The organism is Scytonema sp. HK-05 (assembly GCF_963872035.1).
In the GTDB taxonomy this organism is placed as follows: domain Bacteria; phylum Cyanobacteriota; class Cyanobacteriia; order Cyanobacteriales; family Nostocaceae; genus Kalymmatonema.
On the sequence record NZ_CAWMYC010000101.1, the window covers coordinates 1 to 57,671 of the forward strand.

The window sequence follows — 57,671 nt, forward strand, 5'->3', positions numbered from 1 at the left end:
GGCGACTTGTAGAAGCCCCACCAAGAGCCGTCAGGCAGGGTGGGGAGAACGTCACAATATCTGACACTGGTTAGATCAGGGTACATTAGACCAATAGAGAGTTTGACGCTTAACTAGTTCGGCGGAATTCCCCATCCCTGAGTAGGGTTTAGGTAGGTGAATGTTTAACGCACGGCTCTGGCAGCTTTTGCAATCCTTTTTTAGATTTGTCCAGCAACTGCTGATTACCCATTGGCGATCGCTGCTGCTGCTATTGCTCGGAGTCTTTTTACCTTTGCTGGTTTTTGGGGAACTGGCAGAGGATGTTTGGGAGAATGAAGGTGGCTTTCCGTGGGATGTACCCATACTATTGGCAGTTCACAGCACAGCCAATCCTCAACTAGACGTTGTGGTAACAATGCTGACTAAATTGGGTGTGTTTTGGGGTGTGTTTCCGATTGCTACTGTCACCGCGCTAGTGCTATTTAACCGCCGACGGTGGCGATCGCTAACTTATTTGATTGTCACCTTACTCGGTAGCATCATCATCAACCGGACAGCGAAGGTACTGCTGCATCGAGTCCGTCCCCACTTATGGGAGTCACCTGCACCAGAATTTGACTACGGATTTCCTAGCGGTCATGCGATGTCGAGCATGACGTTCGTGGCAGTCTTAGTCATTTTAACTTGGGGTAGCCGATGGCGCTGGTTGGTTTTGATTGTCGGGACAATTTTTGTATTGGTTATCGGCTGGACGCGGTTGTATCTGGGTGTGCATTATCCCAGCGATATTCTAGCAGGCTGGATGGTATCGGTTGGCTGGGCAGTTGGGGTCAGTCTCATCATCCGACTTTGGCGATGACTTAGTTGCTAGGTGTTGGCGAGAGTGAAAGCATAGATATAACCAGGGGGGATTGAGTCTAAAGTTCCCCCGTGGCAATGTTCTAAATGAGTCCAGAAGCCTTGATATTTACCGACATCTTTACCGCAAAGCGCCTATATTTATAAAGTTCCAATGAAGCTTGAGAAAATATTTTATAAATCAAGGTAAATTTTCTACCAGTACTTGGTAAAAGTAAGAGACATAACGGGTAAGTCCATACAGCGGGTTCTTGTGACATAGGTAACCCATACTAAACAAAAAAATGAAGCTAAACCAAAAACTAGCAGTTACCACTGCTGGCGTTGCTTTGGGTCTGACTGCAATGAAAGCGAACCCAGCAAGTGCTGCCGTCATTACCGTTGATTTCACGATCACTGACGTTACTCAAAACGCTGCCTACGGCGGACCACCACTAACGATAGAGCAGCCGCTTTCAGGTTTTTACAGCTTTGATGACGCATCAACACCCGTCATAGTGCCTCCACCATCTCTTAATCTCTCTTTGTTTCCTTTGACAGATTTTAATTTTAACTTCCTAGGACGCCAATTCTCACTTGCAGATATAAGCGGCTATGGTGGCACGGCAACAGACTTATTCATTAGCGGATCTCAAGTGGAGAGCAATACCGTACAAACGAATTTTTCTATCTTTGCCATTCCTAGACCGGGTTTTGCTGAACCGCGTTTTAATGCCACTGCCATACGAGGTCCTTTTGTATACTCTATATCTGGCAAACCACAGCTTTCTCAACGCACTACCACCCCGGTTCCGGAACCAACAACCATAGGTGGTTGGTTGTTGGCAGGTCTGTTTTCCATAGCCCTTAAGAAAAAGGCAGCATCCCAAAAACAGTAAAAATTGATGAAAGTCCTATTTGGATGGGAACTGGGAGGAGGACAGGGACACATTCAACGTCTGGCGGCACTGGCTCGGACATTGGAATCGTACGGAGTTGAACCAGTCTTTGCTTTGAAATCTTATAAAATCAAAGGCATGAGTTTTCCGTGGAAAATTGTTTGTGCCCCGCTCCTGCCATTTTCTGGAAGGTCTGAATCCTATACGTTCGCAGATATCCTGGAAACGTTTGGTTTTGGTAATGCAAATCTACTGCGATCGCACCTACAGGCATGGCAATCTGTTCTTTTAGAGGTTAAACCAAGCTTAGTTATTACTGATTTTGCGCCTGGTTTAGTGTTGGCAGCTCGCAATATTATACCCACAATTGTCACGGGAGACAGCTTTGCAGTACCACCACCGATTGAAGTATTTCCGCCCTTAAGATTTCCCACCCCGTCTGAATCAGAAAAACACCAAGAGCAGGTCAGCAAAACGGTTCGTGAAGTTGTTAAGTCAGATGCACTCTTAGGGGAAGTTCTGTCTGGGGATGCCAGTTTTATCTTTGGCATTCCTGAATTAGATCCTTATCGGTATCTGCGGACTGAGTGTCAGCAGTATCTTAGCGTACACATTACACCTATTCCAAAAAATCTGCACTCCAGTGATGGTCCTGCTTGGGCTTATTTATACGATGACTATCCGTACCGTGACTTGGTGCTGCAAACTCTTAGACCTCAATCTGACTTTAAACCCTTAACCGAAGTTCTAGCGGGGAAGTCCCTGGCAATTCACCACGGAAGCTCAACGACGGCTATTACTTGTTTACTTGCAGGCATTCCTCAGTTAGTCTTTCCCAAACACCTAGAACATCAACTCAATGCCATTACACTCTCTGGGTTAGGAGTGGCAAAGACTATCGCCACACCAACATGGGAAGGTTTGTTAATAGCACAAGCTGAGGCTTATGGACTTACGGAGAACGCCTTACAAAAGGCAAAAAGTCTTGCCCATTGGAACGAAAACTTCATGTCTATTTTTGTCAAAAGCTGTCTGGAATTTCTGGAGGCACAGCCATAGCATCTGAATTTTTCTGTAAGGAGAACAATTTGTCGTTGCGATCGCATAACTTGGCGGTCAACAGCTTGATAGACTAGGGGGATCTAAATACTATGAGCAAGCGTTTGAGGTCTAGATATCCTATCAGACGCTTTGTAAAGATGTTTTTTCAGTAATTTACCTAAAATAGAGATAGCTGTCTCAATTTCCTCCGGCGTGAGACAAAAAGTTAACCGCATAGCTGGATAACCTTGCTTATCAGGGAAAAACACCGAACTACAAGCAACTAAGACACTTTGAGACAAGGCTTCGATACGAATTGTCTTTGTAGGAACATTATCCGGCAACTGTACCCAAAGAAATAATCCACCGTTGGGAACAGTCCATCGTGCTTCTTCGGGAAAGTAATGCTCTAAGGCTTGGAGCATAAGATTACGGCTTTGAAGGAGTTCTGCACGCAGTTGGTTGAGATAACGGCGCAGATGCCCTGATGCTAGGTACTCGCTGACTATTGCTTGAGAAATGGTGGATGTGTGAAGGTCATGGAGTAACTTCTCCTCGATAATTGCTTGATAATGTTTGCCTGTCACCACCATATAGCCGACTCGTAACCCAGGCATCAAAGTTTTAGAAAAAGTGCCTATATAAGTTACCAAATCTTGTTTGTCTAAAGCTTTTATTGGTGCTGGTACAGACTCAAAACACAATCCTTCATAAGCATTATCTTCTAAAATTGGGCACTCGTATTTCTCTGCTAATCTCAGTAATTGTTGGCGATGTGCCTGAGTTGTTGTTATCCCTGTGGGGTTCTGCACAGTACTAATGGTATAAATTAATTTTGGGCGATGGCTTTTGAGATATTGCTCTAATAACTCAAGATTCATCCCTTCGGCACTCATAGGAATGCCGATAATTTTGGCTCTTAATTTTTCTAGAATGGCGATCGCCCCAAAATATGTTGGTGTTTCAACAATCACCCAGTCACCTGGTTGTATATGATGTTGTATTGCCAACGATAGCCCTTGTTCAGAGCCATTGGTAATAATCAAATTGTCTGCTGATACCTCCATTCCTTGTTGAATCAACATCTGAGCAATTTGCCTGCGCAGAGTGAGTTGTCCTTGAGGCAAGTCATATTGAAACAAGGTATCAGGAGCTTGTCTGAGCGCTCGTCTAGCAATTAAATCTATGTCTTTTGGCGGATGAGGAAAACCAAGGCTAAAGTTAATCATTCCAGGCTGAGATTGTGCATGCACCCCTGCCGTGTACATATCAAAAAAACAACTTGTTCCTTGCTCTGGAATAATGACATTTTGTGCAGGGGCAAATGTTGACTTTAAATTGGCAGAAGGAATGACACTGTTAACAAAATATCCAGATCCCTGACGCGCACAAACAACACCATCCGCTTCTAAAACCTGATAAGCCTCAATAATTGTGAGTTTGTTAACTTGCAAACTTTCAGCTAAAGAGCGGATTGAGGGGAGGCGATCGCCGCTTTGCAGTGCGCCAGATTTAATGAGACGACTTATGCGATCGCGTATCTGCAAGTATAGGGGTTTGGCTGATTGCCGTTCCAACAAAATTTTCATATTGGCGCACTCAATTAATGACTACAAAATCATCAATACTGGCACTATAAGGGATTTTTCCTTTATTGACCTAGTACAGTTTGTGAAATTTTTAATAGAACAGTTGTCAAGAGGCGTAACTGTACTAGTACAAATTTACAAAAAGTGTACCTTCTCACTAAAAAATTCTTAAGCGAAGCTAAAAGTAATAGTTCACCAAATAGTAATAAGCAATCAGTGCTGAGTCATTTTTACTTAGCATTTGGTACTCATCACTCAAAACTTCTTAAATTCACGCTCGGAAATTTTGCTATGCAAACATTTAATTTCTCAAAAGAAATATTGCCAAAGATAAAAAACGTTTGGCAACATTTTGTAATATGGTTAGTTAGCAGATCTGAACTGCAAGTATGGCAAGAATCAGATCGTCATGGTCGTACTTTTTCTTGGCACGCGTATGACCCCTTGACAGGACGTTCTGCTTGTTTTGGTTCTGAAGAAGAAATGCGAATGTGGATTGAGCGTTGTTACTACAAGTAACAGATAAAATACAACAGTACACCAAAAACGCTTGACTCTTTTAAAAATTATCTCCAAACTAAAACCCCGTCTGCTTGGGGCAACAAACAGACAGGGGTTCTCAAGTGAAGTACTCCATGCCTTCGGCTAACGTACCACTTCCTCTAATTTCGCCCAGGTTTTAGGACCAGCAACTCCATCAATCGTTAGTCCATAAAATTTTTGGAAATTCTTAACACCAGTCTCAGTATTGGGTCCAAATTCTCCATCAGCATTTAGAGGAGGAGGATTTCCAAAGTTTTTTTTGCGGTCAGCTTGATTCAGCAACTCTTGCAGACGCTTGACTTCTGGACCGTGGTCACCTTTTTTCAGAATAGGATGAGCTTGGGTAGACATAATTCTCCTGGGTTCAGGTTGAGTACAGTTGTTTTGAAGGTGAAAGTTATTTCCTTCCCCTCTGTAAAAGTAATAGTTGGCAGCAAAATCAACTTATGCAGTTTTCAAAAAAATCCGCTCTCCGTAACCTGCCTTAATTATCGTCCCAGAATTGTTCTGGCTTCTTGTTCAGCATTCTCAGTTATGCGTGGAATTAAAGTATATGTGGTAGTTAAATCCATTTTTTCCCCAACTCGCAGTGTTTTTAGCGTACTGAGGAATTCAAGCTCTACGTAAGCCTTTGGGTCTAAGTTGGTATAAATTTCGGCACTACTGTTGTTGTCGGGATAACTCGCTCCAGATACTCTTGGTGAGTCAATGCGGACTGCGACTTTTTCATCCATCCATAATAATGTACTAGCATCGCAGCCTATTTTATGGGATTTATTGCGATCGCGTGTCAAGGACAATAAGCCGTTGTCTACCTTTAAGTTAGCTGGTAAATCTTCAGATTGCTTGTTATACCCTTCAGGAAAAATCGACGTTTGGGGTAGGGCTGTGTAGACTGCAACGGGGTCGCGTAACTGTGTAACTATCCATACTGAAACATCTTTTGACTTACCCTTGACTTTTTCGTAAGTCGTGGTGACCCTCATTACAGGTTTTTTAGGTTCAAGTGTAATTTTACGGTAGAACCTAATGCCGTAGAAAGGGTCAATCGCAGAAATCAGCGTCACCTCGCTGCGATTAACTCTTGCTGTAACTGCTATAGAATCAAACGTAGCTGGTGGAGGCCAACCTCGTCCTGTGATTTTTTCCCATTCAGATTGGGGTGCAGGCCACGTTTTATCACCCCCAGCACCAAAATAACCCCATTCTTTAGATTTGACGTTAGGTGCTTTACCATACACTTGGGGATTTTCCCAGAATGGACCTTCTCCACCCTTGAAGCGAAACTGCATGATCCGTCCAACTTTTGGAACAACAACCGCTTCCACTTGACCATTACTTAAAATATAAGAATCTCGCCAGCCTTGGTAATTGGTTTTTGTGACTGTAATTTTTGCCGGGATATTTGCGTTTACTTCTAAACAACAAAAAACTGTAAGCAAGAATCCCAAACCAAATAATAGCAAGCTTTTAGCCTTCATCGTTTATACAAAGTATAATTGTAACTTTACAATATCCACTTCTTCAGAAAATGACTCAGCATTCTTGTGTTGAGAAGTTCAGATTAATGCTTAACATATTCACTATTTAATTAATTTGAAAAGTCCAAGCTTCTATCAATAAAAACGCAACTGTAATTCAATAGCCAACGTTCAATCAAAAAAGGTATTACAAATTATTCTGCCCCGGTTTAACCCCTGCAATATTCAAGCGAATGCGGTAAATACTATTTCCTGCTGTAATATAAAGCGTTTTATAATCTTTATTGCCCCAAGCTAAATTTGTCACTGTTTCGGGAACCGCAATTTTGCCGAGAAGTTGACCTGTGGGTGAGAAAATCCACACACCTCCTGAACCGCTACAGTAAACATTACCTTTAACATCCACCTTCATACCATCAGGTACACCTTTGTCTGTGGGTCCAGGCAACTCTGCAAACACCCTGCTGTTAGCTAATGTCCCATCTGCTTGGACATCAAAAACGCGGATATGTAATTTTTCGGAATCATTAACGTATAATTTTTTATCATCTGGCGAGAAAGCAATTCCATTGGGACGCACCATCTCTTTGTTCAACAAAGTTAGCGTTCCATCTGGTTTCCAGCGATAGATACCATAAAAGTCGAGTTCTTCCTGTTCTTTTTGAATACCGTAGGGCGGGTCAGTAAAATAAATACTACTATCCGACTTAACTACAACATCGTTAGGACTATTGAGACGTTTTCCTTGGTAGCGTTCAGCCAATATTGTGATTTTACCATTTTTTTCTGTGCGTGTCAGTTGGCGGTTATGCTGAGCAGTAATTAATCGTCCTTGTCGATCAAAAGTATTACCGTTGGGATTTCCTGCAGGACGACGAAATACAGCAAGTTTACCGTTAGTTGTCCATTTATAGATTGTATCGGCGGGGATATCACTGAAGAATAAAAAGCCGCTTGGATTCCAGACTGGTCCTTCTGTGAATTTTAAACCACTAGATAACTTTTCTACCTTGGCGTTACTGTTCATAATGGCTGGGATGCTAGCGGAGGTATTCCCCCAGCTTTGCTGTAGCGTTAAAAAGCTTAGTAATAAATTGCACGCACCTATTCGTAAAGTTTTTTTCACTCTTACCTGCCCAACTCCATTCGTTAATATTAATACTAGGCTGATACCGCATTTTCTTTAAACATATCCGGAAAAGCAAGATTGATTGCATAGTTCATAATTTCTGCATTATCTTCTACGCCATCAACCCGTTCAGCATTGAGATATCTGTAACACGTCAAGATTAATTTTTTGGTGTTGGAACAAGTTTTCTCACTTTCCCGTCGCTCTTAGATGTAACATAAATTTCCCCTTCTTCATCTATCCCAAACCGGACATCAGAACGTTCGCTACCAATAATTTGCAGAAAAGTAGCTTCTTTTTTGCCATCAACTAGTCTCAATTCTTTTATTGTTGCTTGTTTCCCATTTACAAGTTCATCTACAGGTACATGAAAAAAACGCGCATCACTGCCAAAATCAGCAAAAATATATTGACCAATTAATTCAGGAATTGCTTTACCCCGATAAACATAACCACCTGTAATTGCAATTCCATAAAAACCTGGATAATCCTTTGGTACATGATGACTATATTGAGCAACGGGATAAGTGTAACTATACTTGGCATCATCTTTAGGTAAAGGAAACAGAACATTCTCATTTTTTTGATCTATAACCCAAGTCCCTTCCCGGTTTCCCCATCCATAATTAGCCCCTTTGATACCGAGATTTACTTCTTCAATAAAAGCCTGACCAGTATCAACAATCAACATTTTGCGATCGCTACCTGTATCCCAGCTAAAACGATGGGGATTACGCAGCCCATAAGCCCAAATTTCCCCTAATGTTTTTGGATTCCTATCATTAGCAAAAGGATTATCTCCAGGAATGCCATACTTGCCATTAGCACCATTCTTGCCAAAAGGATCTATCCGCAGAATTTTACCTAAAGGTGTACTCAGATCCTGTCCATTATCCAGGGGATCTGTATCACTGACAGGAAAGCCATTACTACCCCCATCAGCCAACGCAATATACAACATCCCATAATCACTATCTCCCGGTTTAGCATTGGGATTAAAGCCTAATTGTCCTGTATTATGGTCTTCGTAGGGCTGTTCAATACGCATGATTTCCCGAAATGTTCCGGTAAAAGTATTTGCCGCAGGGTTAGCAGCTTTCCACTCCCGAATTACATCGTGGTGAGAACTTTCTATAGTATTGTCTTTGTTATCAGTAATCCTTTTGGTTACAGGAAAATCGGGAATGGAATTATTTTTTTCTTCACTATGTACAGTGTAGAAGATGCCATTTTTAGCAAATTCTGGGTGAAAAGTAAAATAGGAAAAACCTTGTTGTGAAGTCTCATAGCTAAAGTTTGAACAGACGACATTTTTAAAATTCATGTATAAAGAAGCTTTACCATTAAGAATCACATAAATTTTCCCTCGCATATCATTAACAAATAATCTGCCACTACCATCACCTGCATGGGTTAAAAAATTCAATCGCGCTACTTTTTTTCGCCCAGTTCCGCTTTTGGGAATTTGTACAATTTCTTGCAGCCCGACAGCTAGTTTTGATTTTTCTATTTTTTCAGGAATTGGGTCACTTATTTTGGCAAAAGAAATACTAGAAAAAGCTAAAATTGAAATGATAACTAAGCAAATACAAAAAATAACGTATAACTTTTTCATTCACCTGGAAATCCTGATGTCAAAACCATAACTACGTGCAAGAGAAATTAATCGTTCAATATCATCGTGCTTGTTCAGCAGCTTGACGTGTTTTTTCAGCCAACTGCTCATAGAGAGCCACACAGTTATTTCTAATTTTTTTAGCTTTTTCGCCGTAAGCCCCGCACTATAACGGTACTCCGTTTAGTGCCGGCATTGCTCTGGCGGGTAGCGAGGAAAACATCTCTGACCTTCACAATTCTCGCTAGCGTTTCTCCAATTTACCGACTCGCGCCTCTAACTGATTGACTTGCTGCTTGAGTTCTATTACCAGAGTTGCTAATCTATCGAACATCTGATCTCGTTGTTGCGGTGACACAATTCTTCTAGAACCCGACGATGATGGCGGTGTCGCTGGTACACCAGAAGGTACCCGACCGCTTTGACCGAGTCGCGCCTCAATCTGGTTAACCCGCGCTTCCAAACGATTAAAGTCAGCTTCTAAGTTGTAGAAGCGTGATTCTACTGGCTGTTGAGATAAGACGGTGTTTGAAAAGACTCCGCCCCAAAACATAATTACTAAAAACAGGGCTAATGCTACCAGCCCAATACGTTTCATCGCTTTGCTCCAACTATGAGGTTAAGCGTAGGGTGCGTTAATACAGTGTAACGCACGCCATTACTTACGGCGTTACGGCACATAGACAGTAATGGCGTAAAAGACGACTAAGATGATGGATCTAACGTACCCTACAGTAAGTTTGGTTGCAGTTGAGAAAATAGCCTTTGCCAATCAATAGAACTAGCAGTATTTTCTCCCTCTTTCACCTCAAACGTGACGTTACAGGCTGTCTTTTGTTGTAGCGCTTCTACGCATAGTTTAGCGACATCCTCGCGGCTGATTTTTCCCCTGATATTGTCGCCTTGCTCACAAATAAATTCCTTGCCCCCTGGTTCCTCAGTCAGCGCACATGGTCTAATAATCGTGTAAGGGATTCCACTTTCTCTTAAACTATCTTCTCCCTTCAACTTCCACGTTAAAATTCCTCCTAATTGGTCATTTAATTTGACTGCTGGCGGTTCTTCATCTAAATTAATTCCGGGGCGTCCGGGACGAGTTACACCTGCTGAACTCACTAAGACAAACTGTGGTAAATTTGCCCCACCATAAGCTTGAATTGATTCCACCTGGAAGGCGAAACCACCAGGAGAAAATTTGGGATTTAATTCGCCGTCATATTCAAACTTGCTCAGCATCAGTTGAAATGAGCAAATTTTGCTAGCATCAATTGACGAGCCATCTTTTAATGTTTTGGCACGAAATACAGGAACCATATCAGCAAAGGGAATGCGGACATTTATCCAGGTATTCGCCTCTGTATCAAAAGAATAACTATAGGCAACACCATCCCATTGTGCCTCTGTACGCAGAAGGAATTTATAACGCTTCCCGTCACCTCTTAAGCGCAGTTCCACACCTTCGTAACCGGACAAATTGAAAGGAGGAGTCAAATTTCTCGTTCTTACAGAAGCAAATCCCCCAGAGTTAGCGGTTGAGACATTACCAGCAAACAAAGCTGTCTCTTCCACCAATTGAATATTACTTTGACTCACGCCACCCATCACGACATCATCCACAGCACCCCAAGTATTCTGCAATTCGGTTGATGGTTTTGTGAAATCAAATAATAGTTGTTTACCTGCTTTCGGCAGATATTTAGCAGCAGCTTCTACTAAGTTTTTCACTCCCTGATATTCTACATTTTCAGGAGTATCGCCAACAATTTCAGGTTGGTAAAATTTGATGCCTTGATAGTATTTGGCGCGTTCTGGGGTATCTCCTTCTACTGGTTGCACGCGCACCGCCGTGGCGCAAATCACAGCTTGGATATCAGCCATGACTAAGGAAGTCAGAGTTTCGGGTTTGGTAATGTCTGCGACAACTAATTCAACGTCATTACCAAGAATTGACCGTGCTTTGTCGATGTCTCGCACAAGCGCACGTACTTTATAATTCTGTTCCAGCAGTCGTCGTACCACTCGCTGACCGACTCCACCCGTTGCACCTGCTACTAATATTACACCCATTTGTTTTGCTCCATCAGGTATATCGCTGCTACTATGAGAACGACCTTGGATAAAATCCTGTATCCAGTTGAGAAAAGGGATGACCTCAAAATAGGTGAGGGTTTGGATGAATCTGCCTAAGTCCCATTGAGAGCGATTGTTGTTAGCCACAATTCATTTTTCACGCTTATCCAGTGCAAAATTATTATGACGATGCTTCTTCATAAGTTCACCATCATATAGACTGATTTTTTACCTCTGAGTCTTATCTAGTTTTTTTATTTCGTAAAAGCAAGCTCTCAAAAGTGTAGAAAACAGCAGGAAATATCAAAAGAATCAAATTAAATTGTGTTAAACCTTGGGTGTACAACTTGTTTGGAAACAGGAGAATGAAACCACAGATAAAAAACACAATAATTAACAATATATCTTGACGCTGAAATAAATTTGGACGTACAAATGGTAAAGCTGATAAAAAGAGTGCTACGCTTATTAAAATAATGCCTAAAGAATTGATTTGATGATTGAGCATATTTGAGGTTTATGATAGTTTCAAAGTTGAACACAAAAAGTTAACTGCCAACTGATGAGTGATTTGTTGGAGTTCATGGTAAGCACCTCAAAATAATCAAGCAAATTGTTTATTACCTCCCACGTAAACGAATACATTCAGCGACAGAAAAAACTCCTGCTCCGGCTAGCAAAGATTGACCAATTGGTATTTCTTGAGTGCCATACGACCGAGATTCTTGAAATAAAAGAAGTATGCCAGACAGGCAAAACACAACAGCAAAAATGGCATCGTAATCTCGCCCTAATCTGGGATACCAAGAGCGTAGAAAAAATAGTCCTGCTCCAAAAGCTACCAGAACAATGCCTAGTAATACTAGCCAGGTGGCAGCTTTAAATAAAAATAATCCAAATGCACCGATAAAAGGTAAAAATCTTACCACAGACAGAGTTGGATTTAGCCAAGTAGGTGGTTGTGGCAATCGAGAGTCCTTCGTTGTACCATAAACAGGTACTGAGGATGGTTGTTGGGATGCTGCAACAGGTATATTTGACGGAGGCGCAGCGTTATATATGTATGTAGGCGGAATCGATAGTTGCGTTGCTAGTAGGGGATTTGTGAGTTGCTGCAAGTCTTGCAATACTTCTGTGGCTGACTGGTAGCGATCGCGGTAATGATAGCACACCATCCTCTGCATAATCGCCCCTAATACCGGAGAAACTTGCGCCTGATGTTGCCAAACAACTTCTCCTGTTTCCTGGTTTTCCTGAAATTGAGTTGGCAATAGTCCCGTCATTGCTTGGATGGCAATCATACCTACCGCGTAAATATCACTATTGTGCCGTGGCTTACCTTGCGCTTGTTCTGCTGGCATATAGCCAGGAGTACCAATAGCAACAGTAGCAGTTATTTGGCTCGGAGATGCTACCAATTGAGAGCACATTTGTTTAACTGCGCCAAAGTCAATTAAAACTAATTTGCCGTCTTTGTCACGTCTGATTAAATTATCTGGCTTAATGTCGCGATGAATAACACCATAGCTATGTACAAACTCCAAGACACCCAAAATATCTTGTAGCATTTGAATAACTTGGCTTTCAGTCCAAGGTTGACTAACTTGCATTTCCGTGCTTAGTGGACGGCCTACAATCAACTCTTGTACCAAAAAAAAATCTTCTTTTTCTTCAAAATAAGCTAAAAGGCGGGGAACTTGGTCATGATTACCCAATTGTTCCAAAATTTCGGCTTCGCTATGAAATAAACGTCTCGCAACTTCTAAGCAGTACGCGTCAGAACTCGCAGGTTTCAGCAGCTTGAGAACACACTTGGGATTTCCTGGACGGCGTGTATCTTCAGCAATGTAAGTCTGACCAAATCCTCCAGCCTTGAGGACTTGAACAACTTTGTAACGCCCATCTAGTAACTTTCCTAACATTGTATGGCTTATGCGAGTGTTTTTACTACATAATCTTGCCACAAGATCACAAAAGCACTTACGTACTGAGATCTCTGGTAAATTTTTCTCTTCACCTACCCCTATACATCCCTATTTCTCTACACCCTACACCCTGTCCTCTCGAATAACTCTAGAAAGCAAGCTAAGGGAAAATTGAACAAAGAAGAGTTTAAACTTTATTCATGATGCTCCAGTTTCAACCCCCTGGCTTTGGACAAAAAATCATCAACACCTCCTTGGGGTTGATGGTTTACTATACCCAAACGAATGCACCTTGGTTGATTGCTGAAACTGAAGATTTACCTCCCCTAGTCTTCCTCCATAATTTTGGTGGCGGGGCTTCTGCTTATGAATGGTCTAAAGTTTATCCTGCTTTTGCCGCTACGCACAAGGTGCTAGCCCCAGATTTAATCGGTTGGGGTGAATCTGCACATCCTGTGCGAGATTACCAAATTAGCGATTACTTGACGACGATCGCAGAATTTATCAGACATACTTGTCGTCCACCTGTGACGGTAATTGCGTCTTCATTAACCGCTGGTTTGACGATTCGCCTCGCTATTGCCCATCCTTTTTTATTCCAAGCACTGTTTTTGGTGTGTCCCTCTGGATTTGATGATTTTGGGCAAGGTGTTGGACGTAGACTTCCTCTTCAATTAATAAATACACCGATGTTGGACAATCTGATTTATGCTCTGGGCGCAGAAAATCAACTGGCGGTACGCAACTTTTTGCAAAGCTTTCTGTTTGCCAAACCAGAACGAGTTTCCGAAGAAATGGTGCAGGCTTACTTAGCCTCTGCACAACAGCCCAATGCTAAATTTGCCGCCTTGGCATTTTTACGGGGTGATCTTTACTTTGACTTAAGTTTGTATATTCAACAACTGACCATCCCTACGGTGATATTTTGGGGTAAGGAGGCACAATTTACCAGTGTTAAGCTAGGACAGCGTTTAGCAAAGTTCAATCTTAGTGCTATCCGAGATTTTCATGCAATTCCAGATGCAGGAGTTCTGCCCCATTTGGAAACACCAGAGATCATAATTGGTTTGTTACAACGCTATCTATCGCCGAGTTCCTCTACTTGAGAAACATCTAAACCCGTGAACCTGGCGACTTGTTCCACTGTCATTCCTGTCTGAAGTAAATTTCGTACCGTTTGCTGCAACTGCGACTGCATTTGTTCGGCGCGTTGATGTTCAGCTTCAGCGCGTTGATGTTCAGCTTCAGCGCGTTGATGTTCAGCTTCAGCGCGTTGATGTTCAGCTTCAGCGCGTTGATGTTCAGCTTCAGCACTTTGCTGTTCCTGCTGTGCAATTTCCGCAGCAGTAGGTAACAGTTCTCCGTCCAATGTCGCCCAACGTAACCAAACGGTTTCCACTCCTCTGTATTTCCCCTGCCAACGCTGCAATCCTAACCCTAATGACTGACTCACCAACTGATTTCGCTCATTGGCAACCAAGGGCTGGTAAACTCCTTGTTGAATGGAGAAACCTGCCCAATCATCAGGATTAAACGGGTCAAACCAGAAATATTCTGGCACACGCATCTGATTTTGTTGACACTCCCCTGCCGTCCATGGGAGGGGATTCTTAAGACATCGCTACCTTAATATCCTGATTACTCAGGTTAAGCGGCTCAACACGTTTGCCACGAGGGCGTGTTGATGTCTCCTTACGATTTTTCGGGCGTGTAAGTTGATGAACTAAGCATAAATGTCACCATTCATACTCGTCTACAGAACCGTACTTGAGACTTTCGTTCATACGGCTCCTCAGTAACTAGGCACTTGTCATGTGTACTTCATCGTGACAGTGGCGATGTAATAGAGTTAGATTTTCCCATTTGTGATTGCGGTGATTTTTGTCGATATGATGGATTTCCATAAGGTCTTCCATGCTAAATCTAAGTCCGCAATTGGAACATTTTCCTTTTTGTTGGTTGAGCAAGTATGCGACTTTCTTGTTCACTTCGGGATGTTTTCCCATTCTGGTAGACCAGTAAACCCAGTCCCCGTCATATGGGCTTCTATCCTGTGTAACCTTTACCCATCTTTTGATTTGGGTTTCGGAGTGTCTTAGCAATTTAAATTTGCCGTTAATAAATGTCCATTGATAACCTTCATGGTAATCGAAGTATTTTCGATATATCCATTGTAAGGATTTCTTTGGATGTCTCCTACGCCCCCATTTCATCAACGTTTGTACTAGAAAATGGGTAAGATATTTAAAGGCTTCTGAGCTAATCTGTGTCGAGTAATAGTTTGTCTATCCTCTGACAATTGGGTTTAGCTGATTTATTAATGCCAGTTGTGGTTTGGCAAAGCCATTATTGACTACTGTTTTAATTTGGTCTTTGTGTCTTTGGATGCTGTCTTTGCTGGGTTTGATTAGGGTTTTGAAGTCCCTCATTCTTTTTCCAGAATTGTACCTGCTGACTTTGTACTGACGTACATTAAAGCCAAGAAAATCGAAATTTTTTTGTGTAATAGTCCAACTTTTTTAACGCTTTTCTTTCGGTTTCTACTCCCTTTTAGCTTCTTGTTAACTCGCCTCTGTCTAATCTTGAGGACACGCTTAGTCTTTTTGTTGGTTAAAAACTTCGGATTTTCAATTTGGTGGTTATCAGAAAGATGAACTAGCTTTGTAATTCCCAAATCACAACCAATGACTTTATTAACCTCAGTCAAAGGTTTAGCAGCATAATCTGGTACGGTTTTATCTTCAATTCTGATAGAAACATACCAGCCATCTTGACGCTTACGGATTGCGGCAGCTTTAATTATAAATCCGTTAGGTATTGAACGAGAATTGTAAAAACGCAACCTTCTTCCCAAACAACCCAACTGCGGCGTTCTCCCTTTGGAACACCCAACACAACAAAAAAGTCTGGTCCTTTAAACTCTTTGTTCCGCACCTGCGCCATACTGTAGTAGACAAACATATTGCCACTGACAAACCCATCCTCACGTTGTCCTAACCACAACTCTAAGGTTTCAATCAGCAAGTCGATCTGATATTTGTGCCTTTGGGTTTCCATTGGAATACCATCATCACAAGGAAGTTCTGCCTGGGTTGGCGGTATTGTTACGTATGGTGCAGCTATATCGGACATGGCTTTTTACCTGTTGCGTAGCCCGCAGCGGACTCTTTTATGTTACTTGATTGCAGGGATGGAGTGCGTTCCGTGCAGCAGCGAAGCGATCGCTCCTCGACGGGCACTCCGTTAAAATGGAATAAGGGAATATCATCGGGGATAATTGGGTGCATTGCTGTATCATCCACATAGACATGTTAATAAGCTTTATAGGTGAGTGTGTTGGAAGAAAATGCCACAAAGCCTGCTAATCACGTCATACATATTTACTGCTCATTCACAGTCGGCTTTGTGGCTCTAAATAGAGAGAGCCTCGTCCTTTAAGTCACTGACAAACATGTGTCCAGGTGCATGGGTAATGGCAAATTCAGGCTTTGCTTGAAGAATTGCAGTTTGAGTTGTGACGCCACAAGCCCAAAAAACGGGAACTTCATCATCGCGAAGAGTAACCGTATTTCCGTAATCTGGACTTGCCAAATCTTCAATCCCTATTATGCCTGGGTTTCCAACATGCACAGGAGATCCGTGTGCTTTGTAATAGCGATTAGTTACTTCTACGGCTCGAACAACATGATGTGCAGGTAGGGGACGCATGGAAACAACTAAGGGGCTGGAAAATATTGGAGTAGGAACACATTTAATATTTGTCTTGTACATTGGGACGTTTTTTTCCTCTTCTATATGCCTTACTGGTAGTCCAGAGTTGAGCATGGCATTTTCAAAAGAGAAAGAACAACCAATCAAAAAGGCTACCAAATCGTTTCTCCAAAATGCTTTTATATCGGTTGTTTCTTCAATTAACTCACCGTGCCGAAAAATCCTGTAGCGCGGCAAATCCGTTCTAATATCAGCACCAGGAGCAATCAGTTTAGGTTCAGGATCTCCGACTTCTGTGACATCAAGGATTGGACAAGGCTTGGGATTTCGTTGACAAAACAGCAGAAATTCAAACGCTAAGTTGTATGGCAACACAACCAAATTGGCTTGAACATATCCTAGAGCAAGCCCAGGCGTAGGAACCTCTAACTGACCAGTTCGACATTGCTGACGGATTTCGGAAGGAAGAGTAGGAATTGACATCATCGATCTCCTAAAGGTGCTGTAAATTTGCAACACGTGGTGTGAATAAAGAAATTACTCTTTGAACCAGTCAAATTTATGGCTATTGTGAGCTGGCGATCGCCCTAAAGGGCGCTGGGCTTTGCCCAATCGCCTACGGCGCTGCGCTCCGCGCAATCGACCCAAATCCACCACCTCCAGGCGTTTCAATCACGAAGACATCACCCGGATGCATTTGAACTTCTGCTTTGCTGGCGAGGGGTTGGATTGTCCCATCACTACGCACGACACAATTACGTCCAATCGCCCCTGATTCGCCACCCGAAGAGCCAAACGGTGGAATCACTCGATGACCCGACAAAATCGCCGCACTCATCGTTTCCCGGAATTGAATCCGGCGAATTACCCCATTGCCGCCCCTATGTTTTCCCTTGCCGCCACTGTTAGGACGGATGGCAAACTCTTCGACTAAAACTGGAAACCGCCACTCCAGCACCTCTGGATCAGTCAGTCGCGAGTTTGTCATATGCGTCTGAACTGCGTCAGTTCCGTCAAAATCTGCGCCAGCCCCAGAACCACCACAGATCGTTTCGTAATACTGGTGTTGCTCGTTGCCAAAGGTAAAATTATTCATCGTGCCTTGAGACGCTGCCATTACGTCCAGCGCACCATATAATGCATTGGCGATCGCTTGCGACGTTTCCACATTGCCTGCGACGACAGCAGCCGGATAGCGCGGATTGAGCAGACAGCCTTCTGGGATAATAATCTCTAATGGCTTGAGGCAACCTGCATTAAGCGGAATATCATCCTCAACCAATGTCCGAAACACATAGAGTACAACCGCTTTGCAAATTGCCAAGGGTGCATTCAAATTGGTCGATTGCTGCGGTGAAGTGCCCGTGAAATCAACGCGAGCAGAACGGTTGTGATGGTTGATCGTAATCTTGACGCAAATCTCGCTACCATCATCCATTGGATACGTAAAGCTGCCATCTTTAAGCACATCCATCACTCGTCGCACCGATTCTTCTGCATTATCTTGAACGTGCTGCATGTAGGCTTGCACGGTGAAGAGTCCGTAATGCTCAACCATGCGGTGGAGTTCGGAGCACCCTCGCTCATTGGCGGCAATCTGTGCCTGGAGGTCGGCTAAATTTTGAGCAGGATTGCGGACTGGATAATCACCTGCACTCAACAATTCCAGTAACTTTGCTTCTTGAAAACGTCCTCGATCAAGAATCTGCACGTTATCTAGCAAGATGCCTTCTTGGTCGATCGTGGTGCTGTGGGGTGGCATTGAACCGGGTGTAATACCACCAATGTCGGCATGGTGTCCCCGTGAAGCAACATAGAACAGCGGAGTAGTAGAGTCAGAGACAAAAACCGGAGTAATAACGGTCACATCTGGCAAATGCGTCCCCCCGTTATAGGGATTGTTAGACACATAAGCATCTCCGGGTTTCAGGGTCTTGCCTTTGGCTTGAATTAAACTGCCCACGCTTTCGCTCATCGAACCCAAATGGACTGGAATATGCGGTGCATTGGCAACGAGCTGTCCGTACTGATCAAAAATGGCGCAGGAGAAATCGAGCCGTTCTTTGATGTTGACCGAGTAACTGGTGTTTTGCAGCGTAATGCCCATTTCCTCTGCGATCGCCCGAACCAGATTGTTGAAGATCTCCAAGAGAACGGGGTCGGGGGTAGAGGAGGAAGGACGAATAACAGATGCATTTGAGTCGAATTCATCCTTTGCCCTTGGGCTGTCATCCTTGCTCAAAATCAGGTGATTGTGTTGAGTTAATTGTGCACACCATCCCGGCTCGATCACATTTGTTCCTGTAGGTTCAAGGATTAAGGCGGCTCCGGTGATGCGATCGCCAGGGCTTAAATCATGGCGTTGATAAACAGGTGTATCGTGCCAATTGCCTTTGGTGTAGATTTGAATGGTGGCGATTGGTTTGAGCGGTGCTGTTCTGCTGGATGCAAGGGTTGGTTCTTTGAGATCGCTGGTCTGTCCAACCACTTCCACCGAAACCGCTTCCACAATGAGTGCTTTATCGGGCATCGTGAAGCCATACCGCTGATGGTAGGCTTGCTCGAAGCGTTCTCGTAGAATGGCACAGCGCTCAGGAGAATCGTCGGGTAAGGTTTCCGGATTGCCAAAATCTACAACTAATGCAGAATCTGTGCCTGCATAGCGTAGATGTACTTTGAAAAGAACGTGAATTTGAGACGGATCGATGCCCTGCTGCCTCATTTCAGCATACCCTTCGGCGGAGAGTGCGCTCAGCATTTGCTCTAACGTAGGCACTGCGTCATGAGTTAATTGAACTTCTACCGCCTTTTCTTTGAGCGTTCGCACATCCGCTAAGCCAATCCCATAAGCAGAGAGTACTCCAGCATAGGGATGAATGAAAATTCTCCTCATGCCCAGTGCTTCGGCAATCAGACAGGCATGTTGTCCACCTGCACCGCCAAAGCAGCACAGCGTATATTCCGTGACATCATAGCCTCTAGAGATGGAGATTTTCTTAATCGCGGAAGCCATTTTGTCGATCGCGATCGCTAAAAATCCCTCGGCTACTTGTTCCGGTGTGCGCTGACTTCCGGTCTTTTCACCAATTTCTGCTGCAACTCTGGCAAACTTTTGTTGCACAATCTCAGTGTCTAGTGGCAAGTTGCCCTCGGTGCCAAACACAGCAGGGAAGAATGCGGCTTGAAGTTTGCCGACCATCACATTGCAGTCGGTCACGGTTAACGGACCACCCCGACGGTAGCAAGCTGGACCCGGATCTGCACCAGCCGACTCAGGACCCACTCGGTAGCGGTAGCCGTCGAAGGTGAGAATTGAGCCACCTCCCGCTGCTACCGTATGAATTGACATCATCGGTGCCCGTAGCCGCACTCCAGCAACTTCCGTTTCAAACGTGCGTTCATACTCCCCGTTAAAGTGTGAAACATCAGTTGATGTCCCGCCCATATCAAATCCGATGATTTGATCAAAACCTGCCATCGCGCTCGTCTTTACGGCTCCGACAATTCCGCCTGCCGGTCCCGATAGAATGCTGTCTTTGCCTTGAAATCGGTCAGCTTCAATCAATCCACCGTTGGACTGCATGAACATCAAACGGAGGGATGAAGGATGAGGTGAATGGGGTTGCAAAGCATCCTCTGTTGTGTTCTCATCTTTTCCGAGTTCTGCTGCAACCTGCTCCACATACCGCCGGAGAATCGGGGATAGGTATGCATCCACAACCGTGGTATCGCCTCGACTAACAAGCTTCATTAGCGGGCTGACTTCGTGGGAAACTGAGATTTGGGTGAAACCGATATCACGAGCGAGTACCGCAATTTGTTGTTCGTGATCGGGATAACGGTAGCCGTGCAGAAACGCGATCGCACAAGAGCGAATGCCATCATCGTATGCTGATTGGAGTGATTGAATCAGGGCTTCGTTAATCTGAACTGGAATTAATTCTTCTCCCTGAGCGGTGTAGCGTTCTTCGACCTCAATGACCCGCTCATAGAGCATTTCCGGAAGCACAATGTGACGAGCAAAAATGTTTGGACGGTGTGAAGAGCCAATCCGTAGGGCATCTCGAAACCCTTTAGTTATCAGCAGAAGGGTGCGATCGCCCTTACGCTCTAACAGTGCATTCGTCGCCACCGTCGTTCCCATCTTGACTGCCGCAATTTGTTCTATCGGAATGGGTGCATCTGATGGAATTCCTAAAATCTCCCGGATGCCAAAAATTGCCGCGTCGTTGTAGCGTTCTGGATTTTCAGACAAGAGTTTGTGAACGACGATCTCGCCATCTGGGCGTTGCGCCACAATGTCGGTAAACGTACCGCCGCGATCAATCCAAAATTGCCAACCCGACTGATTAGAATTTGCGATCGCCAAGTTTCTTACCTCATCAAGACTCATCGTTATTTCGCTCCCTTACGGATATACAAATGGTTAATTGTTATATGCAATAACAAACAGGCTGGTGATTAGATTGACTGGATAAAACTCCGGGGAAACTCAAAAATCAACCATAGGGGACCCAAAACCCAAAAATCCAGGATAAGTAATGCCCCGATGACAAACATAAGTAAATTTTCGAGCCAATCACGGCTATCTTTTAACTGGAGTGAGGGTCGCAAAGAGCCTTCCAGTAACTCATGTAATTTGGCAACATCCTGATAGGCTTGCTCATGGTTACTTGAGTAAGGCCAGGCGACTTCTCTGTTATTGGTTGCCAAAGAAAAGCCATATGTAGCCGCTCCCATTGCATTGTCTTCCACGACTCGTGCTCCCTGGAGTTGCCACTCTGTTACTTGATACTGCGATCCAAACAAACGCCAACTTTGGTGTTGGCAAATAGTCTGCCGGGATGGGAGATGGTTGCAGGTGAGTACGTCTTTGCCGCCTATTTCCCAGATCAGACTAAATGGCATTAAAGCAAACGGAAGGCAGAAGAAAATAATCAGCAATGTTCCACAGATGGAATAAGTTTTAGACATCACGACCTCCTTTTCAAGGCACAAGGATATCAGTGGCTGAAGAAGATATGACAGTGCTGTAAACTGGTTGATGCTTATAATCGAAGTTGCAAAGCTCCACCACCCTCTAATTAACGGGCATAATAGGTTATATAGTCAAATATTCCATAGCATAATATGCAAAAAGATATAGTTTAAGACGTATAGACTTCCAACATCTCAATCACTTTAAAGTGCGGCAAATATGCTATTTCGTAGCATAATATGCAAAAGATATAGTTTAAGATTCCGTATGGACTTCAAACGTCTCAATCAGTTTGAATTGCAGAAAATCTGCAATTTCATGGCAGTGGTGCAGGCTGGAAATAACTTTAGTGAGGCAGCAAAGCGTCTAGGAATTCATCAGCCTAACCTTACCCACAGTATTCAGGCACTAGAAAAATCGCTGAGTGCCAATTCAAAAACATCAGATATAAAACTATTTGATCGCAGCAAACGCCCAATCGAATTGACTGAAGCAGGTAAGGTTTTCTTAAAAGAAGTACAGTTAGCTCTAATCCACCTTGATCAAGCGATCGCTCAAGCACAACAAGCAAGTCTTGGTCAAATTGGACGTTTAATAGTAGGTCTCAATAATGCTGTCGCAAACAGTATTCTGCCCAATGTTTTAAACGAGTTTCAGAACCAATTTCCCAATGTGCAACTAGAACTGCGTGAAGTCACAATTCAACAAGAAATTCAGATGCTCAAAAATTGTGAATTAGACGTGGTGTTTCAACGCTCTCCAAGTTTTGATCAGAATGACCCAGATAATGACCCAGATTTAGAGTTTCAGCTCCTTCTAAATGAATACTTTGTCGTTGCATTACCAATTAATCATGCCCTGGCTAAGCAAAAGGATACTGGGATTTCTCTGAAAGCATTAGCAAACGAGACGATTATCTTGCCTCCACTTGACGTGTTGCCTTTCTACGGAGAAGTCATTACCTTATGCAGAAATATAGGCTTTGAGCCTAAAATTGCGCCGAATATTATAGTAACTGGAGTTGTTGTACTTTTGAGTTTGGTGGCATCAGAAAAAGGTATATCTATTCTTCCCAACCATGTCCAAACTCTTCAGCGCGAAGGCGTTATTTATAAAGCGATAAAGGATGCAAAACTGACTCGACAAATTGCTGCTGTTTGGCGAAAGAAAAATTCATCAATGGTATTATCCAATTTTCTTAAGGTGATTGAGGAGATTCTAGGCGTGCCTGATGGTTGGTGAGAAAAGAAATGTGTTTTTTGCATGGTTGAGGTGTCTATCTACAAACTTACTCTTTTGTAAATTGAGATACTACGCAGTTTGACTTTTGTCAGTGGATGTCTCCTCAAATTATCGTGTCGTTACGACAGCTTGTTGTGATCTAATGACAACTTATATATTCCTAACAGGACTTAGACAAAAAACACCCAGAAAAAAGCCTCAAATCTAAATACAGAGAGATTTTGACATCGTTTTCCTTAGTTTGTTGATATATTTGGGTTTCAGCCATTTTTGGGCATTTGATGTATTTCCCTTGCCCTGTAAGGGTTTGAGGTTGATTTCTCCCTCAAATAATGTTTAAGTCCCACTAACGACAGCTTGTTGTGCAATGGCGATCGCTCAATTTCATTCTGACGCTCATTTTCTGTGATTGGCAATGCCTGTGCAATTCGGGGCGATCGCTCTCAAGCGGGCATTCGGTGCGATCGCCCAAATCACAATGTCCTCATAGAGGTTCGCACAAACACGATGACATCCGGAAAAATATAAAAAATTTATATAAAATTTATCCGGAGTGCCTCTTTTATCAAGTGAATACACAGATATAGTTGCATAATACATAAAGCATAAAGTATTTTTTCGGAAAAATTTAGAGATATTGCTGTAGGAGTAAAGAAAGCAAGGGTTTCGTGTAAGCAAAATTACTTGAAACACTACTATTTTTCAATTGTAAACTTTATACATATTGCCAACGTATTATGAAGCTGAAAGATTTCTTTGCTGGAGTCGTGATGGTAGTAGGCTTATTTTTAAGTTCTCCTGGTTTAACACAGCAGCCAAGAGATAGTAGTAATCAGGGAGGAGTTAATGAGTCAACAACATACTACATTGGTTTTCAAAAAGATTCTGCCCCTATTAGCTATAGTGAGAAAGGCTGGAGTTGGAAAGGTTACTGCTATGCTTTCGTCAAAGTTTTAGAAAAACAAATTCATAAGAAAATAGAGATAGTACCTGTTGAAAATAAACTCCGTTTTACTGGTAAGGGAGATAACGGAAGAGAACTGGATGCTTATTGCAGTTTTAACTCTATAACTGAAGGGCGTATACGCAAAGAACTTAAAGAAAATGGTCGAGATGGTTCATTTACTGAACGTTTTGCTTTGACAGGTGCAAAAGTTTTATTACCAGATACAAAAATACCAGATTACAACGATCCAAGTAAACTTCAAGAACTAAAGTTTGGGGTTCTTAGGGGAACAACTACAAGAAAAATTGTTGAAAATATCTATCCAAATGTTGTTACAAATAATAATCTTGTGGTATTAGAAGAAGCAAAAGATGCTATCCAAAAGATCCAAACCGGAGAGATTGATTTATATGTTGCTAATGAATTAGTTTTAAAGAGTATATTAAAACAGCTCCAATATTCCAACAATAAAGAAAAATATTCTATCTTACCTGAAAAATTATTATTAAGTAATGAACAATCTGCAATGGTTGTTTATCATATAGAACGAGATAAAAATATTAGATTACTAGAAGCTATAAATTCTTTATTAAGAGAAGCAGAATTTCAATCATTTGGTAATACAAAAATTAAAATATTAAAAGAACCAGAATTTAAGGAAGTTCTTGACGATTTAGAATCACTTGTAAAAGAACCTGTCAAACCATCTGAAAACAATAGTTACTTATCTTTTACTTTATATTTGATTTTTTTCTTAATTTCCTTTTTAATTATATTTATTATAATTTGGATTTATCGTGCTAGAAAAAACAAAAGTGTTGCACAAAGACACACTCAAATAAATAACGATTCCAATAATTTAAATATCCAAGAGGCTCGTGTAGGTTTATCAAAATCTGAATCTTCCTCACGCACAACACACCAAATTAATTTCTTTAATCATTTTTCACCAAAAAATGATAATACCCAAGGAGATAATATGCCAGATGCCTCTAAGTACGACATGAAAAACTCTAATATTGGCAACATTATTGACACAGCCCAATCTGGAAGTCAGCAGCAATCTACTCAACATATCTACGCACCTGAACAAAAGCAAAATTTAGCTGAAGCTGCCGCACAAATACAGGAACTTTTAAAGCAACTAGAAGAAACCAATCCCACAATAACCGAGACAGAAAAACTGATAGTTGTATCTAAAGCAGCTGAAGAAATCAAGAAAGATCCAACGCTGAAAGCACGAGTGATTGCTGCCCTCAAGTTAGGAGGAACTGAAGCGTTCAAAGAGGCGATTGACCACCCACTGGTTAACATTTTAGTAGCAATAATTCAGGGATGGCAGGAAGCTGAGTAGTCGATGAATGCAAGACTTTTATAACTCAATACGCTTGGTGATAAGACCAGAACCCTTATCTGGAACACAATGTAGAACTCTCGAATGGCGCGTCTCTACACACGTGATTTTTTACACATCAACCTTACCTGAACCGTATTGTTTTATAACTAGCAGTAAAATTTAGGGTGGGCATATGCCCACCCTCTTTACTAAGATTCCATCACCTCTGCCGTCTTGTGCTTATCCAACTTGAGAATCAATACTCCCAAGGGTGGCAGACACAAATCCAGCGAATAGGGATGATTATGCAATGACCAGTTGTCCGTCCACTTACCACCTAAGTTACCCATATTGCTACCGCCATACTGACGAGCATCACTGTTGAACAACTCAGTATAAAATCCTTGTTCAGGTACACCGATGCGATAGTGGGAATGGGGTTGAGGTGTGAAGTTGCAAACCACAACAACGAAATCATCAGAATCTTTGTCGCGACGGATAAAAGAAACGACGCTGTGGCGGTTGTCGCTACAATCAATCCACTCAAACCCTTCGCGTGCAAAATCCTGGGTGTACAAAGCGGGTTCAGAGCGGTAAAGATGGTTTAGTTCTTTGAAAAACTCTTTGAGCTGTTGGTGCGGCTCATACTGGAATAGCTGCCACTCTAAGTCACCCCAGACATTCCACTCACTCCACTGCCCAAACTCCATGCCCATAAACATGGTTTTCTTACCTGGGTGAGTGAACATATACGCAAACAAACAACGCACATTGGCCAACTTCTGCCATCTATCCCCAGGCATTTTGCCGATGATATGGCTCTTACCGTGTACCACTTCATCGTGGGACAAGGCAAGCATGTAGTTCTCGCTGTGGTGATACCACATACTGAAGGTGATGTTGTTTTGGTGGAACTGGCGGAACCAGGGGTCCATGCTGAAGTAATCCAGCATATCGTGCATCCAGCCCATGTTCCACTTCAAGTTAAAGCCCAATCCTCCGGTGTAGGTGGGCCAAGATACCATCGGCCATGCGGTAGATTCTTCGGCAATTGAGACAACGCCAGGGAAATAGCTGAAAATGCTGTGATTTACCTGACGCAGGAAATCTGCTGCTTCCAGGTTTTCTCTGCCCCCGTATTGGTTGGGCTCCCATTCTCCATTTTCGCGGCAATAGTCGAGATAAAGCATGGAGGCGACAGCATCAACACGAATGCCGTCAATGTGGAATTTGTCAAACCAGAACAGGGCATTCGCCACCAGGAAATTCCGGACTTCGTTGCGGGAGTAGTTGAACACGAGAGTCCCCCATTCCTTGTGTTCGCCTTTACGGGGATCAGCGTGTTCGTAAAGATGGGTACCATCAAAGAATGCTAAACCATGACCATCTTTGGGGAAGTGACCGGGAACCCAATCTACAATCACCCCAATACCGTTTTTGTGGCACTGGTCAACGAAATACATAAAGTCTTCTGGGCGACCAAAACGGGAGGTGGGGGCGTAGTACCCAGTGACTTGATAACCCCAAGAGCCATCAAAGGGATGCTCGGCAACGGGCAGCACTTCAATGTGAGTGTATCCCAAATCTTTGACGTAGGGAATGAGTCGTTCTGCCAATTCCCGATAGGTGAGGAAGCGTGCGCCGGGATTGAGTTCTGAAACCATCACCACAGGTTCGGTTTCACCGTTGGGCAATTTGGGTGGTTCTGCACTGGAGCCGTGTAACCAAGAGCCTAAATGCAGTTCGTAAACTGAAAGGGGTTCGGTGAGGGGATCGGTGTGACGCCGTTTTTCCAGCCACTCTTCGTCACTCCATGTGTAAGCATCCAAATCAGTGACAATGGATGCGGTTTTGGGGCGAGGTTCTTGTTGAAAACCGTAGGGATCAGATTTTTCGTAAATGTGTCCTTCGTAGTTTTTGATTTCGTATTTGTAATGCTCTCCTACACCAAGTTCGGGAATGAACAATTCCCAAATGCCAGTGTGTCCTTTTCGCATCTGGTGTTTGCGCCCGTCCCAGTTATTGAAATCTCCCAGGATTGAAACATTACGGGCGTTGGGTGCCCAAACGGCAAAATAAACGCCTTTAACACCGTTGATTTCAGTGGGGTGCGCTCCCAGTTTCTCGTAAATCCGGTGATGGTTGCCTTCGGCAAACAGGTGCAAATCAAATTCAGTCAGCCGGGGAGAAGGGAAAGCGTAAGGGTCATACATGACTCGCTCGTGTTCCCCTTCTTTTATCCGTAACTGGTAGTTTGCCAGTTCTTTTGTTTCTATGGTGCATTCAAAAAAGTTGGGATGATGCACCGTTTCCATTGGGTATTCTTTCCGTTCTTCGGGAAGGATAACCCAAGCCGCACTTGCAGTTGGTAGGTAAGCTCGCACAGCCCAGACGCTTGTGCCATTATTCTGTTCTATGGGATGGGCACCCAGTATTTCAAACGGATCTTGATGTTGATTCCAAACAATGCGGTTAACCTGTTCGGGGGCTATTGTGCTCATAGACATGCAGCTACCTACGTTGACTAAAGTGGGTAAGTAAATTTGCTTTGTAAAACATCTATATATATTCTTTACATTTATTTGCAATTTTGTCGTGATAGTCATCGTACCTTGGAGGGAGTCCTTTTGGAGGAGTATGCTTTACCTCGTGTAAGGTACGGAGTGTGAAATGTAGTGAATTGTTTGATTCATAGACGCTTCAAAGATTTAGAAAGGGGAAAAGCTGAAGCAATGTTTTACGCAGTCGCAGCAGAAAAACTTGATCCTGAATTCGGGGATCAAGTTTTGGGGGCGGGCTTTTTTGCAACTGAGCCTGCAATTGAGCGTATTCGCCAGCGCTCAAAGGCTTACCATCAACAGGCGATCGCGCTGTTGTAATAATCTGGGTTCGCAATATTTCTTCTGGTATATCTTCTTGTGGCGGTAATGCCATTACCAATGCCCCCCAATGACTGCTTAGCTCCACCAATATGCTAGTACAGACTGTTAAAACCAGAAATCTTATCACCCTTCTCATTTTCTCTCTTCCCCACTCATGAGTCATGAGTTATTCTCCCCTCACCTCCCCAATAGCTTACCTATAAAGAAACCCGGTTTCACAGAGAAACCGGGTTTCTTGGGTAAGTTGCTGTGAAGATCTGGCAACCGAATGTGTTACTACCAGGTCACTTTTCCAGACGAGAAACGGAGTACAGGGGATTGTCAAGACAAAGTGTCAGTGAGCGTGACTAACTTATGCACTCTCAAAACTCAGCCATTTACTCTATAGAATTTTAGGAGGATCAACTCAACCAATGTAGTGAGAAGCGCTGCAACAACCTGTTTTGGCTGTTTTGAGACTGCTATTTAGGGCTCTTGGTTGGGCTGGCGGCAGGACTAGCTGCGCCACCAGCACCAGCACCAGCACCAGCACCAGCACCAGGAGTAGCTGTGGTGCCACCAGCACCAGGGCTAGCTGCGCCACCACCCGCAGGAGGGGTAGTGCCAGTATCTGTCGGTTCAGCAGGTGAAGTAGCGGCACCCCCAGCGCCTCCAGCGCCCCCAGCGCCTCCACCCGCAGGTGTATCGCCGCCGCCACCACCACCTTCACAGGCTCCGAGAGCTGCTGCCAGACCCAGAATTAATGCAAAACTAAGGATTTTTATTTTCATAACTCCTCTTTCACCAATTGCGGCAAGAACAATTTTAGCCTGTTGACTACGATACCTTATTTGTTGCTTTTTTTTAACCAACTTGAGATGACATATTTAAGCAAAATGTTTTCGCTTCTTGTAAAGTCACTCAATAGTTCAGGGTAGTATTACCAAATTAAGTCACTAACGGCGATATCATAGCAAAAATTGTGTTTTTTTTTCACGCCTCTTGCTTATAGTGGCAATGCGTTGCCATACTTTATAAATGCGATACCTGAACACCTTGAGTGTTCACCGGCAATTCCATTCATTGCCAATAAATCTGATTTCTTCCGTGAAACTAAGTTTCTTGGGAATGCGAAGATTGGTGCGCCTACCTATCAGAATATATTGATTGGGTGTAGGGTGTATTTGTAGTTATTGCCCGAAAGGCAATAATAACCATAGTAAAAACAGACAATCATCTAGAATAAAGTATTTTCTATCCAAAAAATTATGGCTGTTGCTCGCAAATCAGATGTTTCTGCAACGGGCAGTGGGTTCCGGACAGCAGTGAAAAGTGGCAGAAAACGTCGCTCTGCTCCCCGACAAAAAGAGTCCACTCAACCACCAGAAAATGCTCCACAGACACCGCAGTTCAGAACTCCCCAAGCCGCTCTGCCTCCGTTGTCTACATCAGTATCTTCTAGAAAACAAAGGCATTCGTCCAAAAATTTATCAGTGTCTGCACGGCAGATGGCAAGGGAGGCTTCCAGCGCCAAGACACAAACAACAACATCCGTGCCAGACTCCAGCAAACAAAAAGCGCCAAGCGTCCCTGTGATGCCATCTGCTGAGTCTGTACCTTCGTGGTTGTTGCGCCTTTTCGCCTTACATCGTCATTCTTCAATTATGGCGTTTTTGTTAGTCGCTACGACGCTTGTGGTTTATGGTTGGACTGTATATTCCCAACAACTTTGGAGCCAGGCATACCGCAAGCTGCAAAACTTGCAACGCCATGAACGGCAGTTGATGACAGCCAACGAGGTGTTAAAAAACCAAATGGCGAAAGAAGCAGAACGCCCACCAGCCAAACTGGTATCGCCAACTCCTGCTGGGATGCTTTTCTTGAATCCAGCACCTGTTGAGCCTAACCCAGTACTTAACACGACGCCAAATTCAGAAATACAACAGCAAACCCCCAATCCAGTAGGATATTAGTCAAAAGTCAAAAGTCAAAAGTCAAAAGTCAAAAATCATAACTTTAGACTGTTGACTTTTCACTTTGGACTCCGCAGAGCGGTGGACAAAGGACTATCTTCATGCAAAAGTCACCAAGCAGAACAAAATTTAGAAAGTTTAATTTTCCGAAACCAGAATTTACCAGACGACAGCAGAAGGGTTCGAGACGAGAGTTCAACAGCAAACCTGACCAGACTCAAGAGCAAGCACCCAACACCAAATTCAGACTGTTTATTGTTTGGAGCTTTCTGATTGCGGCTGGGGTAGGGCTGGGTGTTAACTTGTACAACCTGCAAATCGTGCGCGGACCAAAGCTCACACAAAAGGCGCGAAACCAGCAAATGGTGAATTTGCGACCTTTTGTGCCCCGTCGCCCAGTGGTCGATCGCAATAAGGATTTGCTGGCAATTGACCGTCCCGTATATACTTTGTACGCTCATCCCAAACTCTTTGAAAAGTCTAATCACCAGATGGCAGAACAGCTTTCGCCAATACTGGCTCAAGATGCTGCTGAGTTAGAAAAAAAGTTTGAAAGTAAAAAAAGCGGGATTACACTAGCCTCGGCACTACCAGAAGAAATTGCCGATCGCATTTCTTCATTCCACCTCAATGGGTTAGAGTTAATTCAAAAATACTCCCGATTCTACCCACAGCAGGATTTGGTTGCAGAAGTGGTAGGCTATGTGAATCTTGACCGTCGCGGTCAGGCTGGTGTGGAGTACAGCCAAGAAAAGCTGCTAGAACGTACTATGCAGACGGTACGACTCAGCCGAGCGGGTAACGGGGCGCTGATGCCAGATTATGCTCCAGAGGGTTTTCTCAATTCTGATGATATGCGACTGCAACTCACTATAGATAACCGCCTGCAAAGAGTTGCCCGCTTTGCTCTTAAAGAACAAATGCAAAAGTACCGGGCAAAGCGAGGGGCAGTCATTGTTATGGATGCCTGGGATGGTTCGTTACTCGCCTTAGTTTCTCAGCCCACGTATAACCCAAATGAATATTCTAAAGCCGATATCTCTCTATTTAAAAACTGGACGGTAGCAGACCTGTATGAACCAGGTTCAACGTTCAAACCTTTAAATGTGGCGATCGCTTTGGAAGCTGGCGTGATTAAACCTGAAGATGTGTTCAATGACCCCGGTTACATTCAAGTGAGTGACCGAACAATCAAGAATGCTGAAAACAAACGTTACGGGCGGATCAACATCTCTCAAATTCTGCAACACTCGAGCAACATAGGCATGGTGCAAATCATCCAAAGATTGCAGCCTTCTGTCTACTACGGTTGGCTGGAACGTTTGGGGCTAGGGCAAAGCGTTGATGATACCGATTTACCCTTCACTGTGAGCAGTCAGCTAAAAAGTCAGGAAGAATTTCTTGCTACCCCAGTTGAACCAGCTACAACCTCCTTCGGGCAGGGCTTTTCGCTGACACCGTTGCAACTGGTACAAATGCACGCAGCTTTAGCCAATGGGGGCAAATTGGTCACACCTCACGTAGTCCAGGGGCTGATAGACACCAAAGGGCAGGTTCACTATTCACCCAATCGAGCTGCACCACGCCAAATCTTCTCACCCACGACCACCCTAAAGGTGGTAGAAATGATGGAAAGTGTCGTCGATGACGGCACAGGAAGAGCATCGCAAATTCCTGGGTATCGGATTGCAGGCAAAACTGGCACAGCCGAAAAAGCCAGTCGCTCTGGTGGTTATATCAGCGGAGCTAAAATCACCAGCTTCGTGGGTATCTTACCTGTAGAATCGCCCCGCTACGTCGTATTGGCATTGGTTGATAACCCGAGAGGAGAAAATGCCTATGGTAGTACTGTAGCCGCACCCATTGCTAAGTCAGTCATGGAAGCACTGATTACCATTGAACAGATTCCACCTAGTAAACCAGTGCCTCAAACACCCGCCAATCAAGCACCTGTCAGTCCACGTTGAGGACAAGGAGAGCGGGGAGACAAGGAAGCAAATTCTCCCTTGTCCCCCTTGTCCCCATGTTCCTCTGTGCGTCTGTGGACTGAAATCTTTCATCAAGAAGTTAATTTTTCTTTATCACCTGTGGCAGAGGTTCTGAAATTTACTTAATGGAAATCTAAATAGTATAGGCCCAAACAGTTTCACGCCTGCCTTTACTAACCAAGTATTCCATGCACAGCAATTTAGTGATGTCTCCTCTCCCCGAGGTTACAGAAAAGAGTAAGCAGATAAAAGAAAAAATAGATATAAACTACGAGCGTGCTGAGCAGCAATTTATAGAACTGCTTGCAACAGAGAATTTGGACAAACAACTAGATGCAGATCCTGCATTAAACAGTGAGTTTGAACGCGCACTCTCTGTAGCAATTCCTGCAGCTTATCAAAATGGTGCTGGTGATGATGCAGCTCATCGCTTTCTCCAGCGCATACTATATCGCATCAATCGGTTAAATCTGTTTTGGTATGACGACCTACGCCACTACGTCAACGAGCGTTCTCCTTACTTGTATAAGGTGCGCGACCAAATTGAGACGGCTTGGCAAGAGTGGGAACTCGCACAAATCGATGTTGCTGCATTGCAACAATTGGATGTTAAGCAAGCTCTCATTGAACGTTGTGCTGAGGATTTAGATCCACCTTTGTCCACAGACAGCCGCTACATTCGCGACGAAATGAGTGAGGCTGGCTACCGTCACTTACTGGCTATTGGTTCGTTTGAAGGCTTGGTGGAAAGCAGTCACCTTCCCCGCATTCTGGGTGGCGCTGCTAATGCAGTACAGTGTACGCTGATGCGTGTATTTCAGGAAGAGTACGGGAACGGTCGCTTATCTCGCAAGCATTCTACGTTTTTTGCTCAAATGCTAAACGAGTTTGGGATGAACACCCAACCAGAGGGATACTTCGATTTAATCCCTTGGGAACTTCTGGCTTGTTCCAATAATAGCTATCTCATAAGTGAACGCAAGCGCTATTTCCTGCGTTACAACGGTGGATTGACCTATTTCGAGACATCGGTACCAGCGGCTTTCAGAAGCTATGTTGCAGCAGGGCAGCGCTTGGGACTCTCTAACGCAGCAATGAGTTATTGGGAAGTGCACATCAGGGAGGACGAACGCCACGGACGCTGGATGTTGGATGATGTGGCTTTACCTTTGGCCGAAATGTATCCCAATGATGCCTGGGAACTCGTGTTGGGGTACGACCAAGAGAAGCTCATGGGCGATCGCGCGGCTCTTGCTGTTGTGCGATCAATACGTGCCGCAGAACAAGCCACATTAAGTTATTCATAATTCAAAGTTCACAATGGTAGACCAACAGCATTCGTAATTTTGCTTTTCTAATCTACTGATAATTCACATACCAATTTATTCCTTTAGTAACAGATCACTTGCTAAAGGAACCGTTTTTTATTGCCTTTTTGAGGGTGCTGCTAGGGTGCGCACTGCCCGCCTTTGTTCAAACATATTGGAATTAATGATAATCAAATGAAAAACATCTTCTTTTGCCCTGATGAATCCAATTTTTACTCAAACTGCTTGGAAAATTTGGTTCTGAGAAATTGTCAAAAATCTGAGTGTGTCGTTGAGTTTGGCTCAGGAGATGGCAGCCCTGTTATTAATTCATTACTCAGAAACAAGTTTGATGGTGTCATACATGGATTTGAATTAAATACTTCTGCCTGGAAAGCCGCCAATTTAACAATCGACGAATATAATCTTGGTCATAAATACATAATTCATAATTCATGTTTGTTTGAGTCTTCTCAACCAGAAGCTGAGTATCTAGTTGCTAATCCTCCTTATCTCCCCGCCCCAGATAAAGAAATTTATATGCCATTGTTATTTGGTGGCATTGATGGCGCAACAGTTACCAACGAACTTTTATCATTAGGTTATGACAATGTATTACTTTTAGTGTCTAGCTATTCTAACCCAGAAAGTACAATTGCTCATGCAAAGTCTAACGGTTATCGTGTGACAAATTTTATAGTTTTACCTTTAAAATTTGGTTACTATAGCTCGGAGCCAAAAGTTAAAAATCACATAGAGGAATTACGAAAAAACAAAATGGCATTCTATTCTGGCGATTATTACTTTTTAGCTGGCGTTTTATTTCAAAAGTCCCAAGAATCTAGGGTGGATTTATCTAATCAGTTAGCTCAAGTTATGACAAGTTTATGAAAAGGAGTCAGAAGTCAGAATTGGTGAATTCAGAATATCCCCACGGATGAATCCGGGGGTAACAGTCACGGAAAATTCTTTTCTTCTCCACGGATAAATTCGGGGGCTTTAAACCACTATTCATCCACCAGTCGCCCCAAAAGTCATTCTGACTCCTGGCTCCTGACTCCTAAATTCTTGTTCGGTAAATTAACTTATCCCCCTGCTATAAAAACACGAATATCGCTCGTTTTTATAAAAAGCCAGGGGGACATCAAAGTCTTGCTGTCCTTTTGAGCAGTGGTTGCAATACGCTTGTTGGTAATTTCACACCTCACATCTTGCACCAAGAAAAATTGATGTTATTTAAAAACCCAGTACTGAGCCTGAAGTCTTTGTTGTATCGAGAAAAGCCAAGAAAAGTGATGTAACTTTATTGCGCTACTTTTGACTAAACACAGGCTTCTACGGAGAGGTGCAAGATCTGAGACACCCTTATTGATGGAAAGCCTTATTTATTAAGAATTTATACTTACTCAGTCAAAATATTTACAAAAATTGAAAGTTATTTAAAAATGATTATATAAGTTAATATCGCGAGAAAAACACTGCTAATTTAAAATCTATCTCAAAGCAGATGTAAAATATTTAAGGCTTATACAAAAGCTTATAAGTATGAATTGCTACAATGTGCTTTGAGTACTAGAGCCGCAATTAGTGATAATTAGAGCTAGTTTTTAAGACGAGATGAGTGTAACTGCTTTAGCAGGAAGTAATAATATCTTTCAAAAACTCTCTTTGCGTCCCTCACTCTCAGTATCCGGTGTGCCTGCCATAAGCGATTATTTTTCGGTTAACAGACTAGTAGATTGAGTGTTCGTCACTCGTTAAAAAGCACGACAGTACACGATACTAATTAAGAAGAACGACCTGTTGTTAGTTAAGAAGGTGCTTCTCCATGTTATTTGCTCTATCAAACCAGCTTTGGGAGATTTACCAAAAAAAATGAACCCACACCCACAACCGCCACTGCCTAACAATGAAATAGCTAGGCTTAATGCACTTAGCCAGTATCAAATTCTGGACACTCCTGCCGAAAAAGTCTTCGACGATTTTACCTTCTTAGCTGCACAAATTTGTCGTACCCCAATTGCGATTATTAGCCTTGTTGATGGAAATCGGCAGTGGTTTAAATCGAAAGTGGGTTTAGCAGCACCTGAAACAAGCCGGGATCTCGCATTCTGCGCTTATACAATTTTGCAACAAAAGCCATTAGTCGTCAGGAATGCGTTGGCAGACTCTAGGTTTGCAAACAACGCTTTGGTACTCTCCGATCCCAACATTCGTTTTTACGCTGGCGCACCCCTCATTACACCGGAGGGATTTGCGCTTGGCTCATTATGCGTGATTGACATAGTCCCCCGAGATTTGAGTCTCGAACAGATAGAAGGACTACGAGTATTAAGTGATCAGGTGATAGCACAACTTGAGTTGCGGCGTAATGCTATAACTCTATCACGCACTATCATCGAACGACAGCAGGCGGCAGCACAGCTTCGTAGTCAGTACGATGTGGTCGAAGTGTTTTATCGCCGAGGAGAGGAAAAGGCTCGAAAAGGAGATTACCAAGGAGCTATTGCAGAATTTAACGAGTTCGTGCGCCTCAATCCCAATGGTTTTAAGGCTTACTATCAGCGAGGGCTTGCCCGTCAAAAGCTAGGAGAGTACAAAGGTGCAATGATAGACTTTGATATGTACCTGCAGTTTAATCCTAACGATGTCGAAGCTCGCTGCAATCGGGGGCTGCTGCGCTTTGAGCTTGGAGACTACAAGGGAGCGATCGCAGATTACAGCAGTAGTATGCAGATTAATCCTGGCTATACTATTCCTAATGACATTGCGTTTATCAGCCCTGGACTTGACAAAAGAGAAGCAATTGTGGACTACACCCACTCCTTAGGGCTTAATCCCAATTACGCTGAGACTGAGATCAATATCAGCCAGATTCATACTGAATCTGAGTTGGAAGATTATAACGGCGAAATTGAGAATAGCACCCAGTTTTTGCCCCTTAACTCTAACGATGGCGAAGTTTACATTACCATAGAGAATGGTCAGTATGAGCTTGAAGATAGCACCCAATTGCAGCTAAATTCTGATAATGCCAAAGCATACATTAACCGGGGTAATGCCCGTTGCGAGTTGGAAGATTACAGTGGTGCAATTGAAGATTACACACAATCTTTAAGGATGAATCCTCAGGATGCACAAGCTTATATGAGCCGGGGTAATGCTTGCTTTATGGTCAAAGATTACATTGGTGCAATCAATGATTATACTCGGTACCTGCGGATGAATCCTAACGATGCCAAAGCTTACATTAGCCGAGGCAATGCCTATTGTGAGTTGGAAGATTACAGTAGTGCAATTGAAGATTACACTTGGTCTATAGACCTGAATTCCAACGATGGTGAAGCTTACATCAATCGAGCTAATGCTCGCTCTAAGGTAAAAGATTACAGCGGCGCAATTGAAGATTACACCCAGTTTCTGCGGATTCATCCTAACGATGCTAAAGCTTATATCAGCCGGGGTAATGCCCGATCTAAGCTAAAAGACTATAGCGGTGCAATTGAAGATTACAAAAAAGTGTGGTCAAAAGCAATTGAGCAGTTACCTAAACTATCCAGCGAGGACGGCTGATGAAAAATTGCGTTTAGATATTTCATTTCCCTGTGGAGTTTTTGACTCTTGGCTAGAGTTCTTACAAAAATCTCTAATTTGATAATTTAAAATCAAAAATGCACAGAGATGGACATAGGTAAATAGCCTGCGTTTATCTATGTCCATCTCTGAAATTTGATTGTTATGTCATTGTTATTTATACATACAGATAATTTCCGCAGTTCAATTTATTTGTCGTATATAGCAATCCTATCTGATTTGTGAAAATCGCGCATGCTTAGATTCCCGACTTCGTAAAAGTTGTCGGGAATCTTGTTGTTCACGTAGCCGAAGGCAGCCCGTAGGGCTTATAATTTAGGATTGCTATAGACAAGGCTACACTGACGGTAGCCTAATATCTATCGCAAATAAACTTTGTAACCGATGCATTTGAGCGCCAATGAGGTAGAGTAAATCGCCTTTACCTAATAAGCGAGCAGCGGCTGTTTGTTTACCTCCCAAGATAATAGCTGAGTCTGCTTCACTGGCAGTTCGGAGTGCAACCCGTCCTGGTAAGTTAGAGCGTATAATTGGGGTAACAATACCTGCTTCAGGACGTTGGGTAGCAATAATGAGATGAATTCCAGCTGCTCTTGCCATTGCACCTAGCCGTTTAATGCTTTGTTCTAACGCCGTACGAGTTTCCTTTTCTGCCATGAAGTCGGCGTATTCATCAAAGATGCAGACAATGCGAGGCAAAGGCTGTTGAGAACGTTGATTGTAAGTACTCAAATCAGCACACCCAGCTTGTTCAAATCGCTGATAACGCGACTCCATTTGTGTGACTAATTGATCCATCAGTTCAATAGCGCGATCGCTATCTTTAACGACTGGTGAATACAACCACCGCATCCGCTCAAATTCGGGAAAGGTGACTCGTTTGGGATCAACAAGGGCAATCTGTAGATGTTGCGGCGAATGACGAACGAGTAAACTTAGAAGGAGCGATCGCAAAAACTCACTCTTACCACTTCCAGTCGTCCCCCCAACCAAAAAGTGGCAAGTATTTGGATCGGATAAATCAGCCTCTACCAACTGTCCCTCTAAATTCACCCCAATCGCAATTTTTACAGGTGCGGTTGCTGGTATTTGCGGCTTGATATAATCCTCAAACTTAGCAACTTGTCTATCTGGACGAGGTAAGTCAACACTGACATATCCAGCCTGAGGAGAAATCAGAGGCGGGTTTGCTAAGCCCAACTGCACTTGCAAATCAGCTGATAACTTCAGCAGAGAGCTCACTTTAACACCAAGCTGGGGTTTGAGTTTCACTCGGATAAAAGCTGGACCAACAGCTGCGCCGTGGTAATCTACACCAATACCAAAAGATTGCAACGTGGCAACTAACTCTTCACCTATGGCATCAGCATTGGGAGTTGGCTGATCATCTCTTGTGGAGTGGGTATCTTGCCTGCCCTCTTCCACAACCTGAGTGTTATTAACTACAAAATAAGTCTGACACTTTTGCTGCTGTGGACAAATTTCGCACAGATAAGGCTGGGTTGTAGGTGGTGGGGGATTGGGATTTGGTGGTTCCCAACTCAGCCATTGCTGCATTTGTTGTAACTTATAGGGAATCAGCTGATGCACCGTATTTTCTAGCTGTTCCCAGGTATACTGATATTCTTTAAACTCTGGCAAAACACAGTAAACCGCCGAATCAACGGCTACTTTTTTCTTCTGCCACAGCATATAACTATAAAGCGCAACCTGGGCTAATTGCGCTGATGCATCGGCAGGCTGATAGGTTTTAAACTCCACCACACATAGGCGCTTGAGTTCAAAGTTGTAGACTAAGCAATCAAATTCCCCTCCTACCCGTTGTTGCGTTCCATCTGGGAGATTAAAGTAATACTCAAGACTGCGTTCTTCTGTGATAAAAGTCTTACGAATAACTGTTTCTGCATCGCAATAGCGGCGATTAACTACTAGCAATTCAGCAAAGCGTTTGATGAGTCGTTGTAATCCCTGCCATACTTGCAGCAGTGCTTGTGCTTGGTTAGCATCTTTTTTAACAACTTGTTGCAAGTAAGGATAGAACTTTACTTCATAAAAAAGCTGTTGCATACCAGAGGCAATTTCCTCTACCTGCAATTGGGCAGCAGATGGTTTAAACAAATCTTGAAATCGTGGTTCATGAGTGGCTAAACTCACAAAGTCATCAGCCAATTGATGGAATGCCTTGCCAATTCCAGTATGAGTATTTCGTGGTAAAAATAAGGTATTGCCCCCGAAACGCTGATTCAAATAAAAAAGGCGGGGACACTCAAAGGCAACTCTGACTTTAGTAGCATTTGAAGATGAATTTTCAGATTTTTCTGTTGTTTTTTTGAAACTATTAGATGTAGATGCCATATCAAAAATATTATTTATAATATTGGGATTAGAAATTTCTAATAAGCGTCGATGCACAGCAGCCAAATAAACTGTATCCATTGCGGCATATTGTAGCTGCTTTTGGCTAAGGGGGCGTTTTCCCCAGTCACTTGCTTGTTCTTCTTTATCTACATTGGAAAATCCACAGAGTTCTGCTGCTAATGTTTTAAGTTGTAAGTTGGATACTTGCAAAACTTCGCGGGTAATCTTTCTGGCTAGCTTGAGCGTACAGGTAACATTTTTTGCTATCTGTCCACCCAGGTATTTCAAATCAAAGCTCGCGTTGTGGAATACCTTTTCTATATTAGGATTAACCATGATTTGGTTAATAAAATATGCCGCTAAATCAGGTTTATGTAACACATCGAGAATATAAACAGATTCACCCGCCGAATCTGTGGGGTTAGCCAACACCTGAATGAGCGATAATTTGGGATAGGGAGTATTCCAGTCAGCGATTTCTGTATCTAGCCATAGTGTTTTAGCCGAGGATAATTTGGCGATTTGCCCTTGGATTTTAGTAGCTTCTGTTAGGTAGTGCATTTCCTATCATGTCAGCATTTTTGTGATAAAATTACTTTTTCTTGGTAACTAAACAAATTAATTGGTCTTGCAGCTTTGCTTTGGGGTCAAAAATTTCAACTTTTTGCTCTTGACACAGTTCTCTAATCAACTGTTGAATTTCCGATTCTTTCACAAGAGGAAAGTGGACTTTAGTCTCTTTAATTAAAGTCGGTACTCCCATGAAACCTTGGTTTGTCACTAAATCTAACATAAAAGTTTTCACGGGTTGTAAATCATGTTTCTCATTACCATTGTCTCCATCACCACTTGTTTTAGAAACAATCTTTAAATCCTGCAATAAAGTACACTTATACAAAAGATTGCACTCGCGGATTAAAGTTTGTAGTTCCTGCAAATTAATGGTTTTGCCTGCAAGCACCAATTCATTAGCTTCCACTGAATTCACAAAGCTGTGATATGTCGCCAAGTAGTGAACAGAAGACAGATTAGGCTTGATATGACGATGATTAGTATATGTAAAAATCTGTTGGTAGAGCTGATTCCCGGCAAGGTTTGGCTTTCCTACCCCTCCAGCCCGGAGCAAGTACATGGTTTGACAGAGATTTTGCTGAATAGCTTTCTGGCAAGCATTCATCACATTGAAAAAACTTGTCATGTTTGAATCTTCTGTCCAGACTATCCCAACTCGCTCACGCTTACCAGGTTGTTGATAACTTAAGGAATAACTGGCGTACTTTCCACTTATAAGTTTAGGCTTAATGTCCTGTACTTGTAATGCCTCCAAGGCTTGTTGCAACATCCAAATTAGGTCGGGTGCGGCTAACAAGGTAATTTTGGTATTTTTTCCCTGAACTTTTTCATATTCCTGCTGCCATAGCAATTGAAATTCTGCTTTTATTTTATCTGGTGGTGGCGGTGGCGGCGGCGGCGGGGCTCCACCATCAAACCATTTTGGCTGAGGAAGTTGTTTATCTCTAAATACCCATTCCTTATAATCCTGGAATAGTTGTTTCCCTAGCGTCAGAAAATCGCGGGGTGTAGCTTTGCGGCTGAGAAACACTTTTTCTAACACCTGCCGATTTAAAGGGTAAATTAGGGAAGTAGGTTTGGGGTTAGCTTGATTGTGCAGGGGATAGAGTCGAGAAGCTAAGAGAGCTTCGCCTTCTTCCAGCGTGATGCGTTTTAGTGGAATTCTGATACTAGCTCTATCTATGTCAGAAGGATGAACTCGCTTAGAATTGTTATACCAGTTCTCTGTCCTGATGCTGATGATAATCAGGAAATTTTTCCACCTGCCGTTATAAATCGTAGAGTTGACGTTAAATAAAGCTTGTAGATCAAGAGAGCCATCTGGTAAACGAGCAATGCTATCTAACTGATCGAAACACAACACAATCGGCTGAGTTTTCGCAGAAATTTTGCTAAAGTTGCCCAAGATACCCCGTGCCTTGTCTTCATCATCAATAGATTGCTTAACTCGTAACTTTTTCAGACTTTCTTCATCTAAATCATCTCCTTTTAACCATTCACAGGCTAAAGAGTATAAATCTGGATTAGTTAGGTCATAAAGAACACCAAAGAATTCATTAGCATTGTAAATTCCTGTGGTGCCGATGGTCTTTTTGAGAATGTCAATAAAGAATTGGCGATCGCGTAGCGGCTGCTTTGCAGCATCGCGCCCTGTATCGGTTTTTGTTTGCCCAAATATGCCTTTTATTCTTTCACGCAAACTTTGCTGCTCACTTTTTAACCCCTTCTCAATCGTAGACAAGCTGCTTTTGAGCCAGAGGATTAATTGGGAATCTGCTTGTCGTGCTGGAGCATTAACCAGGCTATCAACGGTGTGGCGTAAGATGTGCCGCCAGATACGGTCACTTTCAGAAAATGGCTCAATGTAGACGAAAAAAGCTTGATCGTTTAGCTGTTGTTTGAGCTGACCTAAGAAATGAGTCTTTCCCGTTCCAGCGTCGCCATAGAGAATTAGGCTGCGGGTTTGATGGTCTTGGGCAACCTCTGCTAAAACACTTTTTATTTGAGTTAATGGCTTTTGATGAATAGATTCAACAGTAGGGGGTGACTCCTCCTCTTCCCAAAAGTTACCTGCTGCTTGGTTATCAAATGGATTAAGTGATTTTTTAATAACTTCGTCAATTGTCGCCATGCCAATATCCCTGCTATCTCAAAGTTAGCTTGCTCGTAATTTAGGTGTATCCGCTAGATCACTGTGATGAAAAACAAGGAGCCGCCGCTAATTTGGGGAATTCCAGCGCCAACTTGCTCAGGAGAATAATCACCTGGTTCTGCCAACTTACTTAATTCAATTTGGTCGCTCGCTTCCAGGCGATACAGTGCCTTATCTAATTCTTCCCGTGATAGCGGAGGTTGTAACTTTTGCCGCAGATGAAAAATTGGCAAATAATTGTCAGTACCTAGCTCCTGATCCAATCTCCGGATAGTTTGTAAAATTTCTTCGTCAGTGAGGTTGATAATTGTTACAGCAGCCGACTCTTGCTTGGTAGGTGCTGGAGTAGGTACTTGCTCTGGCTTACCATGTAGGGATTTCCGCAAAAAGCGCAGGTAATTATTCAGCAGATCCAAGCTGATGTTTGCGGCTCCCTTTGGACTGTAATCATCCCGCAAATACTCAATTCCGCGTTCGGTAAGCCATACCTCAGCTTTAGTCTTCTTAATCTTGATTTCAGCGTCAATTAATCCCTTTTCATGGAAGCTTTGCAAGATGGCGTCTCGTTCCCCAGACTTCACGGATTTGACATTGATTTTGCTTGGCGTGATTTTTCCTGAAGCCTTGCTGATACTCTCCAGTACCTTCAATTCATTAGGCTTAAGCGGCAACTGACCTGTATCAGCTTTTAGCAGAGCTTGAGCAGGCGGTAAAATCTTAACTGCGGCAATCTCGCGGGAAAAGTCTATCAGTTCGCGATCGCCTAAATTTTGACAAATTTTATTTCTACCTTTAAAACTCTTAAAACCACTAGCAGTAAGGCTTGAACGATAATTCTCACATCCTAGTAATTTTAATAGGAACTTTAATTCATTGGTATCCATGCGGGTATTGTTGCCTAAATATTAAGTCAGCACCACTCTAGCTCGAACTGCAATAATTTACACTCCTTTTTATCGTACCTAGATTTAGTGTGTTCAGGCAGCGTAAATGTTCCTAAAGAAACATAAAGTTTAGATGTTGGATTTCGTGCATTAAGCCAACCTACCCTCTTTCTCCGCGCCTTTGCACGGCAGTCTCGTTAATCCCTCTTTTGTCATTGTGGGGTGAAACCTTTGGCAGAATATTAACAACGCAACAACTCAGCAAGATAATTATGAATGGCTGGAAAATGTAACAACCCAAACTACAAGCAAATGACCGCTTACGTACCTAAAAGCATATTTTGTAAAATTTAAAATATTATGTCCTGCCAAAGAACTAGATCAAAGTGATACCGTTTCTCTATGAAGATGCGCCTAATTAGTAATGAGTAATTAAGGTTGTGCCTCAGATTCTGTCCTTGGGAATCTTATCGAAAATTGCGCCCATCTACCGAAGCAGAGATGGCATTGATTGTTGAATGAAGGCAACAGTGCCTTCAGCAATTAACTGCACCGCAATTGCCAAAATCAAGAAGCCCAAAACGCGGTTCATTGCACCAATGCCATTTCGTCCCATTGCTCGAATGAGAGGCTCTCCCAACACGAGAAACAAGTAGAGCGATAAACCAAAGACAGCAATTCCCACTAAACAACCAGCATATGCAAGCCATTCCTTTGCCCGTTCAGATAAACTAATCACCACACCAATCGCTCCCGGTCCACTGATCAACGGAACTGCCATTGGGGTGAAGGAAATATCATCCTTATCAACCGCTTCTTGATGTTCTGGCTCTGTCAATCGTTGCCGAGCAGTGACCATTTCCCAAGCAGTATGCGCAACGATTAACCCGCCTGCAATTTGGAGAATCCCCAAAGAAATTCCGAAGAACGACAAAATCAGTTTTCCTGCTAGCAAAAAAGTGACCAACACCAGAACTACATTGATGGAGGTCTGCCGCGCTTGTTTGAGACGGTAAGGCTTGGTATCGTCTGCCGTCATGGTGTAAAAAATCGGCACCGCTCCAATGGGATTGGCGATTGGGAACAGCGCGACAAACATTCCAATGGTGTATGAAAAAAGTTGTTGCCACATCAAATAATCTTACCAGCTGTTTTGCTCGGTTACTTTTGCGCGATAGCACGAAGTGCCCGCCGGGGGGCGATCGCCTTCCCAAAAATAAACCCCCTTCTATGAGGTAGAAAGGGGCAACCAACGGTGTGTTGTAGATAGGTCTTAAGCCTAATCAGACGATTATTATTAGATGCGGGTGAAGTTGACTTATGCAGTTGAGCGATCGCCTTTGCCTTTTATTAAGTCTGGGTACCCGGATTTTTGTACATCAACAATAAATGCGTACCGAGGTGGATGGATAGCTGGGGTGGACAATGGCGATCGCCTTGCCGATCGCAATGACTTCACTTTTTCTTCAGCCCCGCTTTATTTCCCCAAGTGTTTTATATGACACTCTTAAAGTACCCTGTTTAATATCAAGCTATGAAGCAAAAAGTATTGTAGCAATAGCGATTGGCTTTGCCACTGCCCTTAGGCGATCGCTTTTTGTAGAGCGTTGGCGAAAACTGACTTATGCAAATGCTTATGTCAATTGTTGTCAATGAGCAGGTCATCAGCGAAGTTATTAATTGCACTAAACAGAAAACCGCCTAGTAAGTGGCGGTTTTGTAGTAAACTTACTTGATTTTATGGATTCTTCCAAACTTAGGCAAGTACTGTTGGATCTTCCGAGTAATGCGCAAGAGCCAATAGTTGGCAACATCTTCATTCCATATCTGCTAAAGCTGCTGGATTTTGATGCAACTGAAACCGTCCCCAAGTTTGCTACTGGCAATAGCTTTGACGCCGTTGATTACGCTGTTCGCAAGAATGCTGAGAACGACATCTTCGTCAACACCAAGTCTAACCCCTACCTACTGTTGGAAATAAAAGGTAGAGATATTAACCTAAGCGGAAATTCTGCACAGTATAGGTCAGCAGTTAAGCAGCTTCACGGTTATTTACGTGGTTCAAATTGCAAGTCTGCCCAATGGGGAATTATTACAAACTCCAGACACATTCAATTGTTTAGCAAGCATGGCAAGGTTATCCACCCAGCCTCGTCCTGTCTGGAGATTACACCTGATAACGTTGACGAGATTGTGGCGGCAATCAAAGCTAAAATCGACAACCCTCCCAGGGCGCTCACAGTCGCCATTTACAACAATAAAGGGGGCGTGGGAAAGACTACAACCACGGTTAATCTGGCAGCTACATTGGCAGCTTTTGGAAAACAAGTATTAATTATTGACTTTGACCCGAACCAACAGGATTTAACCAACTCCCTTGATGTGAAACCAAAGGAAGATGCGTTGTATTCCTGGTTGGAAAATAAGCCGAGTCCATCATTTCCTCCAGGGGTCATGTTCAGGTTCAGTTTCCCGACAAAGTCCACTGGCACAATAGCATTTGATGTTATCCCAAGTGACAAAAAGCTGATGGTTTTAGGAGAAGAAAGACTGCGGCAAGTTATCAGGATAGCTAAACTGAGGCAGCTGATTGACCCGTTAAAATCTCTATATGACTACATTTTAATTGACTCTCCACCCAACTGGAGATTCTTCAGTCAGAGCGCGGTGTATGCTTCGGATGTAGTTTTAATTCCTACCAAGCACAACAACATCTTTTCTCTACAGAATGCGGCAATTGTTATCAAACAATTCATTCCAGAAGTCCAAAGTTTTAGGAAGGATGGGGGACCAATAGCGCTTCCTATCTTCTTTAACGGAGAAGCGATTACCCCAGCAGCACGAGCTACGGCTGACCGAGCATTGGATGAAATCATCGAACAGGCAAAAAACGATAAAACTAACCCCTTTGACTTAACGCCGTACTTTTACTCCCGTTACAGTCAAGCAAAACCAGATCACTACATTTTCAATTTGCCCAGTTATGCCCACATTGCGAACGCGGCTTTTGCACGTACGCCATCTGTGTATAGAAATAAAACAGCATATGATTACTATTTTGCATTAGCCAAGGAGTATTTTCTACAATGAGCTTAAGCGATGTTGGGAATTTAATGTGCCTTGATAAGGATGGAATTAACCCAGGCAAAGGTACAAACGCACCAGAGTTTTTAATCAAAGTATCTGCAAAAGCGCTTAATGAGTCGGGTGGTCGCAACTGGGTTCCGGTGATTGTTAAAGAAACTGGTGAAGACCAGTACGAAGTTATCGGCAACTCGTTCATTTTCGCGGTTGCAGAAGAAGCCGGGCTGGAGAAAGTGTGGTGTATTATTGCTGACCCCAGTGAGCAGACATCTCAACTAACCAAAATTCTCGCTGGGGAATTCGTACCGAAAGTCAACCTATCGACCGCAACCAGAGATGAAATTCAATCGGCGTTGCAGTACCTCATTGAGAAGCCAAATAGTGAATTGAAAGGGGTTCAGCTGGCGATCGCCACCAATCGTATTGATGGGGCATCGCGCAACCAGTGGAAAAACTTCGAGCCAGTCACAAAGTTAGCGTGCGGCATAACTAGGGGAAAGAAGTTAGATGCACTCAAGGAAGTTTTTTACCTAACTCCTGAGCCAACAACAATTAAACCCGTCATAGATCCTGGGGTCATCATAGATCCTGAAATATTAAAAACTTTGACAGTTGCAAAGCTAAAAGACATGGCAAGGGAACGAGGAATTCCTGGATATAGTGGCAAGAGAAAGCCAGACTTAATTAAGTTGCTATCGAAAAGTTGACCGAAAAAAAACAAAGCCTCCTTAACCTCATCTAAGGGGGCATACCATTGATAACGCTTGATAGGGCTCGATTCCTTAAAAATCAAAATGGGAACTTCTGTGAGTCTTGTGTCCAAACAAAGCGCTCAAACCGCTTTGGGTTCTGTGCTGTGTACCGAAGCGTGCGGTGACGCTCCTACCCCTTCACTCTTCTTACCAAACCAAACGCCCAAGGACGCAACCCCACAGGTAACAGCGATAACCCTAACCCAGTCCACGCCTTAGCTGACGAAAAAGACTTCCCTGCCAAAACTAACTCTCTTCCTTTTTGCGTTTCACCCTTTTCAATCAAGCGTAACCCTAACAATAACTGTGTCTCTGCAAGACGCTTTTGCCTAATTTCCTCCAGCTTCTGCGATGGAAATTTATAACTTTCTAAATACTGCAATTTATCAGTTAAATAAGGAATTGCCCGATTAATACCTTGCTGTTGGTCATGAAAGCGATATTCCATTAACAACTCTGGTAAGTAATAGCCTTTCTTCCCTGTCAAAGCCAACCGCACAAATAAATCATTATCCTCGCAATTTTGCCAATTGGGCTGCATAAATCCCAACTCTTGCAAGCTGGAACGACGAAATAAGGTTGCGCCTATTTGAAAGCTTTGTTTAACAAATACAACTTCTAACAAATTATCAACAATACCTGCTTGTAAATTCGCCCTACCCCAGCGGCAAGAATTTTCTTGGGTTTTCGCTTGATCTCGGACGTTGTTAATATCAATCACCCAATGGTCAGTCCCAACAAAATCAATGCTAGAGTTTTTATCAAGAATCGCTGCGGTACGTGTTAGGAAATTTGGTGTTAACTTATCATCATCATCAAATTTGATAAAATATTCGCCCGTTGCGGCATCAAAGCCAGAGCGCATATTATTACTTTTACCAATATTTTGCGGATGACGGATGTATTTGATGCGGCTGTCTGTGTACTGCGACATCAGTTCAGGTGTCCCGTCATCAGAACCGTCATCACAGATAATTAATTCAAAGTCTTGATAAGTTTGTTGTAGTACGCTTTCAATGGCGAAAGGTAGAAGGTTAACACGGTTAAACGTAGGAATACAAATACTAATTTTAGTCACAGGCTTATTGCTTCTCTACAAAAAGACTTTTTTTGCTTTCTTGACAGCTTTATGTAATATTCTATTCACTTTCTTGAATTTGCTAGGAGGTTTTAGTTCCTTTGGTCTTTGCTCTGGTTGTTTGAGAAATCTATAGTATAAAAATACATCTTTATAACGAATATCTACATCTTCGCCATGACATAAACGCGTGAAATCTATTGCAGGATAGTTCATATAATGAAGTCGATGGATTGGCTTTAATCCTTGCTCGTTATACACAACATTATTTATATTCACAAACGGGTCAGATATGGCACAATTTCCTGTTCTTTCCTGCCCATTTTCACTAAGAGTAAAATTAAACAAAGGAAGATTTGACTTGAAAGTCAAGTAATTAAATAAATGAGCATCATCCCACCATGCCGTCAGCCATTCAACTTCTCTATTTTCGACTAATAGTTTTTTCAAAAAAGCTAAGTTTTCTTTGTTAAATAAACCTCGCTTTGACCCAAAAAAGTCGGAACAGTGAAGCCTAGGACGTATATCTTTTTCAGTCAATAAGTTGGCTTTTTCTAAAAACGGGATATTTAATGGTACTTTTGTGCGGTTTTTAGTGTGTATCCAATCATCAAAAACAAAATCATATGTGTTAAGTTTATCAAACACATCATCAAAGGGCTTCATTGCTAAACTATCAGCATCGCAAAACACGAATTTGTCAAACTCTCCATCAAATACACACATTTTTCTTTGCAGATGACCGGAAGACCACCAGTTACGTGATAACTTTGAACTTTTAGCTCCTGGATGAACTGCCCAAACTTCCTTAGCAAACTCTTCCCAACGTTGGATTGAGTCCCAGTTATCAAAAAGCGTTACATTTTTTCTAGAATTAATTTCTTCCTTCACTAAATTTAATTTATCATTATATGGAATAATACAAATAGGAATATCTGAACCAACATTGACTTCGATGCTATTTAATAAAGCAATGAGTTGGTCATAAACAACGTCATTAGCTAATGTGTAAATACCTATTTTTGCCATTTTTTTACCTATTATTTTTATTGAAATATAGTCACAATTGTAATCATATCAATTTAGCTATATGTCATGATATATATCATCATGTCTTTAAGTATTATTACTAAATAATTCATTGCATGAGAATTTTAATGCTATCTTCGACATTTCCCTATCCGCCCACACGAGGTGGAACGCAGGTGAGGACGTTTAATTTACTCAAGTATCTCAGTCAACACCATGCTATCACCCTGGTGACTCAACGAGAGCCTGATGTCACAGATGCAGAAATAATAGGATTACGAAATTGTGTTGAGAACTTAATTCTTTTTAATCGCCCAAAAGACTCTGGTATATCTGGAGGGATACTGAAGAAAATACAGCAGAAAATACAGCGCTTCATGACTTTTATACGCTATGGGATACCGCCTAGTGTGTTAAATCGCTACTCAAATGAAATGCAAACCTGGGTTGATAACTTTATACAAGCGGGTAAATGTGATGTCATTACCTGCGAACATAGCGTGAATGAAATTTATGTGCGCCCTTACTTTCAAAAACAAATCAGAACTGTAGTTAACGTTCATAGTTCTGTCTACGGTACCTGTCGCAACCAGCTAGACACTGGTATTTCTGAAAATAGATTTCGAGATAGACTTTATCTACCACTTTTGCGTCGTTACGAACAACGCTACTGCTCTAAATTCTCGGCAATTGTGGTAACAACAGAAGAAGATAGGGTTCAGATGCAAAAATTTAACCCTAACAGTGAAATTGTAGTCATTCCCAATGGCGTAGATTTGGTTTCCTTTCCCAACCGTAGCAATGATCCAGGGGGACACCGCTTAATTTTCATTGGTGCAATGGATAATTTAGCAAACATCGATGCTGTGTGCTTTTTCAGCAACGAAGTTTTACCAGAAATTCAAAAACTTTACCCTGATACGACTTTCGATATTGTTGGTTCTCGTCCTGCACCAGAAGTTTTAGCACTTAAAGAAAAACCTGGCATTATTGTAACAGGGCGTGTGCCTTCAATGGTAGAGTATTTGCACAAAGCGACTGTCTGCGTCGTGCCAATGCGGACGGGATTTGGTATTAAAAATAAAACTTTAGAGGCGATCGCTGCAGGTGTACCCGTCGTTGCAAGCGATCGCGGTTTAGAAGGACTGGCTGTAGATGGTGCAAATGCACCACTGAGGGCATTACGAGCAAATCAGCCTACAGAATATGTGACTGCTATTTGTCAATTATTTGAAAATCCGCAATTGCGAGCAGAATTGTCTGGTAACGGTAGACAATTGGTAGAAACGGAATTCACTTGGGATAGCGCTGGGAAACGCTATGAGGAAGTCCTTGCAGGTGGTGTGTGCTAAGTATTGACACGGGAAAAGCATTGCGCTATCCAACATCGTGCAGAATCCGGTCAAGCGGTGGGTAAAGTTTTGGTGGAAGTGGCTTGAGCCATTTGTACCGGACGTTTAGCTCCGACCGAGGAGCGCAAATCTCGCCAGATTTGAGTAGCAGCCGATGCCCCGTCCGCTGCGGCAACTACAACTTGATTGAGTCCGACTTTGAGATCGCCGCTCGCAAAGATGCGAGGATGGGAGGTACGTGCCATCTTATCAGTGACCAAATTGCTGCCCTGCTTTTCTAGATTGAACTTCTCTAGATAATCAGCGTGATACTTCGATCCCATTGAAATCAATCCAGCATCTAGCTCTATCACCCTGCCATCTTCTAGTTCCACACCGCTCATCTGATGGTCTTCACCGAGGAATTGCTTGATTGGGGTTTCAACCACCTCATAGCCGTGTTCGTCTAATTTCTGACGCAACTCATCTGCGACTTCAAACAGTCCCTGAGTGAACAACGTGATATGAGGGGTAAACCAACCGAGTGGAAAAACGACTTCCGCATTACTGAGACTGTTGGCAAATACTCCCACTTTTTTATCATTCATTTCATAACCATCACAAATTAAACAGACGTGCAGATTGTAGCCTGCATAGTCATACACGTTTCGCATATTGTCTAAGTTAGGTAAGTAGTCAATGATGCCACTGGCAGCAACCAGGTACTTCGAGCGGAACGTCTGACAGATACTGTCCTGTCTGCCAATTTTGACCTGCACAGCAAAAGTTTCTCCCTCATCTACGATGTCCTCTACAAAGCCATCGAGCATATCACCGCCGAGCGAGAGGTAGTGTTCCTTACCTTGCCGCAGCAAAGATCGCCCTGGGGTATCCGGTGGCAATCCCAGATAGTTATGGAGTTCTTGCATCCAGAAGGAACGGGCTTTGCCTTTGTCGATAATCAAACTCGAAAGAAGATAGCGTTGCAGGTAAATGCCAGCAGACAACCCACCTGCTCCACCACCGACAACAATCACGTCATAAACATGAGAGGCACGTTCTGAGAGATTTTGCTTTGTCAGTTTCATAGCACGCTCCAAGATGCGATCGCTTTCTACAAATCAATCCTAATTAGGCACAAATACGAAACAACAAATTAATGATTGTGTTTCAGTTGACATTTTGACTGGCTATAGATGCTTACAGCATACCGTTCCATCACTCTCTCCAGAGAAACAAAGAAGAATCTAGCTACACAAGAGTTTCAGGCAAAACTGACCCCACATTCCGCACGCAGTGGTGTCATACAGTATAAGCAGTAAGCAACTAAAGTCCAAATCAGCATAGATTTACCATAAACAGAGAGAATAATAAACAGGTGCGATCGCTAAGTTGGGAAATGCCGCCATGTTGTCATCGTTGCCTCACCACGATTGAGCCGTTTGACCAACTCTTTACGGCTATTAACCTGACCTTTTTTTAACCACTAGAGCATCTGTAAGCGTTCTTTACTGCTAGCATAAGGACAGTAACTTAAGACGCTTCTCCAGTTCTTCAAGAATGAGCGTCAGGGTTCTCTAGTTGATCTGCAACCCCATGCTTAAAAAGCAGGGGCTTGTGAGTTAACGCTACCTGACCCGCTTAAGTCCAGGAATGGACTACGTTTAGGGCAAGTGTTTAAATTCCTACCTTGGGATGCATGAGCGTCCCAAGCTCTAGAACTGTGGTAGTTAAACAGGCTTACGGAGAATAAAGCAGTGCCACCCAGAAAGTACCGACCCTAAACATTATGCAGTCTACGTTTACCCAGAAATGGGGTATCTCGGAAACGAAAATTAGGGATAAGTATGACGGTAAATAAATTTCCCGTCGGGCTTCATCCCCATGCATGAATGACAGGGGCTTCCGCCCTTTTGTATTGGTGAATTGTTAATTCGAGTGAACGAGCCATAAACAAATGTACTCTGCACTTCTACTTACAAGCTTAGAGCAATGGCGAACTTTCTCTCCAATTATTAAGTATTAAGCTCATTGTTACAGAGAATTGGTATGAGTTCTGAGTCCAAGCGCTGCGGACTTCGGTCATCCAATTTTATCATACTTGTTGAAGATTGAGCAACAATTGCAGCAGAAGTTAGCGCTAATAAAAGCGCTAGCAAATTATGAATATATGAAGACATTGTTAGGTAAAAATTAAGAGTAATCAAAATAACTAATTGGAAAATTATCAAAAAAAGTTGCGTTAAAGAATTAATGAAATAGCTTTTCTTTCTTGAGTCAAGAGACGCACTCTTTATAGATACATCAGAAAATAAAGAAAACACGGAGACACTTACGACCTGGAAAAATCTATCTCTGTGTCTTTTGATGTCTCCGTTGATTCAGGTCACTGCAAGCAACAAACCCGCAGTGGTTCATTCTTGTTTCTCGGTTTTTTTACACTCAACTCACACACACATAATGAGAGTCTATTGAAGGAGTGGTTTTTATGGCATTGGTGAATTTACTGATTTTGTAAAGAAAATAGAAAGTTAAGGGAAAATGTGCGGAAATCAGGCATTGTATCCTGATAAATGTAAATGAAGAAGAAAAGAATAATCAAAAGTGAAAATTGAAAAATTTTCCACACTTACCAACATTAAATGTTTGTAACCAACATTTAAGAAACACGAGTATAAAGGAAAATACTCTTGCCAAAGTACCTATTGGATTTACAGCAGAAGTAGCATGGCAAACCCTTCAAATCCTGCACCAAAACCATGCAGACCAAATGAGCCGAATTCAAGTCCACTCAAACGCATTTCTGAAAAACTCAAGGAAAATCCTCAACAGGGAAATTGGCTAGCGTCGATGCTAGCAATGACGGTTTTGTTATGCAGCGCTGGTTTAATAACGACTTTTGCCTGGATTAGCATTCAATTTATACTTAATCCAGAGCAGGTAAGCTGGCTAAATAAATCTTTCCCAGGATTGGGGAACATTTCCGACAATAACTCAGAACCCTCCCAAACCCTTAGAGAAATTCAAGATTCCCTCAGCAAACAAGGACAAATAGCGGGACAAATCCTGCCTTTGGAACGCGACACAACAGCTTCTTTTTTACTCCCTGTTTTTAAGCAGCGTGCTAATTGTCAGTCGGATTGCAAGTATATAGTTGAACTTAGGGTTTATCAACGCGCAGGAAACCCAGAACTGCAATCTGTATCAAAGGCATACTATCATCTAGCCGCTCAACTCAAAGTGACTGGACCAGAAGAATCTTTTGTCGTCGCGCCCATCGTCAATGCTACTGATGACAACCAAGGTTCCAGTTTACCCTTGCCTTTAAGTGAAGTAGGTCGTTTTGAGGGCGATACACCCTCACCAGGTGTATGGTTCTATTTACGAGGACAGCGTCAACAAGGAACAAGTGCAATTGCCTACGGTCAGATAGTTTACTACAATCCCGAAGGCACTCACCTACAACTTATGCTGCCTTGGACAAGTCCGAGTGGACAACTCCCTCAATGGCGGGAAGTCACTGGTGGTGATGCAAAAGAGTTAGTTGTGGATCAAACAGTTGGTTTAGAACCGCAGCTGCGTGTTTATCAAGTCAACTCTGTCAAGTTTGTCCTCAACCCTATTCAACTAGAGCAAATTTCCCTGACTCCACCAGCCCTCCAAGATTCAGATTACCAAAATGCCTTGATGTTAGCCCGTAGTGGACTGTGGACACCAGCCTTTGAACAGTTGCAATCTCTCAAAAAACAGCTGACGGGGCAGTTCCCAGAAGCAGCACAAGCACAGATGGATGTGATTGATTTGCATTCCCAAGTTACCAAAACCCAGGCAGATACAAGTTCGGCAAGTCCCAGCCAACAAGTCCTGGCAGATTTAATAGATGGTCGTTGGGACAAAGCTTTACAAGTGTTTGAGGCTTCGCTGGAAAATGCCAAAGATATTGCCACTCTACTAAAAGCAGATAAAGGACGGTTGTGGAGTCGTGTAGAAGCACAATTGCGGGTGAACCCAAATCAACAGTCGGTGCAAGCTTGGGGTGCCTTGATTTTAGCAGCCAAGTATGGGCAACAACGGGCGAATTCCTGGTTAAATGGGCAGTCCAAAACTACAACAGACACCCTTACCTATATTCAAGGCTTGTTAGGACAACTCAATGGTGACGCCGCATCTCAAATCCCTACTCACTCCAGCCAGATTGTTGGTTCGGTACAACCAATCGCTGAAGTTAACGCCCGTGACTGGCTGCAACCTCCCTCACAACAGACGCGCCATAGGGTTTTTGAAGATACGCGCCATAGCATTTTTGTAGATACGCAGCAAGACGTGTCTCTACAAAAAGCTGATAACCAGGTTTGGTATCAGGTAGAAGTCTCTGCATTTCATGATGGAAGACGCTGGCTTTATTACCCGTTTACAAATTTAAAGCCGCCTCAAACTTCGCCAGAAAAATTTTTGTGGAAGGCTTTAGGTATAGATTCTGACCCGGAAATTCAAATAGTGGTTTGGCTGGCAAACAGAGAACAGGTAACGACGACAGCCACCATCAAAGCCGTGCAATTTCGCGATGGCGTCTTGCGCTTACTCGTTGCCGCAGATGAGAGTGTAGAGACTTTATATGCAACGTCTCTACAACAACCACTTTTAGCGATGACAAATTCTGCTTTAGAATGGGTTGAGTCAGTACCAATGACGCTCCAAGAACTGTACCAACAAGACGCCCTCGGGGTAAAAGCCATGCTACCGGTATTGTGGCGATCGCTCCAAGAATCTGGTCAGTTGCCTGGTGGTGCGGTTCCAGACTCGCAATATATCCTGCAAAAGCTAGGAAGTTTGCCGGTTCAAGAGGTTGATTTAACAGGTGATGCGATGCCGGAAACTGTGCTAACCATTTCGCCAGAGGCAATAGCATCTTTAGATATGCAAGATACCAGCGAGGACACAAGTTTTCCGCCGCAACAGCCAACACTCAGAAGTCCTGACAATAATCAATCCCGTCCTCACACGCTGATCTTGTCTGATAGTGGTCAAGTCATTTATACTGATTTCAAGCAAGATTCCCCAGCTTTGTTAAGGGCGATCGCCAAGCTTTCGGGAGGACAATCTGTAGGTTTGCTTCTAGAGAATGCCCACGGTTATAGTTTGAAAGTTTGGTCACAAAAGAATCAGCGCTTTGAATAGTAAACTGATCACACTGCTACACAGAACTTATCCATAGTTGTCCATGACATCTACTTTGTCTGCTTCCTGCTTCTACCAAGAGAGACGGCTCTTACTTGTCCACAGGCGTTACTATGTCTTCGCCACGCTGCGCTATCGGAGCTAGCCGCTCCTACGTGTATATTGAGAAAATTCTCAATTAATAATCCATGTTAGTCCGCTTGTTTTTCGCGCTTCATGACTAACTTTAAATAAGTATCGCTAATATATTGGCGACTTATTCCTCCTTGTGTGTAGCAGATAGGTTTTGCCTTTTCATACTTTGCAGTTGCTGTAGCAAGCAATCAACCTCTGCCTGTAGATGCATAAACTTATCTAACTGCTCGGCTTGGTAATAACATTTGTTCAACTTGTTTGCCCAGATAGCCCGGGACTCATTTTCAGAAACACTAGATTCAGAAACACTAGATGTAGACATTGCCATATCTATCCAGAACTTAACTCACACCACTAGAGATATTATAGTAGCCAAGTTTTAAGAATCATTAAAAAATTATAAACTTTTCTACCACAAATGAAATATGTCTCAGGTTGTGTACTAGGAGACAGCATATGTAATAGTTTTGTTCCCAACTAAACACCTGAACTAGGCGTGAAAGGGGGGATGAGGGAGATGAGGGAGATGAGGGAGATGAGGGAGATGAGGGAGATGAGGGAGATGAGGTAACTTATTGATAAAATATTGCGCGTCTGCGGCACTTGGAGTGCAAAATATATACCAGATGCTGTTTTCAATTGGAGCTAAGAGCTTTTAAATACCGTGACTTTGAGCCTGTCTGCTGCTAAATCTCATCGCCAACCCTGGCTTGGACTGATAGAACAATATCGCGAATACTTACCTGTCAACGAAACAACACCAGTTGTCACACTGCAGGAGGGCAATACACCTTTAATACCTGTTCCCTCAATTGCAGAACGCATTGGCAGACAAGTGCGTGTCTTCGTCAAATACGATGGTCTAAACCCCACTGGTAGCTTTAAAGACCGAGGAATGACATTAGCAATTTCTAAGGCAAAGGAAGCTGGGGCAAAGGCGGTCATTTGTGCCAGTACGGGCAACACCTCAGCAGCAGCAGCGGCTTACGCTCGGCGTGGGGGAATGCGTGCCTTTGTGATCATACCTGATGGCTATGTGGCGTTGGGCAAGTTGGCACAGGCGCTGCTGTATGGGGCAGAAGTCCTGGCAATCAAAGGTAACTTTGACCAAGCGCTGGAAATTGTGCGCGAAATGGCAGAAAGTTATCCGATTACTTTGGTAAATTCCGTCAATCCTTACCGCCTAGAAGGGCAAAAAACAGGGGCGTTTGAAATTGTTGATGTCATGGGCGATGCTCCAGACTGGCTGTGCATCCCAGTGGGTAATGCGGGAAATATCACAGCATATTGGATGGGATTTTGTCAATACCATCAAGCCAGAAAGTGCGATCGCCTACCTAAGATGATGGGATTCCAAGCAGCAGGTGCAGCTCCCCTCGTGAATGGTCAGCCAGTGGCACATCCAGAAACCATAGCCACAGCAATTCGCATTGGCAACCCTGCCAGCTGGCAAAAAGCCGTTGCCGCCCAACAAGCAAGTATGGGCAGTTTCCACGCCGTCACCGATGCGGAAATTCTGGATGCTTATCGGCTTTTGGCTTCAGAAGAAGGGATTTTCTGCGAACCCGCCAGCGCCGCTTCCGTTGCCGGTTTGTTGCAGGTGAAAGACCAAGTTCCCACAGGCGCGACTGTGGTATGTGTCCTCACCGGCAACGGTTTAAAAGACCCAGATACAGCCATCAAACACAGTCAAAGTCAATTTAAACAGGGCATTGCGCCAGAATTATTGGCAGTCGCAGAGGCGATGGGATTTTAAAAGTGCTGAGTGGGGAGGAGAAAGGAGATGAGGAAGATAAGAGACTAATTTCTCCCCTGCTCCCCTGCTCCCCTGCTCCACTGCTCCCCTGCTTATGTACTACCTCTTTCCTTAGTTAAACCATCTATAGCATCACCTAAGGCGGTGGTTAAGCTTTTGCGCGTTTGGGAGTGGTTGTCTTGCTCTGTTTTCAAAGCTTGTAGCAGGCGATCGCGTTCTTTCATTACCGCAATCAGTCTGGCTTTCAATTCCTCCACAGATTGGAGTTGTTCGACTTCTTGTTGAATGGCTGTTGTGGCTGTGGGATCATCTAG

General features: G+C 43.1%; 49 protein-coding genes and 3 pseudogenes (1 of these 52 running past the window's edge). 18 read left to right on the plus strand and 34 right to left on the minus strand.

Annotated elements, in window-relative coordinates; translation table 11 throughout:
* Positions 1 to 160 precede the first annotated feature (160 nt).
* The 3 genes from AACT52_RS17180 (at position 161) to AACT52_RS17190 (ending at position 2,777) form a co-directional block, all read left to right on the plus strand.
* On the plus strand, positions 161 to 841 hold the full coding sequence (locus AACT52_RS17180; RefSeq protein WP_073632580.1) for a phosphatase PAP2 family protein: 681 nt from the start codon (positions 161 to 163) through the stop codon (positions 839 to 841).
* 283 nt (positions 842 to 1,124) lie between these two features.
* A complete protein-coding gene (locus tag AACT52_RS17185; protein WP_073632582.1) occupies positions 1,125 to 1,718 on the plus strand; it encodes a PEP-CTERM sorting domain-containing protein in 594 nt (197 codons plus the stop codon).
* A gap of 6 nt (positions 1,719 to 1,724) precedes the next feature.
* Complete coding sequence (locus AACT52_RS17190) at positions 1,725 to 2,777, plus strand: glycosyltransferase (RefSeq protein ID WP_073632583.1); 1,053 nt, start codon at positions 1,725 to 1,727, stop codon at positions 2,775 to 2,777.
* A gap of 83 nt (positions 2,778 to 2,860) precedes the next feature.
* On the opposite strand, the gene AACT52_RS17195 is transcribed toward AACT52_RS17190, so the two are convergent.
* Positions 2,861 to 4,348: an aminotransferase-like domain-containing protein gene (locus AACT52_RS17195; protein WP_073632585.1), complete on the minus strand. Its 1,488-nt coding sequence runs from the start codon at positions 4,346 to 4,348 to the stop codon at positions 2,861 to 2,863.
* Positions 4,349 to 4,639: 291 nt separating this feature from the next.
* Between AACT52_RS17195 and AACT52_RS17200 the strand changes: the two genes are divergently transcribed.
* Entirely contained in the window at positions 4,640 to 4,867 is a 228-nt protein-coding gene (locus AACT52_RS17200; RefSeq protein ID WP_073632699.1) for a hypothetical protein, read from the plus strand.
* A gap of 126 nt (positions 4,868 to 4,993) precedes the next feature.
* Here AACT52_RS17200 and AACT52_RS17205 read toward each other — a convergent pair whose 3' ends face one another.
* From AACT52_RS17205 to AACT52_RS17245, 9 genes are all read right to left on the minus strand, one after another.
* Entirely contained in the window at positions 4,994 to 5,242 is a 249-nt protein-coding gene (locus tag AACT52_RS17205) for a peptidoglycan-binding domain-containing protein (protein ID WP_073632587.1), read from the minus strand.
* 137 nt (positions 5,243 to 5,379) lie between these two features.
* Entirely contained in the window at positions 5,380 to 6,372 is a 993-nt protein-coding gene (locus AACT52_RS17210; RefSeq protein ID WP_073632589.1) for a DUF4380 domain-containing protein, read from the minus strand.
* Positions 6,373 to 6,559: 187 nt separating this feature from the next.
* Complete coding sequence (locus AACT52_RS17215; protein WP_083630392.1) at positions 6,560 to 7,399, minus strand: SMP-30/gluconolactonase/LRE family protein; 840 nt, start codon at positions 7,397 to 7,399, stop codon at positions 6,560 to 6,562.
* 134 nt (positions 7,400 to 7,533) lie between these two features.
* Positions 7,534 to 7,659, minus strand: coding sequence for a hypothetical protein (locus tag AACT52_RS17220; RefSeq protein WP_272937108.1), 126 nt, complete (start codon positions 7,657 to 7,659; stop codon positions 7,534 to 7,536).
* 2 nt (positions 7,660 to 7,661) lie between these two features.
* Positions 7,662 to 9,116: a PQQ-dependent sugar dehydrogenase gene (locus AACT52_RS17225; RefSeq protein WP_073632592.1), complete on the minus strand. Its 1,455-nt coding sequence runs from the start codon at positions 9,114 to 9,116 to the stop codon at positions 7,662 to 7,664.
* A gap of 244 nt (positions 9,117 to 9,360) precedes the next feature.
* On the minus strand, positions 9,361 to 9,714 hold the full coding sequence (locus tag AACT52_RS17230; RefSeq protein WP_073632594.1) for a hypothetical protein: 354 nt from the start codon (positions 9,712 to 9,714) through the stop codon (positions 9,361 to 9,363).
* 131 nt (positions 9,715 to 9,845) lie between these two features.
* The gene (locus tag AACT52_RS17235; RefSeq protein WP_073632596.1) at positions 9,846 to 11,333 is read right to left on the minus strand and encodes a CIA30 family protein; all 1,488 of its coding nucleotides are present in this window, start codon (positions 11,331 to 11,333) and stop codon (positions 9,846 to 9,848) included.
* 94 nt (positions 11,334 to 11,427) lie between these two features.
* Complete coding sequence (locus tag AACT52_RS17240; RefSeq protein ID WP_073632598.1) at positions 11,428 to 11,694, minus strand: Ycf66 family protein; 267 nt, start codon at positions 11,692 to 11,694, stop codon at positions 11,428 to 11,430.
* Between the two features lie 112 nt (positions 11,695 to 11,806).
* Entirely contained in the window at positions 11,807 to 13,108 is a 1,302-nt protein-coding gene (locus AACT52_RS17245) for a protein kinase domain-containing protein (protein WP_073632600.1), read from the minus strand.
* Between the two features lie 206 nt (positions 13,109 to 13,314).
* On the opposite strand from AACT52_RS17245, the gene AACT52_RS17250 reads away from it, so the two are divergent.
* The gene (locus AACT52_RS17250) at positions 13,315 to 14,217 is read left to right on the plus strand and encodes an alpha/beta fold hydrolase (RefSeq protein WP_073632602.1); all 903 of its coding nucleotides are present in this window, start codon (positions 13,315 to 13,317) and stop codon (positions 14,215 to 14,217) included.
* Here AACT52_RS17250 and AACT52_RS17255 read toward each other — a convergent pair.
* The 10 genes and pseudogenes from AACT52_RS17255 to AACT52_RS17290 all read right to left on the minus strand — a co-directional run.
* Positions 14,190 to 14,687: pseudogene (locus AACT52_RS17255) on the minus strand (hypothetical protein); the annotation flags it as partial. The gene AACT52_RS17250 and the pseudogene AACT52_RS17255 sit on opposite strands and share 28 nt — an antisense overlap.
* A 223-nt stretch (positions 14,688 to 14,910) precedes the next feature.
* Entirely contained in the window at positions 14,911 to 15,117 is a 207-nt protein-coding gene (locus AACT52_RS41425) for an HNH endonuclease (protein WP_443216657.1), read from the minus strand.
* 156 nt (positions 15,118 to 15,273) lie between these two features.
* A pseudogene (locus AACT52_RS41430) lies at positions 15,274 to 15,384 on the minus strand (group II intron maturase-specific domain-containing protein); the annotation flags it as partial.
* 12 nt (positions 15,385 to 15,396) lie between these two features.
* Complete coding sequence (locus tag AACT52_RS17260) at positions 15,397 to 15,540, minus strand: hypothetical protein (protein ID WP_158054671.1); 144 nt, start codon at positions 15,538 to 15,540, stop codon at positions 15,397 to 15,399.
* Entirely contained in the window at positions 15,537 to 15,974 is a 438-nt protein-coding gene (locus AACT52_RS17265) for a transposase (protein WP_143172816.1), read from the minus strand. Before AACT52_RS17265 ends, AACT52_RS17260 begins: the two co-directional genes overlap by 4 nt.
* Positions 15,917 to 16,243 (minus strand): annotated as a pseudogene (locus AACT52_RS17270) (Uma2 family endonuclease); the annotation flags it as partial. The pseudogene AACT52_RS17270 and the gene AACT52_RS17265, both read right to left, overlap by 58 nt.
* The gene (locus AACT52_RS17275; protein ID WP_198940948.1) at positions 16,231 to 16,398 is read right to left on the minus strand and encodes a hypothetical protein; all 168 of its coding nucleotides are present in this window, start codon (positions 16,396 to 16,398) and stop codon (positions 16,231 to 16,233) included. The gene AACT52_RS17275 and the pseudogene AACT52_RS17270, both read right to left, overlap by 13 nt.
* Positions 16,399 to 16,522: 124 nt before the next feature.
* The gene (locus AACT52_RS17280; protein ID WP_073632606.1) at positions 16,523 to 17,305 is read right to left on the minus strand and encodes a putative hydro-lyase; all 783 of its coding nucleotides are present in this window, start codon (positions 17,303 to 17,305) and stop codon (positions 16,523 to 16,525) included.
* 133 nt (positions 17,306 to 17,438) lie between these two features.
* Positions 17,439 to 21,215, minus strand: a complete 3,777-nt coding sequence (locus tag AACT52_RS17285) for a hydantoinase B/oxoprolinase family protein (RefSeq protein WP_073632608.1) — start codon at positions 21,213 to 21,215, stop codon at positions 17,439 to 17,441.
* A gap of 68 nt (positions 21,216 to 21,283) precedes the next feature.
* Positions 21,284 to 21,796 (minus strand): hypothetical protein, encoded by a 513-nt coding sequence (locus tag AACT52_RS17290; RefSeq protein WP_073632610.1) that lies wholly within the window; start codon positions 21,794 to 21,796, stop codon positions 21,284 to 21,286.
* Between the two features lie 271 nt (positions 21,797 to 22,067).
* Between AACT52_RS17290 and AACT52_RS17295 the strand changes: the two genes are divergently transcribed.
* Positions 22,068 to 23,042 (plus strand): LysR family transcriptional regulator, encoded by a 975-nt coding sequence (locus AACT52_RS17295; protein ID WP_073632612.1) that lies wholly within the window; start codon positions 22,068 to 22,070, stop codon positions 23,040 to 23,042.
* A gap of 396 nt (positions 23,043 to 23,438) precedes the next feature.
* Here the strand turns inward: AACT52_RS17295 and AACT52_RS17300 are convergent, their stop codons facing one another.
* Positions 23,439 to 23,621 carry a hypothetical protein gene (locus AACT52_RS17300; protein ID WP_198940949.1) on the minus strand — a complete coding sequence of 61 codons (183 nt, stop codon included), beginning with the start codon at positions 23,619 to 23,621 and terminating at the stop codon, positions 23,439 to 23,441.
* Positions 23,622 to 23,779: 158 nt separating this feature from the next.
* Here AACT52_RS17300 and AACT52_RS17305 point away from each other — a divergent pair, with 158 nt between their 5' ends.
* Entirely contained in the window at positions 23,780 to 25,342 is a 1,563-nt protein-coding gene (locus AACT52_RS17305; protein ID WP_083630394.1) for a substrate-binding periplasmic protein, read from the plus strand.
* 191 nt (positions 25,343 to 25,533) lie between these two features.
* Here the strand turns inward: AACT52_RS17305 and glgB are convergent, their stop codons facing one another.
* The 3 genes from glgB to AACT52_RS17320 all read right to left on the minus strand — a co-directional run bounded on the left by glgB (position 25,534) and on the right by AACT52_RS17320 (position 28,976).
* Complete coding sequence (gene glgB, locus AACT52_RS17310; protein ID WP_073632614.1) at positions 25,534 to 27,825, minus strand: 1,4-alpha-glucan branching enzyme; 2,292 nt, start codon at positions 27,823 to 27,825, stop codon at positions 25,534 to 25,536.
* 199 nt (positions 27,826 to 28,024) lie between these two features.
* Positions 28,025 to 28,342, minus strand: a complete 318-nt coding sequence (locus AACT52_RS17315) for a glutathione S-transferase (protein ID WP_073632703.1) — start codon at positions 28,340 to 28,342, stop codon at positions 28,025 to 28,027.
* A gap of 325 nt (positions 28,343 to 28,667) precedes the next feature.
* Positions 28,668 to 28,976 carry a hypothetical protein gene (locus AACT52_RS17320; protein ID WP_073632705.1) on the minus strand — a complete coding sequence of 103 codons (309 nt, stop codon included), beginning with the start codon at positions 28,974 to 28,976 and terminating at the stop codon, positions 28,668 to 28,670.
* A gap of 477 nt (positions 28,977 to 29,453) precedes the next feature.
* On the opposite strand from AACT52_RS17320, the gene AACT52_RS17325 reads away from it, so the two are divergent.
* The 5 genes from AACT52_RS17325 to AACT52_RS17345 all read left to right on the plus strand — a co-directional run bounded on the left by AACT52_RS17325 (position 29,454) and on the right by AACT52_RS17345 (position 37,026).
* A complete protein-coding gene (locus tag AACT52_RS17325; protein WP_073632616.1) occupies positions 29,454 to 30,158 on the plus strand; it encodes a hypothetical protein in 705 nt (234 codons plus the stop codon).
* 101 nt (positions 30,159 to 30,259) lie between these two features.
* Positions 30,260 to 32,125, plus strand: a complete 1,866-nt coding sequence (locus AACT52_RS17330) for a peptidoglycan D,D-transpeptidase FtsI family protein (RefSeq protein WP_073632618.1) — start codon at positions 30,260 to 30,262, stop codon at positions 32,123 to 32,125.
* A gap of 209 nt (positions 32,126 to 32,334) precedes the next feature.
* Positions 32,335 to 33,453, plus strand: coding sequence for an iron-containing redox enzyme family protein (locus tag AACT52_RS17335; RefSeq protein WP_073632620.1), 1,119 nt, complete (start codon positions 32,335 to 32,337; stop codon positions 33,451 to 33,453).
* 195 nt (positions 33,454 to 33,648) lie between these two features.
* Positions 33,649 to 34,344, plus strand: a complete 696-nt coding sequence (locus tag AACT52_RS17340; RefSeq protein WP_073632622.1) for a class I SAM-dependent methyltransferase — start codon at positions 33,649 to 33,651, stop codon at positions 34,342 to 34,344.
* Between the two features lie 984 nt (positions 34,345 to 35,328).
* Positions 35,329 to 37,026: a tetratricopeptide repeat protein gene (locus AACT52_RS17345; RefSeq protein ID WP_073632707.1), complete on the plus strand. Its 1,698-nt coding sequence runs from the start codon at positions 35,329 to 35,331 to the stop codon at positions 37,024 to 37,026.
* A gap of 357 nt (positions 37,027 to 37,383) precedes the next feature.
* Here the strand turns inward: AACT52_RS17345 and AACT52_RS17350 are convergent, their stop codons facing one another.
* The 5 genes from AACT52_RS17350 to AACT52_RS17370 all read right to left on the minus strand — a co-directional run bounded on the left by AACT52_RS17350 (position 37,384) and on the right by AACT52_RS17370 (position 44,473).
* On the minus strand, positions 37,384 to 39,966 hold the full coding sequence (locus tag AACT52_RS17350; RefSeq protein WP_073632624.1) for a DNA translocase FtsK: 2,583 nt from the start codon (positions 39,964 to 39,966) through the stop codon (positions 37,384 to 37,386).
* Between the two features lie 31 nt (positions 39,967 to 39,997).
* Positions 39,998 to 42,109 (minus strand): ATP-binding protein, encoded by a 2,112-nt coding sequence (locus AACT52_RS17355; RefSeq protein ID WP_073632625.1) that lies wholly within the window; start codon positions 42,107 to 42,109, stop codon positions 39,998 to 40,000.
* Positions 42,110 to 42,162: 53 nt separating this feature from the next.
* Complete coding sequence (locus AACT52_RS17360; RefSeq protein WP_073632627.1) at positions 42,163 to 43,014, minus strand: transcription factor RcaD; 852 nt, start codon at positions 43,012 to 43,014, stop codon at positions 42,163 to 42,165.
* A gap of 487 nt (positions 43,015 to 43,501) precedes the next feature.
* Complete coding sequence (locus AACT52_RS17365) at positions 43,502 to 44,146, minus strand: MarC family protein (RefSeq protein WP_073632629.1); 645 nt, start codon at positions 44,144 to 44,146, stop codon at positions 43,502 to 43,504.
* Positions 44,147 to 44,332: 186 nt separating this feature from the next.
* The gene (locus tag AACT52_RS17370) at positions 44,333 to 44,473 is read right to left on the minus strand and encodes a hypothetical protein (protein ID WP_158054675.1); all 141 of its coding nucleotides are present in this window, start codon (positions 44,471 to 44,473) and stop codon (positions 44,333 to 44,335) included.
* Here AACT52_RS17370 and AACT52_RS17375 point away from each other — a divergent pair.
* The 3 genes from AACT52_RS17375 (at position 44,464) to AACT52_RS17385 (ending at position 46,805) form a co-directional block, all read left to right on the plus strand.
* On the plus strand, positions 44,464 to 44,670 hold the full coding sequence (locus AACT52_RS17375) for a hypothetical protein (protein ID WP_143172820.1): 207 nt from the start codon (positions 44,464 to 44,466) through the stop codon (positions 44,668 to 44,670). The two genes, AACT52_RS17370 and AACT52_RS17375, sit on opposite strands and share 10 nt — an antisense overlap.
* Positions 44,671 to 44,754: 84 nt before the next feature.
* A complete protein-coding gene (locus AACT52_RS17380; RefSeq protein WP_073632633.1) occupies positions 44,755 to 46,104 on the plus strand; it encodes a ParA family protein in 1,350 nt (449 codons plus the stop codon).
* Positions 46,101 to 46,805, plus strand: a complete 705-nt coding sequence (locus tag AACT52_RS17385) for a Rho termination factor N-terminal domain-containing protein (RefSeq protein ID WP_073632635.1) — start codon at positions 46,101 to 46,103, stop codon at positions 46,803 to 46,805. The genes AACT52_RS17380 and AACT52_RS17385 overlap by 4 nt, the downstream gene beginning before the upstream one ends.
* A 175-nt stretch (positions 46,806 to 46,980) precedes the next feature.
* Here the strand turns inward: AACT52_RS17385 and AACT52_RS17390 are convergent, their stop codons facing one another.
* A complete protein-coding gene (locus AACT52_RS17390) occupies positions 46,981 to 47,928 on the minus strand; it encodes a glycosyltransferase family 2 protein (protein ID WP_073632637.1) in 948 nt (315 codons plus the stop codon).
* Positions 47,929 to 47,943: 15 nt separating this feature from the next.
* The gene (locus AACT52_RS17395) at positions 47,944 to 48,957 is read right to left on the minus strand and encodes an Npun_R2821/Npun_R2822 family protein (RefSeq protein ID WP_073632639.1); all 1,014 of its coding nucleotides are present in this window, start codon (positions 48,955 to 48,957) and stop codon (positions 47,944 to 47,946) included.
* Positions 48,958 to 49,073: 116 nt separating this feature from the next.
* On the opposite strand from AACT52_RS17395, the gene AACT52_RS17400 reads away from it, so the two are divergent.
* Positions 49,074 to 50,309, plus strand: a complete 1,236-nt coding sequence (locus AACT52_RS17400; protein WP_073632641.1) for a glycosyltransferase family 4 protein — start codon at positions 49,074 to 49,076, stop codon at positions 50,307 to 50,309.
* A gap of 50 nt (positions 50,310 to 50,359) precedes the next feature.
* On the opposite strand, the gene AACT52_RS17405 is transcribed toward AACT52_RS17400, so the two are convergent.
* The gene (locus tag AACT52_RS17405) at positions 50,360 to 51,376 is read right to left on the minus strand and encodes an NAD(P)/FAD-dependent oxidoreductase (protein WP_073632643.1); all 1,017 of its coding nucleotides are present in this window, start codon (positions 51,374 to 51,376) and stop codon (positions 50,360 to 50,362) included.
* 1,639 nt (positions 51,377 to 53,015) lie between these two features.
* Here AACT52_RS17405 and AACT52_RS17410 point away from each other — a divergent pair.
* Positions 53,016 to 55,466 carry a hypothetical protein gene (locus AACT52_RS17410; protein WP_096549436.1) on the plus strand — a complete coding sequence of 817 codons (2,451 nt, stop codon included), beginning with the start codon at positions 53,016 to 53,018 and terminating at the stop codon, positions 55,464 to 55,466.
* 256 nt (positions 55,467 to 55,722) lie between these two features.
* Here the strand turns inward: AACT52_RS17410 and AACT52_RS17415 are convergent, their stop codons facing one another.
* On the minus strand, positions 55,723 to 55,929 hold the full coding sequence (locus tag AACT52_RS17415) for a hypothetical protein (RefSeq protein ID WP_233153980.1): 207 nt from the start codon (positions 55,927 to 55,929) through the stop codon (positions 55,723 to 55,725).
* Between the two features lie 336 nt (positions 55,930 to 56,265).
* On the opposite strand from AACT52_RS17415, the gene thrC reads away from it, so the two are divergent.
* Positions 56,266 to 57,357: a threonine synthase gene (gene thrC, locus AACT52_RS17420; protein ID WP_073632647.1), complete on the plus strand. Its 1,092-nt coding sequence runs from the start codon at positions 56,266 to 56,268 to the stop codon at positions 57,355 to 57,357.
* A gap of 92 nt (positions 57,358 to 57,449) precedes the next feature.
* Here the strand turns inward: thrC and AACT52_RS17425 are convergent, their stop codons facing one another.
* Positions 57,450 to 57,671: the end of a hypothetical protein gene (locus AACT52_RS17425; RefSeq protein WP_073632649.1), read on the minus strand. 228 nt of this gene lie beyond the right edge of the window; 222 of the gene's 450 nt are visible here — the last part of the coding sequence; the start codon falls outside the window, past its right edge — the gene reads right to left on this strand; its stop codon occupies positions 57,450 to 57,452.

Bases quoted from the DNA above. Each gene is read 5' to 3' on its own strand.
- AACT52_RS17180 (WP_073632580.1), top strand. From the start codon at position 161: ATGTTTAACGCACGGCTCTGGCAGCTTTTGCAATCCTTTTTTAGATTT.
- AACT52_RS17185 (WP_073632582.1), top strand. From the start codon at position 1,125: ATGAAGCTAAACCAAAAACTAGCAGTTACCACTGCTGGCGTTGCTTTG.
- AACT52_RS17190 (WP_073632583.1), top strand. From the start codon at position 1,725: ATGAAAGTCCTATTTGGATGGGAACTGGGAGGAGGACAGGGACACATT.
- AACT52_RS17195 (WP_073632585.1), bottom strand. From the start codon at position 4,348: ATGAAAATTTTGTTGGAACGGCAATCAGCCAAACCCCTATACTTGCAG.
- AACT52_RS17200 (WP_073632699.1), top strand. From the start codon at position 4,640: ATGCAAACATTTAATTTCTCAAAAGAAATATTGCCAAAGATAAAAAAC.
- AACT52_RS17205 (WP_073632587.1), bottom strand. From the start codon at position 5,242: ATGTCTACCCAAGCTCATCCTATTCTGAAAAAAGGTGACCACGGTCCA.
- AACT52_RS17210 (WP_073632589.1), bottom strand. From the start codon at position 6,372: ATGAAGGCTAAAAGCTTGCTATTATTTGGTTTGGGATTCTTGCTTACA.
- AACT52_RS17215 (WP_083630392.1), bottom strand. From the start codon at position 7,399: ATGAACAGTAACGCCAAGGTAGAAAAGTTATCTAGTGGTTTAAAATTC.
- AACT52_RS17225 (WP_073632592.1), bottom strand. From the start codon at position 9,116: ATGAAAAAGTTATACGTTATTTTTTGTATTTGCTTAGTTATCATTTCA.
- AACT52_RS17230 (WP_073632594.1), bottom strand. From the start codon at position 9,714: ATGAAACGTATTGGGCTGGTAGCATTAGCCCTGTTTTTAGTAATTATG.
- AACT52_RS17240 (WP_073632598.1), bottom strand. From the start codon at position 11,694: ATGCTCAATCATCAAATCAATTCTTTAGGCATTATTTTAATAAGCGTA.
- AACT52_RS17245 (WP_073632600.1), bottom strand. From the start codon at position 13,108: ATGTTAGGAAAGTTACTAGATGGGCGTTACAAAGTTGTTCAAGTCCTC.
- AACT52_RS17250 (WP_073632602.1), top strand. From the start codon at position 13,315: ATGCTCCAGTTTCAACCCCCTGGCTTTGGACAAAAAATCATCAACACC.
- AACT52_RS41425 (WP_443216657.1), bottom strand. From the start codon at position 15,117: ATGGGAAAACATCCCGAAGTGAACAAGAAAGTCGCATACTTGCTCAAC.
- AACT52_RS17260 (WP_158054671.1), bottom strand. From the start codon at position 15,540: ATGAGGGACTTCAAAACCCTAATCAAACCCAGCAAAGACAGCATCCAA.
- AACT52_RS17275 (WP_198940948.1), bottom strand. From the start codon at position 16,398: ATGCACCCAATTATCCCCGATGATATTCCCTTATTCCATTTTAACGGA.
- AACT52_RS17280 (WP_073632606.1), bottom strand. From the start codon at position 17,305: ATGTCAATTCCTACTCTTCCTTCCGAAATCCGTCAGCAATGTCGAACT.
- AACT52_RS17285 (WP_073632608.1), bottom strand. From the start codon at position 21,215: ATGAGTCTTGATGAGGTAAGAAACTTGGCGATCGCAAATTCTAATCAG.
- AACT52_RS17290 (WP_073632610.1), bottom strand. From the start codon at position 21,796: ATGTCTAAAACTTATTCCATCTGTGGAACATTGCTGATTATTTTCTTC.
- AACT52_RS17295 (WP_073632612.1), top strand. From the start codon at position 22,068: ATGGACTTCAAACGTCTCAATCAGTTTGAATTGCAGAAAATCTGCAAT.
- AACT52_RS17305 (WP_083630394.1), top strand. From the start codon at position 23,780: ATGAAGCTGAAAGATTTCTTTGCTGGAGTCGTGATGGTAGTAGGCTTA.
- glgB (WP_073632614.1), bottom strand. From the start codon at position 27,825: ATGAGCACAATAGCCCCCGAACAGGTTAACCGCATTGTTTGGAATCAA.
- AACT52_RS17315 (WP_073632703.1), bottom strand. From the start codon at position 28,342: ATGAGAAGGGTGATAAGATTTCTGGTTTTAACAGTCTGTACTAGCATA.
- AACT52_RS17320 (WP_073632705.1), bottom strand. From the start codon at position 28,976: ATGAAAATAAAAATCCTTAGTTTTGCATTAATTCTGGGTCTGGCAGCA.
- AACT52_RS17325 (WP_073632616.1), top strand. From the start codon at position 29,454: ATGGCTGTTGCTCGCAAATCAGATGTTTCTGCAACGGGCAGTGGGTTC.
- AACT52_RS17330 (WP_073632618.1), top strand. From the start codon at position 30,260: ATGCAAAAGTCACCAAGCAGAACAAAATTTAGAAAGTTTAATTTTCCG.
- AACT52_RS17335 (WP_073632620.1), top strand. From the start codon at position 32,335: ATGCACAGCAATTTAGTGATGTCTCCTCTCCCCGAGGTTACAGAAAAG.
- AACT52_RS17340 (WP_073632622.1), top strand. From the start codon at position 33,649: ATGAAAAACATCTTCTTTTGCCCTGATGAATCCAATTTTTACTCAAAC.
- AACT52_RS17345 (WP_073632707.1), top strand. From the start codon at position 35,329: ATGAACCCACACCCACAACCGCCACTGCCTAACAATGAAATAGCTAGG.
- AACT52_RS17350 (WP_073632624.1), bottom strand. From the start codon at position 39,966: ATGCACTACCTAACAGAAGCTACTAAAATCCAAGGGCAAATCGCCAAA.
- AACT52_RS17355 (WP_073632625.1), bottom strand. From the start codon at position 42,109: ATGGCGACAATTGACGAAGTTATTAAAAAATCACTTAATCCATTTGAT.
- AACT52_RS17360 (WP_073632627.1), bottom strand. From the start codon at position 43,014: ATGGATACCAATGAATTAAAGTTCCTATTAAAATTACTAGGATGTGAG.
- AACT52_RS17365 (WP_073632629.1), bottom strand. From the start codon at position 44,146: ATGTGGCAACAACTTTTTTCATACACCATTGGAATGTTTGTCGCGCTG.
- AACT52_RS17375 (WP_143172820.1), top strand. From the start codon at position 44,464: ATGACTTCACTTTTTCTTCAGCCCCGCTTTATTTCCCCAAGTGTTTTA.
- AACT52_RS17380 (WP_073632633.1), top strand. From the start codon at position 44,755: ATGGATTCTTCCAAACTTAGGCAAGTACTGTTGGATCTTCCGAGTAAT.
- AACT52_RS17385 (WP_073632635.1), top strand. From the start codon at position 46,101: ATGAGCTTAAGCGATGTTGGGAATTTAATGTGCCTTGATAAGGATGGA.
- AACT52_RS17395 (WP_073632639.1), bottom strand. From the start codon at position 48,957: ATGGCAAAAATAGGTATTTACACATTAGCTAATGACGTTGTTTATGAC.
- AACT52_RS17400 (WP_073632641.1), top strand. From the start codon at position 49,074: ATGAGAATTTTAATGCTATCTTCGACATTTCCCTATCCGCCCACACGA.
- AACT52_RS17405 (WP_073632643.1), bottom strand. From the start codon at position 51,376: ATGAAACTGACAAAGCAAAATCTCTCAGAACGTGCCTCTCATGTTTAT.
- AACT52_RS17410 (WP_096549436.1), top strand. From the start codon at position 53,016: ATGGCAAACCCTTCAAATCCTGCACCAAAACCATGCAGACCAAATGAG.
- AACT52_RS17415 (WP_233153980.1), bottom strand. From the start codon at position 55,929: ATGGCAATGTCTACATCTAGTGTTTCTGAATCTAGTGTTTCTGAAAAT.